Genomic DNA, 48,190 nt, shown 5'->3' on the forward strand with positions numbered 1-48,190 from the left:
AAACAGCAAACAGAAAAAGGACACAAAACATGACACAAGCAACACGCGTGGTTCTGGTCACCGGCGGCATGGGCGGCCTGGGCGAGACGATTTCAACCAAGATGGTCGATGCCGGCTACAAAGTCGCCGTGACCTACTCGCCCGGCAATAGCAAGCACGCCGAATGGGTGGCCCAGATGAAGGCCAACGGCTATGACATCCTGGCCGTGCCCTGCGATGTGACCGACATCGATTTCTGCGCCGGCGCCGTGGCCCAGGTGCAGGCGCAACTCGGCCCGGTCGACGTGCTGGTCAACAACGCCGGCATCACGCGCGACATGACCTTCAAGAAAATGGACAAGGTGAACTGGGACGCGGTGCTGCGCACCAACCTGGACAGCCTGTTCAACATGAGCAAGCAGGTCGCCGACGGCATGGTCGAGCGCAACTGGGGCCGCATCATCAACGTGTCCTCGGTCAACGGCTCCAAGGGCGCGTTCGGCCAGACCAACTATTCGGCCGCCAAGGCCGGCGTGCACGGCTTCACCAAGGCGCTGGCCCTGGAAGTGGCGAAGAAGGGCGTGACCGTCAACACCATCTCGCCCGGCTACATCGGCACCAAGATGGTGACGGCCATTCCGCAGGAGGTGCTGGACTCCAAGATCCTGCCCAACATTCCGGTCGGGCGCCTGGGCAAGCCGGAGGAGGTGGCGGGTTTGATCATCTACCTGGCATCCCAGGAAGCGGCCTTTGTGACCGGGGCCAATATCGCCATCAATGGCGGTCAGCACATGCAATGAGGACAAGACCATGACCAAATCAGGAATCGACCAGGACGCGTTGGTCAGCATGTTTGCGCAAGCCACCGCCCAGCAGGGCGAAACCCTGCGCAAGGCGGTGAGCGAGACCACGCTCAAGGCCTTGCAGGGGCGCGAGTTGACGGTGGAGAACATCCGCAAGGTCTTGAAGACCGTGACCGAGGCCGCCTCCACCGGTGCGGCACAAAACCTGACCGCCGGGCCGGATGTGGCGGACTTGCTGGAAAAGGCCTTTGCCGGCATGGACGCGGCCTTGCTGCAGGCGGTGGAGGCCCAGCGCAAGGCCTTGCAGCAGTTTGTCGAACAGGGCGTGGACCTGAAGGACAAACCGATGAAGAACGCGCTGGACCATCTGCAGAAGATGGAGGACGTCTTTTTCACGACCGTGTCCAAGGCCACGCAGGGCGGCGGCGGCGCACTGCAAGCGCCCTGGCAACAGGTGCTCGACAGCATGAAGATCAAGGGCACGGACACCGGCGCGCAGGCCGGCGTGGCGGTCGAGCAGTTGCTGGTCCAGGCCCAGACGGCCTTGCGCGACGGTCGGGCCAGCGGCTTGCGTGCCGCGCAGACCATGCTCGACAGCTACGCCGCGCTGGCCAGCGGCGTGCTGATCGGCATGTCGGAGAGCGTGCCGCCCGGGACCGCGTCCGCTGCGAGCCGGTCCCGCAAGAAGTGATCCGGGCCTGGCGCGGGCTGCTGGCACCCCTGCGCCGCAGCTCGCCACTGGCGCGCGAGATCGCAGTCGTCCTGCTCGTCAAGACGGTGCTGCTGAGTCTGCTGTTGCATGCGCTGTCAAGCGGCCCGAAGCCGGGCCGTGCGCTCGCCCAGGAGCGGACGGCGCAACAGCTTTTGGGCCTGCCGGCCAACTTGGGGAGACCAGTGGATGAACGTTGATCTGGATGTGGTGAACCTGTCGCGCCTGCAATTCGGCGCGACCGCGATGGTTCACTTTCTGTTCGTGCCCCTCACGCTGGGCCTGTCGTGGCTGCTGGTCATCATGGAATCGGCTTACGTGATGACCGGCAAGGCCATCTACAAGGACATGACGCAGTTCTGGGGCAAGCTGTTCGGCATCAACTTCGCCATGGGCGTCACCACCGGCCTGACGCTGGAGTTTCAGTTTGGCACCAACTGGGCCTATTACTCGCACTATGTGGGCGATGTCTTCGGCGTGCCGCTGGCGATCGAAGGCCTGATGGCTTTCTTCCTGGAGTCAACGTTTGTCGGCCTGTTCTTCTTCGGCTGGGATCGCTTGAGCCGGGTGCAACACCTGGGCGTGACCTTTCTGGTGGCGCTGGGCTCGAATCTGTCGGCGCTGTGGATTCTGATCGCCAATGGCTGGATGCAAAACCCGGTCGGCGCCGAGTTCAACACCGAGACCCTGCGCATGGAGCTGAGCAGCATGGCCGCGCTGATCTTCAACCCGGCGGCGCAGTCCAAGTTCGTGCACACGGTGGCGGCCGGCTACGTCACGGCCGCGATGTTCGTGCTGGGCATCAGTTCGTTTTATCTGCTCCGGGGCCGCGACGTGGCGTTTGCGCTGCGCTCGTTTGCGATTGCCGCTGCCTTCGGCCTGGCCTCGGCGCTGTCGGTGATCGTGCTCGGTGACGAATCGGGCTACACCGCGGGCGAAGTGCAAAAGGTCAAACTCGCGGCGATCGAGGCCGAGTGGGAAACCCAGCCGCCGCCGGCCTCCTTCATGGTGTTCGGCATCCCCAACGAAACCACGGAGCGTTCCGACTATGCCGTGCATGTGCCCTGGGCGCTGGGCCTGATCGCCACCCGTTCGACCGACACGCCGGTGGTCGGCCTGAAGGATTTGCGCCGCGAGGCCGAGGTCCGCATTCGCTCCGGCATGCGGGCCTACGGTGCGCTGCAGGCCATGAAGCGCGGCGACCGCGGTCCGGCGGTGCTGGCGGTGTGGCAGGAGGCCGGCCGCGACCTTGGCTACGGCTTGCTGCTCAAGAAATACACCGCCGCCGTGGTCGACGCCAGCGAGGCGCAGATCCTTCAGGCCAGCGCCGACACCATTCCGCCGGTCGCGCCGCTGTTTTGGGCCTTTCGCGGCATGGTGGGACTGGGCCTGTGGTTTCTGCTGGTGTTCGGCTGCGCCTTCTATTTTCTGGCGCGACGCGATGTGGCGCCGCGCCGCTGGTTGCTGCGCGCCGCGCTGTTCTCGATCCCGTTGCCCTGGGTGGCGGCCGAACTGGGCTGGTATGTGGCCGAAGCCGGCCGCCAGCCCTGGACCATCAGCGGCGTGCTGCCCACCTACCTGAGTGCATCCAGCGGCCTCAGCACCGGCGACTTGCTGCGCAGCCTGGGCGCTTTTCTCGTGTTCTATGCCGTGCTGCTGGCGGTCGAGCTGTTCCTGATGGTCAAGTACGCCCGGCTGGGGCCGAGCAGTCTGGGCCTGGGGCGCTACCATTTCGAGTCACCCTCCAAGTCGCCATCGACCCCGGGAGCGAACCATGCTTGAGATCGAGACCCTGAAACTCGCGTGGTGGCTGATCATCGCGGTGTTGATCATCGGCTTTGTCCTGACCGACGGCTTTGACCTCGGGGCGCTGATCCTGCTGCCCTGGGTTGGCCAGACCGATGACGAGCGCCGCGTGGTGCTCAACGCCGTGGGCGCCACCTGGGAGGGTAACCAGACCTGGCTGGTGACCGCGACGGCGGCCACCTTCGCCGCTTGGCCGCTGGTGTACGCGGTCAGCTTTTCCGGCCTGTATTTCGCGATGCTGCTGGCCTTGTTCGCGCTGTTCCTGCGGCCGGTCGGTTTCGACTACCGCAGCAAGCTGGCCGACACGCGCTGGCGTGCCACCTGGGACTGGGCCTTGTTCGTGGGCGGCCTGGTGCCCACGCTGGTGTTCGGCCTGCTGCTGGGCAACCTGTTTGTCGGCCTGCCGTTCCAGCTGGACGATGATTTCCGCTCGGTCTACCGCGGCGGTTTTCTCGATCTGTTTCATCCATTCGCCGTTCTGGTGGCGCTGGCGGCCACGCTGCTGTGCATGATGCACGGCGGCGCCTACCTGCGCCTGCGCACGCAAGGCGCGCTGGCGCAGCGCATCGAGCGCTGGACGCTGAGCATTGGCGCCGCCCTGGCCGTGCTCTTGCTCGGCTGCGGCGCCTGGCTGGCCAGCAGCCTGCCGGGTCTGCGCATGGCCGGCGGCAGCGGCCTGTCGCCCTTGTCGGCCGCCCTCGCGTCGCAGCTGGTGATGGCGCCGGCGGCCTGGGCCGACCACTACGTCCGCGCGCCCGGCTTGCTGGTGTTACCGGGGGCGTCGCTGCTGGCGATTGCCGCCACGCTGGCCTTGACCGGGGCCCGGCACTCCCGCCTGGCGTTTTGCAGCAGCGCCGGCGCGGTCATCGCCACGCTGTCGTCGGCCGGCGTGGCCTTGTTTCCGTTTGTGCTGCCCTCGTCGCTGGCGCCGGCGGCGAGCCTGACCTTGTGGAACGCGAGCTCCAGTCCCAAGACACTGCAGATCATGCTGTGGGTGGTGCTGCTGTTCGTGCCGCTGATCCTGCTCTATACCGGCTGGGTCTACCGGGTGCTGCGCGGGCCGATCACGGTCGAGCAGGTGCGCAGCGATGGCAAGCGGCTTTACTGAGGAGTGAACACATGTGGTACTTCACCTGGATCCTGGGGCTCGGCCTGGCCCTGGCTTTTGGCCTCATCAACGTGCTGTGGCTGGAAGCGTCCTATGCCTTCGGCGAGCTGGACGAGGCGCACACGCGCGGACGCTTCGAATCGCGCTCGGACCACCAGCCTGCGTCCCCGGTCTCCCCGGTCAAACCCTGATGGTGGCAGCCACGCTTCATGGCACACTGACTCGATGCAATGCACCGAGTAGAGACCCCATGAGCAAAACGACAAAACGGGCCTTGAGCTGGATGGCCGCCATCGCCATCATCACGGCCGCCGCGCTGGCGGGTCATGCCGTCGCCATGCGCAACGGGCTGGAGCGTCTGCGCGATGCCGCCGGACACCGGCTCGACATGGTGGGCGTGGGGCTGGAGAGCGATCTGGCGCGTTACGAATACCTGCCTTCGTTGCTGGAGATGACGCCGGGCGTCTTCGCCCTGCTGGCCGCCCCCGACAACCCGGTTTTGCGCGACGAGGTCAACCGTTACCTGCAGGGTATCAACGCCACGGCTGGTGCGTCCAATCTGTATGTGCTGAACCAGGCCGGTGTTGGCCTGGCCGCCTCCGACTGGAACGATCCGGGCACGCCGGTCGGCACGGACCTGTCGTTTCGGCCCTACGTAAAGGAAGCGCTGGCGCATGGGCGGGGCCGCTTCTATGGCGTCGGCATCACCAGCAAGCGCGCGGGCTACTACCTGTCCTACGCCTTGCGCCATCAGGGCCTGCAGCGCGGCGTGGCGACCGTGAAGGTCAACCTGGAAGAGGCGGAAGCCGCCTGGAAAAAACTCCCCGGCACGGTGCTGCTGGTCGATGAACGCGGCGTGGTGATTCTGTCCTCGCGCGAAGAATGGAAGTTCCGGCCGCTGAGCGCGCTGGCGCCGCCGGTGCTGGCCGATATCGCCAGCACGCGGCCCTACGGCGAGGCCACGCTGGCACCGCTGGACTGGCGCGAGACGCAAGGCCCGCTTGGCGCCCCGGCTCTGGCCAGCGTAGACGGCATCGGCTACCTGAGCTCCGCGCGGCCAGTGCGACAGTCCGGCTGGCGCCTGCTGGTGCTCGACGAGGTGGCGCCGGTACGCGCCGGGGCCCGCTATGCCGCCATCACCGCCGCGCTGGGTACCTCGGTGCTGCTGTTGTTGGCGATGGTGCTGTGGCAGCGCCAGCGCGCTATCCGCCATCAGCTCGCCAGCCGAACCGCGCTGCAGGCCGCACATGACAGCCTGGAGGCCAAGGTCGCGGCGCGCACCACCGAGCTGCGAAGTGCCATCTCCTTGTTGGGCGAGGAAGTCGAGGCGCGCAAGGCGATCGAGGCCGATCTGCGGGCCACGCAAAGCGATCTGGTGCACGCCGGAAAAATGGCCGCGCTGGGCCAGATGTCGGCCGGCGTGGTGCACGAACTCAACCAGCCGCTGGGCGCCTTGCGCACGCTGTCGGACAACGCTTGTGTGCTGCTGGAGCAGGATCGGCTGGACGACGTGCGCGGCAATCTGTTGCGCATCGCGCACCTCGTGGACCGCCTCGGCCGCCTGACCTACCAGCTCAAGGCGTTTGCCCACAAAGCCAGCCCGGTGCGCGTGCCGGTGGCCTTGCAGCAGGTGATCGCCAACGCACAGTTCCTGGTCTCGCAACGTCTGCGCGACAACGGCGTGGAACTGGTGGTACAGGTGCAGCCCGCCGAGCTGGCCGCACTGGGCGACGAAGCGCGGCTGGAGCAGGTGCTGGTCAATCTGCTGGGCAATGCCATCGATGCCATGGCGGCATCCCCGTTGCGGCGTCTGCAGGTGCAGGCCTGCGTGGTCGATCCGGCGCCGGGGCGCTGCCTAATCCGGGTCAGCGACACCGGCCCCGGCATTCGCGCCGACATCCTGGCGCACCTGTTCGAGCCCTTCGTCACCAGCAAGCCGGTCGGCACCGGCCTGGGCCTGGGCCTGATGCTCTCGGCGCACATCGTGCGTGAGTGCGGTGGCAGCCTGCGGGCCTTCAACCGGGACGGCGCGGGCGCCTGCTTTGAAATCGAATTGCCGCTGGCCCATCCACAGGAGACAGAACCCCATGAGTGAGACACAGCCCATCCGGGTGATCTTCGTCGAGGACGACGCCGATGTGCGCCTGGGAAGTACCCAGGCGCTGGAGCTGGCCGGGCTGGCCGTCGACAGCTTTGCCTCGGTGGAGGAAGCGCGTGCGCGCATCCGCGTCGGCGTGCCGGCCGTGGTGCTGAGCGATGTCAAGCTGCCCGGATTGAGCGGCACCGATTGGCTGAACGAGATCCACGCCATCGATGCCGATCTGCCTGTGATCCTGGTCACCGGCCACGGCGACATCGCGATGGCCGTGCAGGCGATGCGCCAAGGCGCCTATGACTTCATCGCGAAGCCTTTTCCGTCGGAGCACCTGGTCGCCGTGGTGCGCCGGGCCGCCGAAAAACGCCATCTCACGCTACAGGTGCAGGCCTTGCGCGACGAACTGGAGAACTGGCATGGCATCCAGGCCGTGCTGCTGGGGCGCTCGGCCCAGATGCAGCAGGTGCGCCGCACCGTGCTGACCCTGGCGGCCACGTCGGCCGACGTGGTGATTTACGGTGAGACCGGCACCGGCAAGGATTTGGTGGCACGCTGCCTGCACGAGCACAGCGAGCGGCGCCGCGCCAACTACGTGCCGCTGAACTGCGGCGGCATGTCCGAGGCGCTGGCAGAGAGCGAACTGTTCGGCCACGAAGTGGGCTCCTTCACCGGCGCCACCCGCGTGCGCATTGGCAAGTTCGAGCATGCCCAGGGCGGCACCTTGTTTCTGGACGAAATCGAGAGCATGCCGATGGCGGTACAGATCAAGTTTTTGCGCGCCTTGCAGGAGCGCAGCATCGAGCGTATCGGCTCGAACAAGGCGATTCCCATCGATTGCCGCGTCATCGCCGCTGCCAAGGAAGATCTCAAAACCCTGAGCGACCGGCAAAAATTCCGCGCCGATTTGTACTACCGCATTGGCGTCGCCTTTGTCGAGCTGCCGCCGCTGCGTGAGCGGCGCGAGGACATTCCGCTGCTGTTCGAGCATTTCATGCTGCTGGCCGCGAGCCGCTACGAACGCGCCGCCCCTTTGCTCAGCAGCTCGCAACTGGCCGAGCTGATGGCCCACAACTGGCCCGGCAATGTGCGCGAGCTGCGCAATGTGGCGGACCGCTTTGTGCTGGGCTTGCTGGGCGACAGCCTGAGCTTAAGCGCTGGCTCGCCGGCCCTGACCAGCAGCCTGCCGGAGCAGGTTGAACACTTTGAGCGCACGCTGATCACGGAAGAACTGCGGCGCCACCACGGCGATGTGGCGCACACCACCAAGGCGCTGGGCCTGCCCAAGCAGACCCTGTACGACAAGCTGCGCCGGCTGCGGATTTCAACGGACGAGTTCAGGCATGACAGTGAACGGCCTGACTAAGGCGCTGGCACTTGCGGTCGCACAAAAGGCGTGACAGTCAATTCCCCTCGCCGGGCGCCATTCGGGCTAAGATATTGACGGCTGTTCCGCAAGCGATGCTGGACGCCAGAGTCCTGCCCAACATCGCCAACAACGGCGGTCAACACATGCAATGAGGAGAACACCATGATCAAGTCAGGAATCGACCAGGACGCGCTGGTCACCATGTTTGCGCAAGCCACCGCCCAGCAGGGCGAGACCTTGCGCAAGGCGGTGAGTGAGGCCACGCTCAAGGCCCTGCAGGGGCGCGAGTTGACCGTCGAAAACATCCGCAAGGTGTTGAAAACCGTGACCGAGGCCGCCTCCACCGGTGCCGCACAGAACCCGACGGCCGGGCCCGATGTAGCGGACCTGCTGGAAAAGGCCTTTGCCGGCATGGACGCCGCCTTGCTGCAGGCGGTGGAGGCCCAGCGCAAGGCCTTGCAGCAGTTTGTCGAGCAGGGCGTGGACCTGAAGGACAAGCCGATGAAAAGCGCGCTGGACCATCTGGAGAAGATGGAGGACGTCTTTTTCACGACCGTGTCCAAGGCCAGCCAGGGCGGCGGCGGCGCACTGCAAGCGCCATGGCAGCAGGTGCTCGACAGCATGAAGATCAAAGGCACGGACACCGGCGCGCAGGCCGGCGTGGCGGTCGAGCAGCTGCTGGTCCAGGCCCAGACGGCCTTGCGCGATGGTCGGGCCAGCGGCTTGCGTGCCGCGCAGACCATGCTCGACAGCTACGCCGCGCTGGTCAGCGGCGTGCTGATCGGCATGTCCGAAGGCGTGCAATCCGGCGCGGCGCCCGGTGCCGGCAAGTCGCGCAAGAAGTGAACGGGGGACACAGCGACAGGAGTTGACTGGTGCGGCTGAGGCCTCGTGGTGCAGCCACGAACCAGGCGGCATCTGCCGTCTCCGCCGCTTTAGCCCAGCAGCTCCACTAACCGCGCCAACGCGTGCCGCACGGTCGCCGCCCGCACTTGCGCCCGGTCGCCGTCAAAGTGGCATTTCTCGGTCACCACCTGCCCCGGCACGGCGAAGCCGAACCAGACCGTGCCGACCGGCTTGGCCGGGCTGCCGCCGGTGGGGCCGGCGACGCCGGTGACGGCCACGGCCACCTGAGCGTGCGAATGCGCCAGGGCGCCTTCCACCATGGCGCGCGCCACACCTTCACAGACGGCGCCGGCGCGGCGTAGCAAGCGCTCTTCAACGCCCAGCAACTCGGTTTTGGCGTCGTTGGAGTAGGTGACAAAACCGCGGTCAAACCAGTTGCTGGAGCCGGCCAAGTCAGTGCAGGCGGCTGAAATCATGCCGCCGGTGCAGCTTTCGGCGGTGACCAGCTTCAAACCTTTTATTTGGAGTAAATCAGCCACTAGCCCGCACAGGTAGGGTGTAAATAGCTCTTCTTTTGATAGTGATTGAGTCATAAATAAAACCTCCAGGCAGCGATCGCCAGCAGGGCGCAAGCCGCCGCCACCAGATCGTCCAGCATGATGCCAAAGCCGGCCTTGCGCCAGGCTGCGGGGTCGGTGGCGGTATCGACGTCATGAAACAGCGCGTCCGCCCAACCCACCGGGCCGGGCTTGACCGCATCAAAGAAACGGAACAGGGCGAAGGCCACCAACTGGCCTAACCAGCCCGCAGGTGTGACCAGCCACAGCACCAGCCAGAAGGCGGCGATCTCGTCCCACACCACGCTGCCCGGGTCGAGCACGCGCATGTTTCTGGCTGTGACGGTGCTGGCCCACCAGCCCAGGGGCAGCGACAAGGTAATCAGCACGGCCCAGCGCATGTCGTTCATCCACGGCTGCAGCGCCACAAACGCCAGCCAGGCCCATAAAGTGCCGGCCGTGCCGGGCGCCACCGGGCTTAAGCCCGAGCCGAAACCCATGGCGATGAAGTGCGCCGGGTGCGACAGCATGAAGCGGGCGCTGGGCCGCACCGGGTCGGATGGCGTGGGGTGGTTTGTCACCCGGTTATCAGGAAAAGACTCGTTATCAAGCATGGCGCGATTATCGTGGCGCAGGGCCTGGCGCTTGTGTCATCTTCGCCAGCCACCCAGCCCAGTAATCGATGCAGGCGCGGATCTTGGGCAGGCGGTGGCGTTCCTGCAGCATCACGGCATAAATCGGCACGCGCGGGCTGGCGAAGTGGTCTGGCAGCAGCGACACCAAGGCACCCCGGACGACTAGCGGGCGCGCCAGCAGGTCCATCAGGCGGCCAATGCCGACCCCTTGCTCCACCAGGCTCATCATCACGGCCGAGTTGTCGGTGCGGGTGTGTCCGGCCACCACCAGTTCACTGCTGCCCTTGGGGGGCGGGCTGGCATGGAAGGGCCAGCGATTGAGCAGCGGATTGGCGCTGTTGGCGAGCAGGTGATGCTGCGCCAGCTCGTCCGGGTGCTGCGGTGTGCCGTAGCGGGCCAGGTAGGCGGGCGCCGCATACAGCGAGCGGCTGTAGTCGCCGATCTGGCGCGCCACCAGCGTCTCGCTGTTGGGCGTGCCGGTGCGAATGGCGATGTCGATGCCCTCGCGCGCCATGTCGGCCATGCGGTCGTCGGCGGCGATGTCGATGTGCAGTTGCGGGTATTGCTGGTAGAGCCCGTTCAGGCTGGGCGCAATCACCATCTGCGCCAGCAAGGGGCTCATGCTCACCCGCACCCAGCCGCTCGGGCCGGTCAGCTTGCCGGTCAGCTCGCTGCCGAGTTCCGCCGTGGTGTCCAGCAGGCGCCGGCCGTAGGCCAGAAATGTGTCGCCCTCGTCGGTCAGGCTCAGGCCATGGGTGCTGCGGTGCAGCAGGCGCACGCCGCAAGCCGCTTCCAGCCGCGCCAGCGAACGCGTGACCTGGCTGACAGTCACGTCGCGTTCGCGGGCGGCGGCCGAGAGGGTGCCCAGTTCGGCGATGCGGGCGAACAGGGCGACGTCATCGAGTTGGAGTTGCATGGCGGCAATTGTGGTCTGGTATTGCAGTTAATGCAAAACCAATTTGGTTTTTAAGTGGTTTCCGAGCATTGGTTTATTCAATAAAGTTCAAACCATCTTGAATCATCCTTAACCCACCGGAGCCCACCATGTTCACAACCCTTCTCGATGTCACTGCGCAGGCCCGCCTGCACGACCTGGCCAAAGCCGAGGCCCAGCGCCTGCGCGGCGAAGCCATGCAACATGTCGGCGGCGAAGCCGTGGACGATTTCTGGCGTGGGGCCGACGCCGTCTGGCAGCGCAGCCTGCAGACCGGCCAGGCTGTGTCCGAGCGAAGTGCGGCGCGCCTGAAGGCCCGGCTGGCACGCCACGGGCGCGAACGCAGTACCAGCACCTCTGCCCACAAGCCAACAACACCATCAGGAGCCTGAGCATGCCGACCCTGCAACTCAAAGTCTCGCCCCTGCAAAACCCCTCGCACTACCGCGCGCTGGCGGGCGCACTCACCCGGCTGACGGCCTTGCATCTGGGCAAACGCCCGGAGGTCACGGCCGTGATGATTGACGATGTGCCGGCCGCCCGCTGGCACATCGGCGGCAGCGATGTGACCGGGCCGACGGCGTTCCTGGAGATCAGCATCACCGCCGGCACCAACACGGCGCAGGAAAAAGAAGCCTTCATTGCCGCCGCGTTCGAGGAACTGCAGCACCAGCTGGGCCGCGGCCAGCCGTTGGCCCTCGCCAGTTACGTCATCGTGCGCGAGGTACCCGCCACCGACTGGGGTTACGGCGGCCAGACCCAGGCGGCGCGCCGGCAAACCCGCGCGCCAGTGGCGGCTTAAGGGGGCTCAGCGGCCCGCGCGCCCTTCGAGTTTGGCTTTCAGAAAACCGCCCGTGCCGTAGCGGGTCACGCGGCTGTAATAGCGCTGCGTCAGCCGCTGCACCATGGCGGAGTAAGCATCCGTCAGCGCGGGCGCAATGTTGAAGCCGTCGTAGTTCACCACCACCGCCACCCGCTCGCCCTGTGATGCCAGGGGTGCCAGCAGTTGCGTGACCTGCGCTTCAACGGCCGCAATGTCGTCAGCACTGTCGATCGAGAGCCCCTCAAAGTTGATGAACAACAGACGGTGTTCGCGGTCCAGCTCCAGGCGCTGGGCCAGGGGCGTCGCCAGCAGGCGTTCGCGCAGGCCCATGGTCTCGGGGGCAAACAGCACGGCGTCCATGCTCTTCAGGTGCGGACTGATCAGCGGCAGAAAGTCCATGTGCAGCAACACATCGCGTTGCAAGTCCACCCCGGGGGCGAGTTCGATCAACTCCAGCGCGGGTTCCTCGGGGGTGCCCGCCAGCCGGAACACGCAGCGCTCAGTCACGTACAAGACCTGCTGACCGCGCGCCCGCGCCACCCGGCCGCTGAAGGTGCGGTGTTCCACCTGCTGCACAAACTTGCGCTGCGTGCCTTCGCTGCGAATCTGCAGGCGGCCGTTGTCGACCTCCACCTGCAAATCGCCGGCCGTGAAAGTGCCGACAAAAACCACGGTTTTGGCGTTCTGGCTGATGTTGATAAAGCCGCCGGCCCCCGCCAGCCGGGCACCAAATTTGCTGACGTTGAGGTTGCCCTGCGCATCGGCCTGTGCCAGTCCCAAAAATGCAATGTCCAGTCCACCGCCATCGTAAAAGTCAAACTGGCTGGGTTGGTCGATGATGGCCTGGGTGTTGACCGCGGCGCCAAAGCTCAGGCCACCGGCCGGTATGCCGCCGATCACGCCGGGCTCGGTGCTCAGGGTCAGCAGGTCGATCACTTTTTCTTCAGCGGCCACCGAGGCCACGCCCTCGGGCATGCCAATGCCCAGGTTGACCACGCTATTGGCTTTGAGCTCCAAGGCGGCGCGCCGGGCAATCACCTTGCGCGCGGTCAGCGCCATCGACGGCAGCGAATCCATGGGGATGCGGATCTCGCCCGAGTAAGCCGGGTTGTAGGCCTCCGAGAAGGTTTGCATGTGGTGTGCCGGGTCGGTGGCAATCACCACCGCGTCGACCAGCACGCCGGGCACTTTCACATGGCGCGGGTTCAGGGTGCCGCGCTCGGCCAGGCGCTCCACTTGCGCGATGACGATGCCGCCGCTGTTGTGCGCCGCCATGGCAATGGCCAGGGCTTCCAGGGTCAGGGCTTCGCGCTCCATGGTCAGGTTGCCATCGGGATCGGCCGTGGTGGCGCGGATGATGCCGACGGTGATCGGAAAGGCCTTGTAGAACAGGTAATCCTTGCCGTCGATCTTGATGCGGCGCACCAGGTCTTCGGTGGTGCATTGGTTGACTTTGCCGCCGCCGTGAATCGGGTCGACAAACGTGTCCAGGCCGACATGGGTCAGGGTGCCGGGTTTGCCGGCGGCAATGTCCCGGAACAGATGCGCCAGCACGCCTTGGGGCAGGTTGTAGGCCTCGATCTTGTTGTTCACGGCCAGCTCTTGCAGCGCCGGCACCAGGCCCCAGTGGCCACCGATGACGCGGCGCAACAGCCCGGCGTGGCCCAGGTGGTTCAGGCCGCGGGTTTTGCCGTCGCCTTGGCCCGCGGCATAGACCAGGGTCAGGTCGCGCGGGGCGCCCTGGCCGGTCTCCGTCTGGGTTTGCAGAAAACGCGCTTCCAGCGCCACCGCGATTTCTTCGGCGAAACCAATGCCGACAAAGCCGCCGGTGGCCACGGTGTCGCCATCGTGGATCAGGCGCACGGCCTCGGCCGCGCTGACCACCTTGTTGCGTCGCATACCGGTCGGTTGCGGATCGTTGAAATGCGTGTGCATGCGGTGGACCTTCAAATGGCGAGTTTTGTCGCGCCAAGGATAGCCGACAAGCCGCGCGCCCGACAGGCTTTTTCAGACCAATTCAAAGCCTGTCTAAGCCCGTGCCAGGAATTCCTGCAAGAGGTCCAGCGACTGGTTGCCATCCTTGATGGTGCCCATGTCCCGCACCATCTGGTCGCGCCGGGCGGCTGTGGGAAAGAGCATGAACAGGCTCAGATACGTCTTGTCCCCGTGCTCGGCAAAGCTGACGGTGCTGCGGAAGTGGATGGGGCCGTCCGGCACGTCATCGCAGTGCTCGTACACCAGGCGTTCCGGTGCCAACACCGCGTCGTACACCAGTTTATGGCGGTAAATCGTGGCGTCCGGCCCCTGCAGGGTGAAGCGCCATACGCCACCTTCGCGCACGTCCATCGACGCGCTGGTGGTGCGAAAGCCGCGTGGCCCCCACCACTGCACCACCTGCGCCGGATCAGTCCAGGCGGCAAAGACGCGTTCGCGGGGCGCATCGATGAGGCGGTTGACCAGGATGTGCCGGTCGGCCGCGCCCGATTCATGGACCACGAGCGTGTCGAGCCGCTCCAGGCTTTGCGACCAGCCGTCCAGCATGCCCATTTTCAGCAGGGCGTCACGGATGGCGGCGGATTCAAAACGCGTGCGAATGCTCAATTGGGTCGCTTCGCCCAGGTTATCGAAGGTGGCGGTCAGCGTCATCACGCCAGCCGGGTTGTCGTCGCCCGGCGCCCGGTTGGCGCGCACCAGGTCATGCCACGCCGGCGGGTGCTCCGTGCAGTCCATGGTCATCACCAGGCGTTCGATCGGCTTCACTTCTCGGAACTCGCCGGTGAGGGAAAAGTCCACGCCGTCGGCACTGCGCATCACCACGCGGTAGGCGCCGCCCACGCGCACATCCATGTCGCACTGCGGGATGTCAAAGCCGTGCGGACCCCACCAGCGCTTCAGGTGGTTCGGTTCGGTCCAGGCTTGCCACACCAGTGCACGCGCGGCGTGCAGCAGGCGGGAAATGGCAAATTCGTCGGCGGCGACAGGCCGCAGGGTGCTGGTATCCATGGTCAGGCCTCCTGTGTCAGTTGGGGCAGAGTGACTGAACTCATTAAAGTGAGGGAGAAGCAAGTTTTCAAGTCTGTTTTTCTGACACCCTGCAGCCCGCCTGACATCCTCCAGCCCGTCGCTGGTGAAGCGCACGGGCTGGTCCGTTGCTACCATTTGGCTTCCTTATCTTTCCCGGTTCAGCTTCGGAGGTTGTCGGCATGAATCATGTTCGATATCTCCGCGTTTGTGCAAGGCTTCGCCCTCGGGCTTGGCATGTTTGTGTGCCCTGGACCTAAAGACGTCCTGATTCTGCGGCAAGCCTTGTTTCAACGACCTGCAACTGAACTGCTGGCCGTGGGTGTGCTCAGCGACGCGCTTCTGATTGGCTTGGGAATGGCCGGCGCCTCCGCAGCGCTGGGTCGTGCCCCGGCGCTGCAGACCGCCGCCTTATGGCTGGGTGTTGCCCTGATGGTTGGACACGGTCTGCTGGCCGCAAGGCGGGCTTTCGTCGGCGCAGCAGGTGTCTCGTGGCTCGCCCATCAAGACGCCGTCATGACCCGGGGGAGGAGCCTTGCTGCGCTGCTGACAGTTTCGCTCCTCAACCCGGTGGCGTGGTTGGACACCGTGCTGGTGATAGGAACGTATGGCGCTGCCTTGCCCGGAGCGAAACAGATGAGCTTTGCATTCGGCGCGACCTCGGCCTCATTCATGTGGTTTCTCGCGCTGGTGACGGGTGCACGCAGCGCCCAGAGACTGATGACCGAACCCAAGGCCTGGCAGGCTCTGGATGCGTTTGTAGCGGCCGCCATGATGGGTCTGGCGGCTTATGTTGTGAGTGGCTTGCGCTGACGGCGTATTTCTTACAGCGCTTCATGCCGGGGCGGCGGCACATAGGCGGACCGGGCCTCGCGAACCAGTTCATGGTTTTGCTCGGCCCACTGGAGCAGCTTTCGCATCGGCTCCAGGAAGGAATGCCCCAGCGGCGTCAGCGCGTAATCCACGCGCGGGGGGATGGTGGCAAAGGCGGTGCGCGACACCAGGCCGTCCTGCTCCAGCCGGCGTAGCGTTTGCGACAGCATGCGCTGCGAGATGTCGCCAATCTCGTTCTTGAGGGCACTGAAGCGCAGGCGCTCATGGTCGCCCAGCGTGAACAGGATCAGCATGCTCCAGCGGTCGCCCATGCGCTCCAGCACATCGCGAATCGGGCAGCGCTCGGCCCAGTCGACTTTCGATTTATGCACCGTCATGCCGGCTCCTTGGGGGGTGGTTACGTGCGTGATACCAGGTGACTTTTGAAACCCTGCTTGAATTTCAAGTTCAAGTCAGTACCATTACATCAGCAACGCTAAATAGAAAAGTTGGTTCCAAATATATACCAATTGAACGTGCTGGCTTTGCATCCTGGCGAAGCCTGTTTTTAACCCTGTAGTTTCAACGTCAAAGGAAATCCCTCATGTCCGACACCTTGCTCGTCACCGGCGCCTCTGGCCACCTGGGCCGCCGCGTCATCCATCACCTGCTGCAAACCCTGAAGGTGCCCGCCGGCCGCATCATCGCCACCACCCGCAAGCCCGAGACCCTGGCCGATCTGGCCGCCTTGGGTGTTGTGGTGCGCCAAGCCGACTTCGACGACAGTGCTTCGCTGGCGCAGGCGTTCGAGGGCGCGCAGTGCCTGTTGCTGGTCAGCACCGACGCGCTCGACCGTCCGGGGCGCCGCCTTGAACAGCACCAGGCTGCCGTGGCCGCGGCAGTCAAGGCCGGGGTCAAGCATGTGGTCTATACCTCCATGCCCCAACCTGAGCCAGGCTCGCCGATTCCGTTCGCGCCTGACCACTTTGGCACCGAGCAGGCATTGGCCGCCAGCGCGCTGACCTGGACGGTGTTGCGCAACTGCTGGTACATGGAAAACCTGCAGATGAATTTGCCGCAAGTGCTGGCCGGCGGCCACTGGTACACCGCGGCCGGCGAGGGCAAGATTGCCCATATCTCGCGCGACGATTGCGCCCACGCGGCGGCGCTGGCACTGGCCTCTGCCGCCACGGACAAGGTGACTTACAACCTGACAGGCGCCGCAGCCTACAGCACAGCCGAGATCGCCGCGCTGGCCAGCGACGTGTTCGGCAAGCCGATCGCGGTGGTCCAGGTGTCGCCGGAAGCTTTGGCGCAAGGCATGACCGCTGCCGGTGTTTCGCCCATTTTTGTTCCCTTGCTCGTGGCATTCGACGTGAACACCGCCGCCGGTAACGTGAGCGCGGTCAGTGGCGACTTCACCAAGCTGACCGGTCGCGCCCCGCGGGCGCTGCGCGACTTCCTGGTAGAAAACCGGGCCGCTTTTTTGTGACCGGCGCACCTTAAATTCAGCACACTGCGCGCACCATCACTCGTTCGCAGTTGCGCGTGATGTTGTTGAACCCGCGCATCGGCTCGCCCACGAGTTCAAAGCGCTTGACTCGCTTGGCCAGCGCCTTGAACACCGCATGGCCTTCCAGCCGTGCCAGGCCCTGGCCGGCGCAACCGTGGTTGCCCAGACCGAAGGCCAAATGGTCGAGCGGGCGGCGGGTGATATCGAAACGTTCGGGATAGGGAAAGTGCCGTTCGTCGCGGTTGGCCGAGGCGTAGCTGATGAGGGCGCGCTGGCCCACCTGAATCACGGCGCCCTCTCCCAAATCCACATCGCGGGTCGCCACGCGAGAGAAGTGCTGAATGGGACTTTCCATGCGCAGGATTTCGTTGAATGCTGCAGCGGCCAGGGTTTCATCCGCACGCAACAAGTCCCACTGTTCCGGGTTTTGCGCGAACAGCATGACGCCGCTGGTCATGGCGCTTATGGTGGTGTCGAAGGCCGCCACCACATAGCCGACCAACAGGCCAATAGCTGCTTCACGCGGAATGTCGCCTCGCTTGGCCGCATCGGCAATGGTCGAGCCGAAGCCGCCCGGCACCAGCGTGCCAGCGTCATAAATACCGCTGACGAACTGCATCAGGGCGTCCAACTGGGGCAGCGCTCCGCGCATGCGGTCATTGTCCGGGCCACAGGCGTTGAAGCTGCCGTTGGCCAATTCCAGCAAGCCGCCACGCACCGCTTCGGGCCAGCCAATCAAGTCCATGATGACGTTGACCGGAAGGTCTTGCGCCACGTCCTTGACGGCGTCGAAGGTCTGCATTTGCACGATGCGCTCAGCCAGTTCTTCGGCCCGTTGCGTGATGGTGGCATCCAGCGGTTTGAGCTGGCGCGGTCCCAGGCGATCCATGAAAAGTTTGCGCTGCTCGGTGTGCACCGGCGGGTCGGTGCAAATGAGCGCGCTGGCCCAGGCCTCGTTGATGACCGGATTCAGCCCAATGCCCTGCGCCGAGGACCAGGTCTGCCAGTCACCCAAAGCCGTGCGCGCTTCCTCATAGCGGCCGATGAACCAGAGACCTTGCTGACTTAAATACGCCGCCGGACCCAGGTCTCGAAGCTGTCTGAACAAGGCGTAGGGATGATGCAAGGCGCCATCGCTGAACAAGTCAATGTCGCTGATCAGATGCTTGAGGGGAGTGCTCATGGTTTGTTTCCTGGTGGGTTGGGGTTGTGGGGCGTCATGCCGCAAGGCGGCGTAATTTGATGGCGGGCAGTTTGTGGTTGAGGGCGGCGAACGTGCTGCCGTGTGGGCCCTGCCAACGCAGCAGCCCCTGGTCAAGATTGCCCTCGATCACTTCTGGCGTGCCCTGCGGTGGCAGCATCCCGGCCAGCTTGACCGCCAGGCCAAAGGCGGCGGTCCAGCCATAAGGGGCACAGTGGTAAGGCTGGGCGGCATCGCCCTGCACCAGCGTCGCCGCTGCCGCACGGGCCTGCTCGACGGCGTGGGTCCAAAACGGCATGCGCCGTGGCGCCGCCCCTGGCACGGGACTGAACAGCGCCACATCGCCTGCGGCCACGATGTCGGGTGCCGCCCGGCAATAGGCATCCACCGCCACGCCCGCCGGACCGCCCAGGCCACTGCCGGCCAGCCATTCCACATTGGGCTGGCAGCCGATGGCGGTGATCACCACATCGGCCTCCAGGCGGCGGCCGTCGTCCCAGGCCACGCCTGTGAGCCGACCCCGCGTCACCAGCGGCCGCCCCGGCTCCTTGATCCGGTGCAACACGACCCCGTGAGCCTGCGCCGCCTGTGCAAAACGCCGGGCCAAAAACGGCCCCAGACTGTCCACCACGGGTTCACGTCGGCACAGCAGACTCACTTCGCAGCCTAACTCGCGGCAGACGGAAGCCACCTCCATGCCGATAAAGCCCGCACCGATGACCAGCACCCGCGTGCCGCTTTGCAGCAGCCGCTGACGCAGTGCCAAGGCGTCATCCAGCCCGCGTACATGCCATTCCCGCACCTGGCCTTGCGGCACGAAACGCCGGGCGCGGGCGCCGCTGGCAATGACCAGCCGGTCATAAGGGATACGTTCGCCGTCGGCCAGAAGCACCGTGCGGGTGGCCCGATCCAGCGCAACAGCCGCCCCCTGGCGCAGCACCAAATCCGCTGGCAAGGGCGGCAGCATCAAGGCTTGCGGCGCCACTTTTCCCAGCAACAGGTCCTTGGACAAAGGGGGGCGGCTGTAGGGCGCGTGCGCTTCGTCGCCCACTAAAGTGATTTCACCGGCATCGCCCATAGCGCGCAAGGTGGTGGCGGCTGTCACGCCCGCCAGGGAGGCACCGACAATCACGGTGCGCAAGCCCTGGCTCATGGCTGGGCTGCGCACAGGCGCAAGGCGGCGACCGGGCAAGCGCGCACGGCGGACTCGGCCTGGGTGCGGTCGGCCTCGGTCAGTTCGAGCTTGAGCAGCACGACCTGACCGTCGTCATCGAGTCGAATCAGGGTGGGCGCGGCATCGGCGCAAAAGCCGAATCCGTCGCAACGGGTGGTATCCAGTTCAAAGTGCATATCGTCTCCTTTGACGTATCGAACACGTCATGGAGCGCACTGTAGGATGGCACTGCGCGAGCGTCTTGGCCGGTAGCGAAGGAAGTTGACTGGCCGCGAAAACTAGGGGAAAACGATAGGTGAAAAAGCCTGCTGCAGACGAGTTCAGTGTCCCTGGCGCCAGTCCCTGGCGCTGCAACCAAAGCGCCTGCGAAAGCAGCGGCAAAAGTGGGACAGGTCGTTGAAGCCAATCTCCAGGGCGATGTCGCCAATGCGCGCGGCATCGCTGGCGCGCAGGCGCTGGGCCGCCCGCTGCAGCCGTCGCTCCTGCAGGTAGGCGGTGAGCGTCGTGCCGCGTCGAGCCAGCACCATCTGGACATAGCGGGCACTGATGCCCAGGGTGCGGCCCAGGGCGTGGGCATCGAGATCGGGGTCGCACAGCTCGCGCTCGATGCAGGCCATCAGCAGGCGTTCCCATTTCTCCAGCGCGCCATGGTCCACCAGCGCGTCACCGCCCCGGCGCGGCCAACTGAACGCCAGCAGGTCCAGCGCCAGGCGCACGCCCGCGTTGCCGTCCAGTGAGGGGGCCAGGGAATCATTCATGCCGGCCAGTTGCGTCATGAAGGCACCGAGCAAAGGTGCTTCGCGGCCGGGATGGCCGCGTGCCACATGCTCGTCGAAGGCGCTGCGATCGTCCAGTTCCGGCAAGGCCAGCACCTGCATGCGATGGACCTCGTCAAACTCGATGCAATAGAACTCTCCCTGGCGCACCACGGTCAAGTCGCCCGGACCGAGCACGGCCTGGCGGCCATCTTGTGAGACCGTGGTGTGCCCGAGCACGTTGAGCAAGAGAAAACCTCCGCGCGCCCGCTCACGCGGCCCGGCACAACGCGTGCCGCCCTCGACGCGCGCCGGCGTTGAGTCCACCGTCGACATGGCCAGTGTTCCCCAAGCTTGATGCTTGATGCTCGCATGGAAGCCCCGCGCAGGCGCATCCACCGCTATATCGCCGAAGACGTTTCCAACCAGGTCATTCCACTGGTTCAAGCCGCCGGCTTCCAGTGTGCCTTGCGGCAGTGTCATATTCGTCATGATTCTGAAATTGTGCGCTACGGTAAAGGTGAATACAAGTCAACATGAGTCAAATCTGCTCACGTAGCCACTGCGCCATATCCGTCATCACCTGTAGGCCGATGGGTGACACCGCCGTGAAATGGATGCAGGCATGGATGGCACCCGGATAGTGGCGGTGCGCCACCGTTACGCCGGCCGTCGTCAAACGCTGGGCCAGCGCATGCCCTTCGTCGCGCAGCGGGTCGTGGCCCATGGTGGCGACCCAGGTGGCGGGCAATGGTTCAAACCCGTCGGACTTCAGCAAGGCATAGTCCGGGTGCACCAGCGCCTCCGCTTGCCCGCCGAGGTAGCTGGCGGTAAACCAATGAATCGCGCCAACGGTGAGGAATTTGCCGTCGCCGTTCTCCCGGTAGGAGTCACTCGCTACGTCGGGATGCTGCGCGACCGGGTAGATCAGGCCCAGCGCGCGAACCGCCGTGGCCTGCACGCGCCGCGCCGCCACCAGGGCCAGTTGCGCACCGGCGCTGTCGCCCGCCACGGCGATGCGGCTCGGGTCACCGCCCCAGCTGGCGGCATGCGCGAGAACCCAGCGCAAGGCGGCCTCGACGTCGTCGGGCGCGGCCGGAAACGGATGCTCCGGCGCCAGCCGATAGTCCACCGCCACGACCAGCATGCCGGCGTGGTGGCACAAGGTGCGGCAGACCTTGTCATGGGTGTCCAGATCGCCGATCACGAAGCCGCCACCGTGCACGTAGAGCAACACCGGCCAGGGCGTGCCGTGTGCGGTTTCGGGCGCATAAACGCGCAAGCGCAGCGACCCGCCCGGACCGGGTATGGTAGTTTCCAACACCTCGCCAATTGCGGGTGCCGGCAGACCCAGGGCGTCGGCCAGCTCGCGGTAAATTTGCCGTGCCACGGGTGGCGGCAAGCTCTCCAGCGGCGGGTTGCCTTGGGCCGAGGCCTGGGCCAGGAAGCCGGCCAGGGCCGGGTCCAGGTCTGCTTTGGCCAGCGTGGTCAGGACCGGGTCTTCAATAGTCTTCATGGTGGTTTCTCCGGATTTAAGTTCAAGCCGCCTGCTTCAGCAGGCGATGCGGATCGATGACAAATTTCTTCGGCGCGCCGGCATCAAACTCGGCGTAGCCCTTGGGCGCTTCGTCCAGCGAGATCACCTGCACGCCCACCGTTTCGGCGATCTTGATGCGGTCCCACAAAATCGCCTGCATCAGCGCGCGGTTGTATTTCATGACCGGCGTCTGGCCGGTGAAAAAACTGTGCGACTTGGCCCAGCCCAGGCCCAGGCGCACGCTCAAGGCGCCGCGCCGGGCCGCGTCGTCCACGCCGCCCGGATCGTCCGTGACGTACAGGCCCGGGATGCCGATCTTGCCGGCCGCGCGCGTCACCTCCATCAGCGAGTTCAGCACCGTCGCGGGCGCTTCATGCTGCGCACCCTCGTGTCCGTGGCCGCGCGCCTCGAAGCCGACCGCATCCACCGCGCAATCCACCTCGGGCGTGCCCAGGATCTGCTCGATTTGCTCGGTCAGCGTCGCGTCCAGCGACAGGTCCACGGTCTGGAAGCCGACGCGCCGCGCATGCACCAGCCGTGCCGGATTGACATCGCCGACGATCACGACCGCTGCGCCTAGCAACTGGGCCGAGGCCGCCGCAGCCAGGCCCACGGGACCGGCGCCGGCAATGTAGACCGTGCTGCCGGGCCCGACACCGGCGGTCACGGCACCGTGGTAGCCGGTGGGCAGGATGTCGGACAGGCAGGTCAGGTCCAGGATCTTCTCCATCGCCTGCGCCTTGTCGGGAAACTTCAGCAGGTTGAAGTCAGCATAGGGCACCATCACGTACTCGGCCTGGCCGCCGACCCAGCCGCCCATGTCCACATAGCCATAGGCCCCGCCGGCACGCGCCGGATTGACGGTGAGGCACACGCCGGTGTGCTGTTCCTTGCAGGTACGGCAGCGGCCGCAGGCCACGTTGAAGGGCACGGACACCAGGTCGCCCTTTTTCAGGGTTTCGACATCGCGGCCGATTTCGAGCACCTCGCCGGTGATCTCGTGGCCCAGGATGAGCCCGGCCGGTGCCGTGGTCCGCCCGCGCACCATGTGCTGGTCGGAGCCGCAGATGTTGGTGGTGACGACCTTCAGGACCACCCCGTGGTCAATGTGGCGACCGCGCGGGTCGCTCAATTCCGGGAACGGGATGGCCTGGACCTCGACCTGGCCTTGCTGGATATAAGCGACACCTCGATTTGATGACATGACAGTCTCCTTCAGTGGTTGTGGTAATGGTGTAAGCCGGTCCGCGATCACGCTCATCGCAGCAGCCTGCCGTCGCGTGCACGCATGCCGATCTCGACATAGTCCGAGCCGTGATGGCGCTCGCGTCCAAACGTGAGGCGAAAGCCGCCCAGGTCCAGTGTTCCCAGGTTTTCAATCGCTTCACCGAGGCGTTGCCCATCGACATGGGGGCCGGTACGGCGCAGCGCTTCGGTGCACAGGCGAAGCGTCAGGTAGGACTCCAGGCCCTCGAAGCTCAGTGCCTCCGGGCCGATGTAGGCATCAGCGTCGCGCGACAGTTCGCGCACGATGGGCAGATGGGTCACCTCGGGATTCGGCACCACGCTGGTGTAGCCAATCATCCGGTCACGAAACAAGTGCGTCACTTGTGTCAGGCCCGCGGATGACAGCGTGGCGATGGTGGAGGGAATCCCCTCGCGCGCGGCGACCGGGAGCCGTGCCAAGGTCTCCAGCACCTCGTTGCCCAGACTGAGAACCAGCGCCTGTGACGCAGCCTGGGCGATGCCTCGAAACGCGGCTTCAATCGATGCCGGCTGCGCCTCGGCCTTGAGGCGGGTAATCTGCATGCCGGCGCGCCGCAAGGCCGCGGCGAGCGCCAGGGTCCGCGCTGGTTCGGCCTCATCGGCCAAGAGCACCACCCTGGAGATGCCAATCGCGTGCAACTGGCGCGCCAGGGCGTCGGCCTCCCGGTCATCCTCCGGGCGCAGGCTGAAAACATGACGGACTTCGCGCGAACGCAGGGCCAGTGCGCCCGACATGGGGCCGACCAGCGGCACGCGAAGCTCAGCCGTGGTCTCGGCCGCCGCCAGGCACGCCGGTTCACCAAGGCAATTGACGATGACGGTCGCCTTGTGCAGCCGTACCAGGGTGCGTACGTTGGCGGCCACACGTTTCGGGTCGCCGCCGTCGTCCAGGGTCACCAGCTCGACCGGGCGCCCGAGAATGCCTCCGGACGCGTTGACGCGCGCCACATGGGCCTTGGCACCGGCCAGCACCCGGTTCGCTACGGAGAAGCCCGCCCCCGTCAGGGGTAGCGACTGGCCGATGACGACGGGTTCGGGCGTTGCGCCGGCAGTGATGCCCGCGCACAGCAGCACCGTCAGGGCAAGGAACAGACGCAAGCCGTGTTTCATCATGTTGTCATGCTGATAGCGTCCGGGACCGGCTCGCCCACGGGCTCCAGCCGAAAAACCGTGACCAGGCCCGTCAAGCGCTCGGCCTCCTGGCTCATGGACGCGGCCGCGGCCGCACTCTGTTCGACCAGCGCGGCGTTTTGTTGTGTCATCCGTTCGAGTTCATGCACCGACTGGTCGACCTCGGCGATGCCGCGCCCTTGCTCGACTGTGGCGGCAGCGATGTCGGTCACGAAGGTCGCCAGTTCGCTAACGGCGCTCACGATGTTTGTCATGCTGCGCGCAGCGTTCTCGACGTGGCGTTGTCCAGTCGCCACTTCGCTTGCCGATTGTTCGATCAGCCGGCGAATATCCCTGGCCGCGCTTGCAACGCCCTGCGACAAGGCGCGCACCTCGGCCGCCACCACCGCGAAACCGCGGCCATGCTTGCCGGCGCCGGCGGCCTCGATCGAGGCGTTCAAGGCCAGGATGTTGGTACGGAAGGCGAAGCCGTCGATCATGCCGACGATCTCGGCCATGCGCAGCGATGAACGGTTGATATCCGCCATGCTGGACTGGGCACTGAGCACGACTGCGCCACCCTGTTGCGCGGCCTTCGTGGCCGAGCCGGTGATCTCGTGTGCCGCCGAGGCCGACTGCGCCAGCAATTGCACACTGCCGGCCAACTGCGTCGTCGCCGCGGCCGTGCGTTGTAACGAAACGGCAGCGCGCTCGGTGCGCTGCGACAGATCGTCGTTGCCGGCGGCCACATGCGACGCGGACATATCAATGGCCGAAGCCGCCTCGCGCACCGCGCCAACCAGCGTGCGCAGGCCCTCCTGCATCGTGGCCAGGGCCGCCAGCAGGCGGCCGGTTTCGTCCTGCGCCGCGCCAGACACAGGATGCGAAAGGTCGCCCCGCGCAACCTGGCTGACGACCGCCATGGCATGGCGCAGCGGCAGTGTCACGCCGCGGGCAATCCACCACGCCGCAGCGGCCCCCAGGCACAGCGCAGCCGCCGTCGTGCCAGCCAGCCACAGGCGCGCCAGACGGGCCGCAGCGCCGGCCTGCGCACCGGCCTGCGCCGTGGCCTGCGCCGCGCCTTCGGTCAGCGCGTCGATGGCATGCAGCCATTGGTCAAACAGGGGTTTGACGCTGCTGACCACCAGGATCTGGATCGCCGGGTCGCGCTCGTAGTTTGCGCCGGCCGAATCAGCCGCCAGCTTCAGCCGCTGAACCGCACTGCCGAGCAAGGGCCGCAGCTCAATCTCGGCGTTTTCCAGGGCTGCAGCGTGCACCAGCACCGCAGCGCTTTGTTGCGCGCGGTGATCGGCGCCGAAGACCTGTTGGTAGGTCGTCTGATAGGCCGCCAGCGCCTTTTGCAGGGCTGTGTTCTCGTATTTCAGATCCTCGGCATCATCGACCATCGTTGCCACCAGCAGGCCGAGATAGGCGTCGGCCACGCGGTCGTGCATGTTGCGGGCCTGGGCCGCCAGGCGCTGGCCGGTCGCCATTGCGTCCTGCATGCCATGTTCGACCGCCCGGAGCTGGATGATGGCGGTGGCCGAAGTGATGGCAAACAACAGCAACACGAGGCCAAAGGCCAGTGCCAGCCGGGTCACCAGGCTACAGCGACTCAAGAGGTTCAGGCGCATGCGAGACCCGCCAAGCTCGTCAAAGCACGCAAGAATTTCATGGTGGACTTTCAGGCCCTGATCAGGCGGGCGCCACGCCTGCACTTGGCTCGGTATGCCGCACGTGCGTATCAGCAACAGGCATGCGAATCAGGAAATGCGCCAGCGCCGGCAGCAGCACCAAGGCGCCCACCATGTTCCAGACAAACATGAAGGCCAGCAAGATGCCCATGTCGGCCTGGAACTTGATCGGCGAGAACACCCAGGTGCCGACGGCCAGCGCCAGCGTGATGCCGGTGAGCATCACCACGCGCCCGGTGAACTGCAAAGCGTGGTGGTAGGCGTCCGACAAACTGGCCCCCTCGCGCATGCGGGCCAGGGTGATGCTCAGCACATACAGCGCATAGTCCACGCCAATACCCACGCCCAGCGCAATCACCGGCAAGGTGGCCACTTTCACACCCATGCCCAGCCACACCATCAGCGCCTCGCACAGGATGGAGGTCAGCACCAGCGGCAGCACCGCCACCACCACCGCGCGCCACGAGCGGAAGGTGATCCAGCACAGAATCACCACGGAGGCGTAGACCCACAGCAGCATCTCGTGCATGGCCTTGCCCACCACGATGTTGGTGGCGGCGGCAATGCCGGCGCTGCCGGCGGCCAGCTTGAAGCTGATCTCGGGCGTGTTGTTGGCGGCGGCAAAGCGCTCCACCTCGGCCACCACCCGCGACAGGGTCTCGGCCTTGTGGTCCTTCAGGTACACGTACAGCGCCAGGAAGGAACAGTTCTGGTTGAACAGCTCGCGCGGCGCGCGGGTCTGCACGCCGCCCAGTGCGCCGTCGTTGGGCAGCAACTCAAACCATTTGAAATTGCCTTCGTTGTAGCCCACCATCGCCAGCTTGGACAGCCCCGCCATGGAGTTGGTGGACTCCACGCCGGGCAGTTGCTCCAGCTTCCAGGCCAGGGTGTCGAGCTTGGCCAGCGTGGCGTAGCGCGTGCACTGGTCGACCGGCGTTGTCACCATCACGGTCAGGATGTCGGCGCTGGCGGCGTAATGGGCGATCTGGTAGGCGTTGTCGCGGTTGTAGCGCGAATCGGGGCGCAGCTCGGAGGCGCCGGGGTCGAGGTCGCCGATCTTCAAATTCAGGCTGACGGCATAACCCCCCGCCGCCATCAAGGCCGCCACGACTACGGCTGCGGTGGCCCAGCGCTTTTGCGTGAAGTGGTCCAGCAAGGCCCACAGCCAGGGCCGCTTGGCACCTTCAAACGCGACTTCATCGCGCAGGCTGCGCGCCGCCGCCGAGGGCGCCACACCGGTATAGGACAGCAGGATGGGCAGCAACACCAGGTTGGTGAAAATCAGCACCGCCACGCCGATGCTGGCGATCAGGGCCAGGTCCTGGATCACCTTGATCTGGATGATGACCAGCACCGCGAAACCCACGGCGTCGCACAGCAGCGCGGTCAGGCCGGCCATGAACAGGCGGCGGAAGGTGTAGCGCGCCGCCACCACGCGGTGCGTGCCGCGCCCGATGTCTTGCATGATGCCGTTCATCTTCTGCGCGCCGTGGCTCATGCCGATGGCAAATACCAGAAACGGCACCAACACCGAATACGGGTCCAGCTCATAGCCCAGCAGAGCCAGCAGGCCGAACTGCCAGACTACCGCCACCAGCGAACACGCCACCACCAGTGCCGTGCTGCGCTTGCAGCGGGTGTAGCCATACAGCACCACGGTGGTGATCGCCAGGGCCAACAGGAAGAACAACAAAACTTGTTGCAGACCCTCGATCAAGTCGCCCACCACCTTGGCAAACCCGGTCACGCGAATCTGCAGTGCATCGCTGTCGTATCTGGCGCGCAGCGCTTCGATCTGGCGCGATAAATCGCCGTAGTCCAGCGCCTGGCCGGTCTCGGGGTTGCGGTCCAGCAAGGGGACGAACACGATGCTGGACTTGAAGTCGCCCGCCACGAGTTGGCCGATCTCGCCCGAGCGCTCCACGTTGGCGCGCAGTTCGGCCAGGCTGGCAGAGGAGCCGTCGTAGCTGTCGGGGATCACCGGTCCGCCGTCCAGTCCTTCTTCCGTCACCGCCACCCAGCGTGTGCTCGGGGTCCACAGTGACTTCATGAACGGCCGGTCCACGCCGGGCAGCAGGAAGATTTCGTCGTTGATTTTCTGCAGCGCGTCCAGGTAGTTCTTGTCGTAAATCGTGCCCTGTTTGGCCTGCACCACCAGGCGCAGCGCATTGCCCTGGCCGGCCAGATCGCCCTTGTGCGCGAGGTAGTTGACGATGTAGGGATGCGAGGTCGGGATGGTCTTCTCGAAGCTGGCGTTCAGTTGCAGCTTGCTGCCGAACCAGCCCAGCACCAGGGTCAGCAGCAGGCAGATCGCCATGACCCAGGGACGGTGGTTGAAAAAAGCGCGCTCCACCCAGTTGCCCGAGCGCGTGTCGAAGTCTTCCAGCCGCGCGATGACGGGCTGGGTATTGGAGAAGGAATCGGCGTGCATAAATTTTTTCAGTTAACAGACGGTGCGGACAAGCGCCGCATCCCACGCAGGCTGGCCAACACCAGGCTGCCATCGACCGCGATGGCGACACCGGACACCGGAAGCGGCTCGCGCGCTGGCGTGCGCTTGAGCGCGGGCCCTTCGTCGCGCCCCAGCAACACGTCACCCGCCTGGCTCAGCAGCACAAAGCCGCCTTTCGGCAAAGCCGTGCCCGCGCCGACGGTCATGGGTACGCCGGTGTCGAGCTTCTCCCACTGCGTGCCCGCGTCCAGGGAGCGGTAGGCCGAGCCGCGCAGACCGTAGGCCACCCAGACATCGCCTGCGGTGTGCAGCAAGCCAAAGAAGCTGCCTTTGTAGGGCGAGGTCAGCGCGCTGAAGCTGAGCCCGCCATCGGTGGAGCGCAGCAGCAAACCTTGCTCACCCGCGATCAGCAGCGTCTGGCCGTGGGCGCGCAGGCCGTACAGGTGCAGGGATTTGGGATTGGGCAAACGCGGCGCCACGCTCGCCCAGGTTTTGCCGCCGTCGAGGGTGGCGAATATCAGGCCGTAGGCGCCGACGGCAAAGCCGCGTTGGGCATCGATGAATTCCAGGTCGAAAAACGGTTTGTCCGCGCCTTCCTCGACCCAGCGCTGGGCATTGGCGATCGCCTTGTCATCGCCCGTGGCCTGCGCCGCCTGCAGCATCAGCGCCGCGGCCTGGAGGCCGTCGAGCTGCTTGTGCCAGCTGGCGCCAGCGTCATCGCTGCGCAGGATCACGCCCAGATGGCCGGCCGCCCAACCGGTTTTGTCATTGGCAAAGCGCACGCAAGTGAGCGTGGCTTGCACCGGCACCGGGGCTTGTTTCCAGCTCACGCCATGGTCGTCCGACAGCAGCACGGTGCCGCGTTCGCCGACCGCCACCAGGCGCTGGCCCGCGCGGGTCACGGCCAGCGTGGCCGCGCCCAGGGCCTTGGGGCTCAGGAGGGCCGCCGCGGACAGCACCGCAGGCGCACTGGCCGCCCCGGCGGGGAGCGCCGCCGCGGCGGCCCAGCCCGCGAGCGCCCCCAGGACCGCGCGCCGCGCCATGCCAGGGTGTGCGGATCTGCTCATCAGCGTGCGCCTTCGCTGGACAGCGATTCCGGGCTGAAGAAGCTGCGCGGAATCGGCGGCACGATTTCATACTGCTTGGGCATTTCGTTGGAAGCCATGTTCAGGTAGTAAGAACCGTTTTGCATGTCGTAGCCGCCCCACAACACAAAATTCGAGACGGCAGGAACGTCTGGCATGGTCAGCATCAAAGCGTAGTTGGTGCGCCAGAGTTGGCCCTTGGCGTCCCAGCCGTCAAACAGCGCGATTTGCCAGGAATCCTCGTCGATGTAGTACTTGCGCTTGGGCACCACATGGCGCTTGCCGGCCGCCAGCGTGGCTTCCACTTCCCACACGCGGTGCAGTTCCCAGCGCACCTGCGCGGGGTTCAGCGTGTTGGGCGTCACCAGGTCTTCCACCTTGGCCGAGGCGGCCCGGTTGTTGTTGTAGGGGATGTACATCTCCTTCTTGCCCACCAGCTTCAACTCGTGCTTGTCGATCGGGCCAAACAGGGTGAAGGCTTCATCGAACAGACCGATGCCGGAGGTCACCGAGTCCGGTGTGTCGTAGGCCACCGAAGGCGCCTTGCGCACACGGCGCTGGCCCACCAGGTACTGCCACAGGCCGCGCGGTGCGGCGTCGGACACACCGTCCAGCGCCAGAATCGCTTCACCGGCCTTGGAGCCCGGCGCGTTGGCGACGAACTTGCCGAACGAGTAGTAACCATCAAACTTCTCCAGGCTGCCGTCCTTGGCATAAAAAGCCTGGTGCAGGGTCTGCGTGCCACCCGAGGCCATGGCGCGGCGGCCGTCTGCCGTCACGACCCAGACCCGCATTGGCAGGGTGACGTTGCCGCCACGCCAGGCCGTGCGCTGGTTCCAGATGGCTTCATAGCCATCCTTGGGGATCGGGAAGGGCACGCCGCCAAAAGCGCCTTCCATGCCGAAGCCGCCTTCGACAGTCTTGGCGCGGGTGGCATTTTTAAAGGTGTTGTCGTACACCGACTGAGGGGCAGCCGACGTGCGGTGCGTGGGGTAGACATCGATGCGGAAGTCGGGGTACTTCTTCATCAGCGCCTGCACGCCGTCGCTCAGCTTGTCGGCGTGCTGCGCCATGTTCTTGGCGTTGATGGACAGGGTGGGTTTTTCGGTCGGGTACAGGTCGGGGCGCGCATCGCCGGTCTTGTAGCCGGGCGTGGCCTTGCTCAGGCCGCCGTCCCAGGCGGGAATGGTGCCGGCCTTGTTGCCGGCCTTTTCCGCGCCGAGCGGGGTCAGGCTCGACTTGAGCTGGGCGGCTTCATCGGCGCTCACGGCGGCCTGGGCGGATACAAAGGCCGTCAGCAACGCGGCTGCGAGCAAGGTGTGTTGGGCGTTCTTCATCATGGTGTGTGCCTCGGTGGATTTTTTAGAAGGTGCGGGAAACATTGAAGGACAGGTAGTTGCGGTCGGCATTGGTCTGGCCGAACGACAGCATGCGGGTGGGCGTGCTGGGGTCGGTGATGGTGAAGGTGTTCTCCTCGCCAAAGAAGCTCGTGTAGCTCAGGCCCACATTCCATTCGCGGTACTTGCCCTTGATGCCGATGCTCAGGTCGCCCGCATTGCTGGCGCCACCGGCGAAGTTGAAGATGGCCGAGGAGCGTCCGCCAAAGTTGTAGCCCAAGCCGATCGGAATCGACAGGTCCAGACCCGGTAGCACCTGGAAGTACTGCGGCTCGAAGATCATGCGAAAGGCCGCTGCGTCGCGCGTGGTATTCGGGTCCAGCCCGCCGAAGCCCACCGCGCTGGGGTTCTTGCTGACGCTCAGGGTGCGGTTCCAGGCCAGCTCGGCCACGATGGCGCCGCCGTCCCACAGGCCGGACTTGTTGAGCACATAGATGCCCGACAGGTTCAGATGCGCCGTGCGGCCGATGGCATAGCAGGGGTTGCTCACCGAGCCGCTGCAGTCGGGTGCGGGCATGAAGGGCGCGCCGGCCAGCACGGCCGGGTCGCTGGCCAGCGGGGCGTCGTCACGTACCGAGCCTTCCAATGCCCAGTTCAGTTGCCCGATGGACGAGGTGACGCTGGCGCCAAAGGTCTTGATGCCCTCGGCATAGACCTTGTGCATGTTGCCATTGATCAGGTCGAACACCGGCACCGCCGGCGTCTTGTCGTGGTAGCGCGCCGCGTACAGGCCGTATTCGAAGGCGCTGCCGGCCGGCGACCAGCGCAACTGCGCGCCGAACTGGCCGCTGTCGCCGGGCTTCTGGTCCTTGCTGTCGTCGGCGGGCACAGGCGGCCCGCCCAGGTAGAGGCGGCCTCCGCCAATGTAGTCCTGGTTGGAGAAATAGCTGCCGACTCCGGCGATCTTGCTGGGCCGCCATTTGAGCTGGTAGTAGCCGCCCAGCGTCACACCCTCGGCCACCTGCAGCGAACCGGAAATTTGCTCCACCGGCAGCAGCACTTCCTTGAACTGCCAGTTCGGCACCGAGACGATCTTGGCGATGTCCACCGGCCCCTGGGCATTCGCAATGCCGTTCTGGCCGAAGAACAGGCTCTCGCCGTATTGCAGCGCGTGCTTGCCGACGCGGATGGAGGCGGGCATGCTGCCCAAGGTCCCCTTGCCGTAGACGAAGGCATCGAGGAACTCATTGCCACGACCATGTTGATCCACCGTCGCTGGAAGGAACTGGTTGGCCGCCTGGCCGGCAAAGTTGCTCACGCCCATCGTGCCGTCGTTGGCGTTGGTGCCCATGTAGGCCGAGTCGTACCAGGCGGCATGGCTGATGCGCAAGCCCCAGTTGCCGTGGCTGAAGTCGAACTCCGTCAGCAGGTCGACGCGATTGGAGACCACGCCTTTCTTGAAGTTGAGGTCGCCGTCGTTCTCATTGGTCACGCCGCCATCGCCGCGTGCGGCGGGCGAGGTGAGCAGGGCCGAAGGATCTTTCAGCCGGTAGGCCGTGCTGTATTTGGGCGTGAAGTCGAGCCGGATTTTGGTGTCCGGGTCAGGGGTTTCGATTTCGAAGGCGTGGGCTGGCAGTGCGCAGAGCAAACTGCTCGCCAGCGCCAAGGCACTGAGTTTGAAGGGGTTGAATGTCTTGTCCATGAAATGTCTCCTCGTTATGTGTTTTGTTGCCGTGAACTTCGGGTGGGCGCCAGCTGTTCGCCCGTCATGCGCTAGAGGTAGGTCGAGGCCAGGCCACCATCGACCGGGATGTTGACGCCGCTGACCCAGCGCGCGGCGTCGCTGCACAGCCAGGCGACCACGGGCGCGATCTCGTCGGCAAAGCCGGGGCGCAGCATGCGGTGCGCGTCGGCCTGGATGCGTTCCTGACCCAGCATGGTGACGAAGTCGCCCAGGATCGGCGTGAACACCGGACCCGGCGCCACGCAGTTCATGCGCACCCCTTTGCCCATGAACCATTCCTGCGACTGGGTGGCGTTCCAGACAATCAAGGCTTCCTTGAAATACTGGTAGCAGGTGGCTTGCGGCACGGGGTGATCGCGCAGCCAGTGGGCGCCGTCTTCAAAGCTTTGGGTCGCCGCCAGTTCCTTGTGCGCGTCCAGGCGCAGCGGCCATTCCGCGCCCAGGATGGAGGCCACGTTGACGATGCTGCTTGACCGCGGCATGCGCGCCAGCACCCGTTCGGTCAGGTGGCGCAGGCCGAGGTAGTTCACCCGGGCCACTAGCTCGCCATCGGCCGTGCCGGGAACACCGGCGATATTGCACAGCGCGTCAATACGCTGGGGAAGTTGGGCCACGGCGGTGTCGATGGCGGCGGGCGTGCCGAGATCCGCCTTGACAAAGTCGTCCAGGGTCACAACCGGATCGTTGCGGTCCATGCCGATGACCTTGGCGCCGTGGAAGCGGGCCAGCCGGGCAACCTCGGCCCCAATGCCGGACGAAGTGCCTGTGATGACGATGGTTTTTCCATGCAGATTCATGGTCTGTCTCCTTGACGTGATGAAGTGAGAGAAGCGAAAAAAACGGGAGAGAAAGCGAAGTTCGAAACGGCTCAGAACGGGTACATGGGTGCCGTGTCCTTGACCGTCATCCATTGCCACTGGGTGTATTCCTCCCAGTCAGAGGGACCGCCCACGCTGCAGCCATTGCCCGCGATGCCGGGGCCGCCGAAGGGGTTGACGCAGTCGTCGTTCACGGTCTGGTCGTTGATGTGCACCATGCCGGACTTGAGCTGCTGGCCGATCGCCATGGCCCGGCCAACCGATTTGGAGATCACCGCCGAAGACAGGCTGCCGATGTGGTTGTTGGCCAACTCGATGGCTTCCTCGTCGCTCTGGTAGGTGATGATGTTGGCCACCGGGCCAAAGGTTTCTTCATCAAACACCCGCATGCCAGGCTTGACGCCGGTGAGCACGGTGGGCTTGTAGAACAGGCCCTCGAACGTGCCGCCCGCTTGCAGTTTGGCGCCGGCCTTCACGCTGTCTTGCACGATGGCGTGCACACGGTCGCGCTGCTTGGCATCGATCAGCGGACCCAGGGCCACCTGGCCGCTGGCGCCGTTGCCCACCGGCAAGTGCGTGGCCTTGGCGATGATGCGCCGGGTCAATTCAGCGGCCATGCTTTCATGCACCAGGATGCGGTTGGAGGCCATGCAAATCTGGCCTTGGTGGAAGTAAGCCCCCCAGGCTGCGTTGCTCGCGGCCACGTCCAGGTCGGCGTCGTCCAGAATGATCAGGGAGTTGGTGCCGCCCAGCTCCAGCGACACTTTCTTCAGGTGCCGGCCGGCCAGCTCGCCAATGCGCCGGCCCACCGCGGGCGAGCCGGTGAAGGCAATCATCGGCACCAGCGGGTCGGTCACCAGCGCCTCGCCGGCTTCGGCGTCGCCGGGCAGGATGTGCAGCAAGTCCTTGGGCAAACCGGCTTCGGCAAAAATGCGGGCGATCATCAGGCCGCCCGTCACGGGGGTGCGGCTGTCGGGCTTGATCACCACGGCGTTGCCGGCGGCCAGGGCCGGCGCCACCGCGCGGATGGTCAGGATCATCGGAAAGTTAAACGGCGAGATCACGCCCACAATGCCGTGCGGCACGCGGCGTGCGAGGCTGGTGCGTCCCGGCACGCTGGGCAGCACATGGCCTTGCGACTGCAGCGGCATGCTGGCGGCGAGGTTGCAGATCAAGGTCGCTTCGCGGATTTCATGCTGGCCCTTGGGCAGGATGCCACCGGTCTCGCGTGCGGCAAACAAGGCGAGCTCGTCAAAGTGCTGCTGGAACAGGGCCGCAGCCCGGCGAAAGATCTCGGCCTTCTCGCGTGGCGGTACCGCCACCCAGGCCTTTTGGGCGAGTGCCGCGGCGTGCGTGGCGCTGGCCACATCCGCCGCATTGGCAATGCCCACGGTGCACAAGACCTGGCCGGTGGCGGGCTCGATCACCTCGCGTGTGCCGCCATGCAGTGCCGCTTGCGTTAGCGCGGGAAAATTTAAAAATGCTGTTGCGTCCGATGCACCCATTTGCTGTTGTCCTTTCGGTGGTTTGATCAATTCGTCACATGTGTGAGGTGTGCTTACGTATCGCAATGCGCGTACCACCCAGGCCGGCGGAGCGCCGCTGGATGTGGCGCACCGAGCACTTCGCCATTGGGGAAATTAGGGACATACCCTAGGTCGAATTGCTGCAATGCAATATTCAAAATCAACGCCCAATTTTTTATCTACAGATTAAAAATCTGCACTACATTTGCGACGTTGATCAATTTCTTGAGCAAATTTATGCCGACCTCCCCCCGCATCTCCCTCGCCGATGTGGCGCGTGCCACCGGCACCGCCCTGGGCAATTTCGACGCAGCCTCGGTGGCCAAAGCGCTGGGCGGTTTCGCCGGTACGCGCATGGGTGGCGATGCGCATCCCACCATCGCCGATATCAGCGAATGTCTCTTTTTCTCGCCCGGCGACGGACGCATCTGGCTGCAGGACCAGCGCATGGTGCTGCTGCACACGGAAGCCCTGGGCTCCCTTCGGCGCGAGATGATTGACAGCTTGGGTCAGGCGCAGGCGCGCGGATTGCTCACCCGCGCCGGTTACGTCAGCGGCGCCCGCGACGCCCAGCTGGTGCGCAAGCAATGGCCAGAGGCCGACCCGCTGGCGGCGGCCATTGCCGGCACACGCCTGCACGCGCTGGAGGGGGTGGTGAAGGTCGAACTGGTAAGCGCCTCCTACGACCCGGATACTGGCAGCTACGAAGGTGAATTCCTGTGGCACAACGCCAGCGAGGACGACGAACACATTGCGGCCTATGGCATTGGTGGCTCGCCGGCCTGCTGGATGCAAGTCGGCTATGCCACCGGCTATGTCAGCACGCTCCTGGGTCACCTAGTCGTTTTTCGGGAAATAAACTGCCGCTCCATGGGCGACGCGCACTGCCGCGTGGTGGGCAAGTCCGCCGACCTGTGGGACGACGTTGAGGAGGACATGCGCTACCTGAACGCCAAGGAATTTGTCGATACCGCCGCCTACGCCCGCCCGGCACCGCGCGCCGCTGACCTGCCTTCCTCCGACGCGCCGGCGGGCGATGCCATGGTCGGCGCTTCGTCGGCCTTCAACGCGGCCTGCCACCAGCTGAGCCGGGTGGCGCGCACCACCGCCACCGTGCTCTTCACCGGCGAGTCCGGGGTTGGCAAGGAAAAATTCGCCAGCATGCTGCACAAGATCAGCCCGCGCAAGGACCAGCCTTTTGTCGCGGTGAACTGCGCCGCTATTCCCGAGACCCTGATCGAATCCGAGCTGTTCGGCGTGGAGCGCGGCGCCTACACCGGGGCCAGCGTCTCCCGGCCCGGCCGCTTCGAGCGGGCCAGCGGCGGCACCTTGTTTCTCGATGAAATCGGCAGCCTGAGTTTTGTCGCCCAGGGCAAGCTACTGCGCGCCCTGCAGGAAGGCGAGATCGAGCGCGTGGGCGGCACGCGCAGCATCGCGGTGGACGTGCGCGTCGTGGCGGCCACCAACGAGACCTTGCGTCAAGCCGTGCGCGAGGGCAAGTTCCGCGAGGATTTGTTTTTTCGGCTCAACGTGTTTCCCATCCACTTGCCGCCCTTGCGCGAACGGCGCGACGACATTCCCTTGTTGATGAACCACTTTCTGAACCACTATCGGCACAAGCACGCGGGCCAAACCACCGGCTTCACACAGGCCGCCGTGCGGGCGCTGCTGAACTATGACTTTCCCGGCAACATCCGCGAACTGCAAAACCTGATCGAACGCGCCGTGATCATGGCCGATGCCGGCGGGCTGATCGACATTCACCATTTGTTCACCAGTGGTGAAACCTTGACGGCAGACGTCATGACGCTGCGTCTGCAGGGGGACTCGGGCACCCTGAATTTTGCGGCGCCGACGGCAGCCCCGGCGAGCGCCGCCATTGGCACGCCGCCGCCGCACGCGGCGTTGGCCCCCCAGTCCCTGGAGCAAACCGAACGCGACACCTTGGCCCGTGCCATTGCCGCCAGCAAGGGCAACCTGTCGGCCGCGGCGCGCCTGCTCGACACCACGCGGGCCAAGCTGGCGTTCCGGGCGAAAAAGCACGGCCTGGTGTGAATCTTTTTCAGAGGACCCTGGCACCCTCCTGACACCCCGTTGTCAGCAGCCCTGGCGCAGCATCAGGGCTTCTTCAACACCTCAGGAGTTATCCATGAAAAACGCCATCAGCTGGTTCGAAATCCCCAGCACCCAACTCGACCAGGCGCAAGCTTTTTACGAGGCCGTGCTGGCCTGCAAAATGCGCCGCGAACCCATGGGGCCATCCGAAGGCGCCGTGTTTCCGTATGAGGGCGCGGGCGAAAGTGCGGGCGTGGGTGGCGCCCTCATGGCCGGGCCGAGCGCGCCAGTGCCCGGCGCTGGCGGCACTCTGGTTTATCTGGACGCCTCGCCCTCGCTGGACGCCGCCTTGGCGCGCGTCACCGCGGCGGGCGGCAGCATCGCTTTGCCACGCCAGGCCCTGCCGCCCGGCCTTGGATTTTTTGCCCACATCACGGATCTGGACGGCAACCGCGTCGGCTTGCACGCGCTGGCGTGAGGGGACAAGCCGTGCGCAACAACTGGATTGCCGTGGCCAGTGCCGAGCACGCGCGTCGCGGCTGCGCCGTGCCCGCGCACGGCTACATGCAGGTCTGCCACGGCAAGTGCGCGCCGCTTCAGCGCGTGCAGCCGGGCGACCGTGTGGCGTATTACGCGCCCACGATCACCATGGGCGGCAAAGACAAATGCCAGCGCTTTGTCTCTATCGGCCTGGTGCAGGCGGGCGTGCCTTATGCGTTTGACATGGGCGGCGGCTTTGTGCCGTTTCGCCGTGACGTGGCTTATGTGCCGTCTGCCGAGGCGTCCATCCTGCCCTTGCTCGACCAGTTTGAGTTTGTGGAAGACCGCAGTCGCTGGGGCTACCAGTTTCGCTTGGGCCTGTTCAAGATCGGCGACGCCGACATGCGGCTGATCGCGCAGGCGATGCAAGCGGACTTGCATTCATTAAATCTTGATTCACTATTGTTTTGATAGCTGCTTGCGCATATGTCATCTGGGCTAGAGCCCGAAGACAAAGAATCGGCCTCTAGCCAAGTGACTACGCCAACCTGCAAGTGCACATGCTCGTGCAGACTGGCGCCTGCGCCCTTGCAGGGGGGCGCCTACACCCCGTCCAGCAGCACCAGATCGAAGCTTGCGCCACTGTTGCGCAACTGCTTCAGCGGTACATGCGCCGGGTCGTCGTACCAGGCGCGGGCTTGGGCCGCGCTGGGGAATTCGATGATGACCGTGGTGCCGGGCAGGTGCGCCGTGCCCTCCAGCAATTGCACGGATGCACGGGCTCGCAGGGTGCCGCCGTGCTGGCGTATCAGCACGGGCATTTTTTCGCTGTATTCCTTCTGCCAATCGGTGTTGTGGACGACGAGAGAGCCAATCGCATAGCTGGACATTGAGTTTCCTTTGGTAGTACCGCCCATCGGCGCCAACGCACTGCAGCGTAGAGCCTGGGCGTGCACCGATTATTTATGGCACTACCATTGCCGTAAATGGCAAAACAATTCCGATTCCCCTAACTAATTATTCTGAATATGGGCGACAAATTACGCAGCATGCAGGTTTTTGTAGTGGCGGCCAGCGCGGACAGCTTTGCCGCCGCCGGGCAGCAGCTGGAGCTGTCTGCGGTGATGGTGGGCAAACACGTGCGCGCACTGGAGATGCAGCTGGGCGCACGTCTGATTGAGCGCAGCACCCGCAAGCAGGCCCTGACCGACATCGGCGCCAGCTACCTGGAACGCTGCCGCGAAGCGCTGGCCAGCGTGGAGGCCGCCGACCAGGTGGCCGAGAGCCTGCGCGCCGCACCGCAGGGCAGCTTGCGCATTTCCGCCCCGGTGGCTTACGGCGTGCATTGCCTGACGCCGGTGCTCAGCGCCTACGCCGCCACCTACCCCCAGGTGCAGATCGACCTGGTGTTGAACGACCGCGTGGTCGACATGGCCGAAGAAGGCATCGACATAGCGCTGCGCGCAGGCACGCTGGCCGACACCGCATTGGTTGCCCGCCCCTTGCGTGCCACCGAGGTCTGGGCCGCGGGCAGCCCCGGCTACCTGCAGCAACGGGGCGTACCAGCCCATCCGGCTGACCTGGCGCAACACAACTGCCTGGCGTTTGCCGCCTGGGGCAGCCAGCCCCGCTGGCGCTTCAGTCGCGGCGGCGACAACTTTACGGCACCTGTGCGTGGCAGCTTCACCAGCAACAACGGCCAAGCCCTGCTGGGCGCCGCCATCGGCGGAGTAGGCGTTGTGGTGCAGGCGGACTACGTACTGCGCGCCGCCGTGGCCAGCGGACAGCTCACCCGACTGCTGCCCGACTGGCAATTGCCGGAACGGGCGATGCACATCGTGCGCCGCGCGGAACGCCGGCCCAGCGCCAAAGTGCGCAGCTTTATCGACTTTGTGCTGGCGCAGCTGGGTTAATCATGGACAGGCATTTCGACCTCTCCAGCGCGGCGAAACGGTTGCTTCAAGGCCTCGGCCTGTTCGGCGGCAATGCCTGCGCGACAATCCCTCACTTCGATCCAGACCGAACTGCCCTGTGTGCCGGTGGCTATGGTGACGGGCGGGAGACCGTGGCGCCAGCCGCAATACCAGTGCCACCAGCGCCGCCACTGGCAACAGTGTGCAAAGCACGGCTTCCTATAACCAGGCCATCGGCGTGACCCGCAACACGACCTGCTATGGCGCCAGCGGCGCGGCGATGAGCTGCCCGTCGCGCTGAGCGGACCCGGCCCTTTTTCCTGAACCGTGCACCCGGCTGGGCGCGTTCGCTTGGCCACCGGCCGCTGCTTGACTGGAGATTTTTGATGACACTTTTTCCCACCCGGGTGCGGCATGTAAGCCTTGTCGCAACCCTGCTCTTCTTGGCCACTTTGGCCGGAGCCGCACCGGCTGTGCCCGATGGCGTGCGCCGCATCGCCGATCTGCCCTATGGCCAGGACGAGCGCCAGCGCATGGACGTTTACCTGCCGCCCGCAATAGCGGCCCCGGGCGCCAACACGCCCAACGCGCCCATCCTCGTGATGGTGCACGGCGGCGCCTGGATGGTGGGCAACAAGGCGATGCCCAAGGTGGTGGAGAACAAGGTGGCTTGGTGGGTCAAGCAGAAAGGCTATATCTTTGTGTCGGTGGGCTATCGCCTGTCGCCACAGGTTGACCCGCTGGTGCAAGCGCGCGACGTGGCCGGCGCCCTGGCCAAAACGCAGGCTCTAGCCGCCTCGTGGGGGGGGCGATCCGGCGAAAGTCATTCTCATGGGGCATTCGGCCGGTGCGCACCTGGTGGCTTTGCTGGGCGCGTCGCCGGCCCTGGCGTATGCGTCAGGCGCCAGGCCGTGGCTCGGCACCGTGGCGCTCGACAGCGCCGCGCTGGACCTTGAACGCATCATGAAAGCGCGGCACATGCGGTTTTACGACCGCGTGTTCGGTGCCGACCCGGCCTACTGGCGCAGCGTGTCGCCCAGCGGCGTGTTGGCGCCTGACGCCACGCCGATGCTGCTGGTCTGCTCGACGCAGCGGGCGGACAACCCCTGCGCGTAGGCGCGTGACTTTGCCGCGACGGTGACCACCAGAGGCATGCGCGCCAACGTGCTACCGCAAGACCTGACGCACGAGCAGGTCAACGCGACGCTGGGCCTGCCTGGTGGGTATACGGATGCCGTAGACAGCTTTATGTCGGCGCTGCTGCTTGGGCTTGTTCAAGATCGGCGACGCCGACATGCGGTTGATGCCCCAGGCGATGCAAGCGGCGCTGCATTTGTTAAATTTCTATTTACTCCTGTTTTGATAGCTGCTTGCGCATATATCATCTGGGCTAGAGCCCGAAAATCTATAAATTTCCATGCGCCGCGCCGACCGCCTGTTTCAAATCGTCCAGCTCATCCGGGGCCGGCGCCTGACCACGGCGGCGCATCTGGCGCAGCGCCTGGAGGTGTCCGAGCGCACGGTGTACCGCGACATCGCCGACCTGCAGCACCAGGGCGTTCCGATCGAGGGTGAGGCCGGCGTCGGCTACCGGCTGGGCGCCGGGTTCGATTTGCCGCCGCTGATGTTCAGCCACGACGAAGCCCGCGCGCTAGTGGCCTCGGTGCGCATGGCCCAGGTCTGGCAAGACCCAGCGCTGGCGCAGGCGGCGGAAGTGGCGCTGGGCAAAATCCTGTCGGTCCTGCCCACGGCGGCGCGGGTGGCGGCGCAAAGCATGGCGATTTATGCGCCGCCCATGGGTCTTGAGCCGGTGGTGCAGATCACCTTGCAAACCCTGCGCGAGGCGGTGCAGGCGCGTCGCAAGCTGCGGGTGGACTATCGCGACGCCAGTGAGCAGCTGACCCAACGCACCCTGCGACCGCTGGGCTGTTTTTACTGGGGCAAGGTCTGGACGCTGGGGGCCTGGTGCGAGACCCGCCACGACTTCAGAAGCTTTCGCCTGGACCGCATGGACAGCGTGCAGTGTGTGGAAGGCGCGGACGGACAGTTTCGTGACGAACCGGGAAAAACCCTGGCCGACTATCTGCGCGCCGTGGCGCCGCCGCAGGTTCAGGCCAAGTGGGGTCAGGGTGTGAGGTGTTGAGCTTCTGGCCCGACTAACTCGCACGTTAAATTATTTGCTACCCGTACGTTTATCCCCGAATCCATGCCGGTGGGTTCGCCAACCTTGCTCGCGTGCAATACGCAAGTTTGTGCGCAGCGCATGAATCAGGCTGTAAGAAAGTACCGGGTTGCACGACTATAGAAGCAGCACGGCATACAAAACACCGTGCTGACCTTCAACCAACCGTAAACCTCTCAAAGGATATTGACATGAAAAACCAGACCACCACAGCCCGTTACGCATCCGCCGCCGCCCTTGCCCTGGCGATGAGCGCCGCCCTGACGATTGCTGCGACCCCAGCCGCCGCCCAAATGCCGGACAAAGACAAATGCTTTGGCGTGGCGCTGAAAGGCAAGAACGATTGCAAGGCGGGTGCTGGCACCACCTGCGCCGGCACCTCCAAGGTCGACTACCAGGGCAATGCCTGGTCGATGATTCCCAAGGGCACTTGCGAAAAAACCGTGTCGAAGACCTCGCCCACGGGCTTTGGCCAGATGAATGAGTTCAAGGAAGTCAAGGCCTGATCCTGACCCTGAGTCTGACCCACGCAGCGGAGCCCCGGGTATGCCCAACCAACACAAAGCGCTGAATCAAACCCTGGGGGCTCCGGCGCCAACCCTGCCCGCACGGGCCGGGGTGGGCTTGAAGCCCGAGCATTTTCAGGAAATTCTGGCCAGTCAGCCAGACCTTGGATTTTTTGAAGTTCATGCCGAGAACTACATGGTGCCGGGTGGCCCGTTTCACCATTACCTGAGCGCCATCCGTGAGCGCTATGCGCTGTCGATTCACGGCGTGGGCCTGTCCATCGGCGCCGATGCGCCGCTGGACGTGGACCATCTGGACGCGCTGGCCGTCTTGCTCGCGCGCTACCAGCCGCAATCCTTCTCGGAACATCTGGCTTGGTCGACCCACAGCGATGTGTTCCTGAACGACTTGTTACCCCTGCCCTACAACACCGCCACATTGCAGCGGGTGTGTGATCACATTGACCAGGTGCAGTCGCATCTGGGGCGGCGCATGTTGCTGGAAAACCCGGCCACTTATGTCGAATTTGCCGCGTCCACCTGGGACGAGACCACGTTTTTATCCGAGGTGCTGCGCCGCACCGGCTGTGGCCTGTTGCTGGACGTGAACAATATTTATGTCAGCAGCATCAACCACCAGCGCGACGCGCACGCCGTCATCCGCGCGCTGCCGCTGGCGCAGGTGGGCGAGATTCACCTGGCCGGTTTTGCCCAGCAGGCCGATGCCAACGGTGACCTGTTGCTGATTGACAGCCACGGCGCGCCGGTGGCGCAGGCGGTGTGGGACTTGTATGTCTTCACGCTGGGGCTCACCGGCCCGGTCGCGACTTTGCTGGAGCGCGACAACGATATTCCGCCTTGGCCGGTGTTGCTGGCGGAGGCGGGTGTGGCCGAGCGGCAGTTGTGTGCCTTGCGCCCCCGCGACGAATGGTCTGGCCAAAAGGTGGCCGCATGAACAGCCAGACCGTTTTTGCCAACGCCCTGCTCAACGCCGAGCTGCCTTGCCCCAGCGGCCTCAAGACCTGGAACGGTTCTGACCCGACTATGCGTTTTGCCGTCTACCGCAACAACGTGATGGTGTCTTTGATTGACGCGCTGGCGGATACCTACCCGGTCGTCCAGGAACTGGTGGGCGAAGAATTCTTCCGCGCCATGGCACGGGCGTTTGCGCAGGCCAAGCCGCCACGCTCACGCATCATGGCGTTTTACGGGCACGATTTTGCGGAATTTGTTGCCTCCTTCCCGCCCGCCGCCTCGGTGCCGTATCTGGCCGATGTGGCGCGTCTGGAAATGGCCCGGGTGTTGGCCTACCACGCGGCCGATGTCGCCTCGATTGACCTCCAAGCGCTGGCCGCCGCGTTGGCCGATCCTGAAACACTCGTGTCATTGCGATTGATGTTGCACCCGTCGGTGCATGTCATCAACGCCACTTTCGCCGTTTTTTCAATCTGGGCCGCGCATCAGGATGCGACGCGCACGCCGCCCGTTGACCCGGATGTGGCCCAGGCCGTGCTGGTGTTCAGGAACGGACTGGACGTGGATACTCTGGAGCTGGCCGCCGGAACCGCACAGTTTGCCAGCGCCTTGCAAACGGGCCAGACCGTGCTTGAGGCCGCAGGCGTTGCAAGCAGCGACGACCCGGAATTTGATTTGTCACACGCCCTGGCGCTGCTGCTTCGCTGGCAGCTCATCACCCACCTCACCATCGGACGCGAACACCATGAACACCCGCACTGACAAACTGAGTTCGAACACAGCGACTGATGCGGGGCTGATCCCCGGCCTGATTCAGCAGTTCACTCGCCTTTGTGAGCGCATCCCCAACACCTTGCTGGCGTTCGTGGCGCGCTTCTCCATTGCAGCAGTGTTCTGGAAGTCTGGCGAGACCAAGATACAGGGCTTCGCCCTTGACATCGTCAATCGGGAATTCACGCTGGGCTGGCCGCGCCTGTCGGACTCGGTGGTGGACCTGTTCAGGGATGAATACCGTTTACCCCTGATTCCGCCAGAAATTGCGGCCACGCTGGCCGCCTTTGCAGAACACTTTTTCCCGATACTGATCCTGCTTGGCATCGCCACCCGCCTGTCGGCGCTGGGTTTGCTGGGCATGACGATGACGATCCAGTTGTTTGTCTACCCCGATGCCTACCCCACCCACGGCACCTGGGCCGCTGTGCTGCTGTACCTGATGGCGTACGGGCCTGGCAAGCTGTCGCTGGACCACTGGATTGCACGGCGCTACCAGTGACGCACTTGCCGCGTAATAACTCGCGACGCAGTAGGGCACGGCATAGTTCAACAACAAGTGGAACGATTGAGCGGCGTTTGGTCGAGAATGGAGCCGATGGATATTCGAGTGGACAATTTGAACGGCCCGGAAATCGCTCAGCTTCTGCAGGAGCATCTGCAGAGCATGGCGCTGCATTCGCCGCCCGAAAGCGTTCATGCTCTGGACCTGCAGGCGCTGCGCAAACCCGATATCACGTTTTGGAGCGCATGGCAGGACGGCGCCTTGGCTGGCTGCGGCGCTCTGAAAGAGCTAGACCCGCTTCATGGCGAGATCAAGTCGATGCGAACAGCCTCTTTGCATTTGCGACAGGGCGTCGCGGCGAAGCTCCTCGCCCACATCATTGAAGAGGCGCAACGACGCTCGTATCGGCGACTCAGCCTGGAGACTGGCTCTGCGGCGGTTTTCGCACCGGCCCATCAGCTGTACGCCCGTTTTGGGTTTCAACCGGGTGAGCCGTTTGGAACTTACGTTGAAGACCCCTACAGTGTCTTCATGACCAGGACGCTTTGAGGGTTTTCTTTGGCTTTGCAGACACGCGCTACTCACGGGCGCTTGACGATCAGGAGCCGACCATCACGAGTGCCCGGTGTGCTTTGTCCTTGACGAAGCGCTTGGTTAACTCATTTTTTGCCGTGAATTACATGAATCCCGGCCGACCCTCGACAATAGTCGCCTCAGCCCCGACTTTTCATCGTGCGCACCTAGGGTAAACGACCATTTGTCCGCAGCGTCCTGGCCGCAGCCATCATGTTGGTCAACGCAGGTCGTCAGGTTTCGTGACAAAGACGACGGCACCGAAACGCAAGGCTAATCATTTTGAGCACTATTTTGGAATTCCCATATGGAAATTAAAGTCAACTTTCTCGACAAGCTTCGTCTTGAAGCCAAGTTCGATGATTTCACGGTGGTGGCCGACCAGCCTATCCGTTATAAGGGCGATGGTTCGGCGCCAGGTCCATTCGATTACTTTCTGGCCTCATCGGCCTTGTGCGCGGCTTACTTCGTGAAGTTGTACTGCGTAACTCGCAATATTCCTACCGAGAATATCCGACTGTCGCAGAATAATATTGTCGATCCGGAAAATCGTTATCAGCAGATTTTCAAGATTCAGGTTGAGTTGCCGGCGGATATCTCTGCCAAAGACCGCCAGGGTATTTTGCGCTCCATCGACCGTTGCACGGTGAAAAAAGTGGTGCAAGCCGGGCCCGAGTTTGTGATCGAAGAGGTCGAGAATCTGGATGCCGATGCGCAGGCCTTGCTGACCTTGACTCCGGCTTCTGACGCGAGCACCTATATTGCGGGCAAGGATCTGCCGCTGGAGCAAACCATCGCCAATATGTCGGGGGTGTTGGCGGGCTTGGGCATAAAGATTGAAATCGCTTCGTGGCGCAATCTAGTCCCCCATGTGTGGTCGCTGCATATCCGCGACGCGCACTCGCCGATGTGTTTTACCAATGGCAAGGGATCGACCAAGGAAAGCGCGTTGGCGTCGGCGTTGGGGGAGTTCATAGAGCGACTCAATAACAATCATTTCTACGCCGGGTCGTTTTGGGGTGAAGACATCGCCAACGCGGCGTTTGTACATTACCCGAACGAGCGCTGGTTCAAGCCTGGCCGTAAAGACGCGCTGCCGGCTGAAATTCTGGATGCGTACTGCCGGCAAATTTACAATCCCGATGGCGAACTACGTGGCTCGCATCTGGTCGATACCAACTCCGGCAATGTGCAGCGCGGTATCTGTTCGCTCCCCTTTGTGCGGCAGTCGGACGGCGAGGTGGTGTATTTCCCGTCCAACCTGATCGAAAACCTGTACGTCAGCAATGGCATGAGTGCCGGCAATACGCTGGCCGAAGCGCAGGTGCAGTGTCTGTCCGAAATTTTCGAACGGGCGGTAAAACGCGAAATTCTGGAGGGTGAAATCGCATTGCCTGATGTACCGCACGAAGTGCTTGCGAAATACCCCGGCATTCTGGCAGGCATTAAAGGATTGGAAGAGCAGGGCTTTCCGGTGCTGGTAAAAGACGCGTCGCTGGGTGGCGTGTACCCCGTGATGTGCGTCACCTTGATGAACCCGCGAACGGGCGGTGTGTTTGCCTCGTTCGGAGCGCATCCAAGCCTGGAGGTGGCGCTGGAACGCAGCCTGACGGAATTGCTGCAGGGCCGCAGTTTTGAAGGCCTCAACGATTTACCACGGCCCACCTTTGTGAGTAACGCCGTGACTGAGCCAAACAACTTTGTTGAACACTTCATTGATTCCAGCGGTGTGGTGTCGTGGCGCTTTTTCAGTGCCAAAGCTGATTTCAATTTTGTGGAGTGGGATTTTTCCGGCCAGGGTGACAACTCCAATGCCGAGGAAGCCGCGACCTTGTTCGGCATTCTCGAAGGCATGGGCAAAGAAGCGTACGTGGCGGTGTATGACCAGTTAGGCGCAACCGCCTGCCGCATCCTGGTGCCGGGTTATTCGGAGGTGTATCCGGTAGATGATTTGATCTGGGACAACACCAACAAAGCACTGTTGTTCCGTGCCGATATTTTGAATTTGCATGGCCTGGACGATGCGAGCCTTGAAGCACTGCTTGAGCGTCTGGATAACAATGAGCTGGACGACTACTCCGACATTGCCACCTTGATCGGCATCGAATTTGACGAGAACACGGCCTGGGGCCAGCTGACAGTTCTGGAGTTGAAGCTGCTGATTCATCTCGCCTTGCAACAATTCGAGGCGGCGCAAGAGCTGGTGGAAGCCTTCCTGCAGTACAACGACAACACGGTCGAGCGCGGATTGTTTTATCAGGCCTTGAATGTGGTGCTGGAGGTGCTGCTGGATGATGATTTGGAACTGGACGATTACGTGGTCAATTTCCGCCGGATGTTTGGCAACCCTCGGATGGACGCGGTGATGGGGTCAGTGGACGGCAGCGTGCGCTTCTTCGGCTTGACGCCAACGAGTATGAAACTGGAAGGCCTCGATCGGCACCAGCGCCTGATCGACAGCTACAACAAATTGCATACGGTACGGGCCAATGTGGCGGCTACGTCCAGCTAGGGTTACATGTTATGCCTGCGACGATGACGTTCATCGAGTTCACTGAAAATTTAGGGGTTTTTTAAAATTAGGAACTTATGAAACTCTGTTCCCGCACGGTGCTCATTCGTAAGTGCCCCATGAACCACAGACTTGTACGTTGATGCTGAAATAGGCAAGCTCAATCCATCGAAATCAGATGGAAAGATGAGCATGAAAAACGCCCGTGAGTATTGGTCAAATCAGTTATCGGCAATCAAAACCCAAGGAGTTAGCTGCAGTGCCTACGCCAAGCAGCACGACCTTTCGCTGGCGAGCCTTTATTACTGGCAGCGCAGGCTGCAGCCCGGCACTTTCATAGTGCCGGGCCGTCTTCAGTCTGACCGCCCGGCATTCTCACCATCTGCATCCCTCTAATTTCCGTATGTCTTTAATCGTCCACAAAGGTTATCTGCCTGGTTCCATTGGTAGGGTTGTTGATCTCCACGCTCGCTTTTATAGCGATCTCGTTGATTTTGGCCTTCCATTCGAGACCAAGGTAGCACGCGAACTTTCCGAGTTTTGCGAGCGCTACGATGACAACTGCGATGGTTTTTGGCTCTTGCTACAGGATGGAATTGTCGAAGGCTCCATTGCTATTGATGGCTCAAAGGCAAATCAAAATGGTGCCCATCTTCGATGGTTCATTACTTCAGACAAGTTGCGCGGGACCGGTGCCGGAACGGCCCTTTTGACCGCCGCAATGGATTTCTGTCAATCACACCAATACCGGTGCGTGTATCTCTGTACTTTTGATGGTCTTGGTGCGGCAAGGCATCTTTATGAAAAATTCGGTTTTCGTCTTGTACATCAGCAGCAGGGAAAGCAGTGGGGTAGTGAGGTTAGCGAACAACGTTTTGAACGAAACGCCTCTTAAGAAACTTCCCCAGCAGCCTTGAGAAATCGGATATTTGAAATCATGCTGAGGAGGTTTGCTGTGGTGTAAGTTGAAAGCCCAATTGGTGAGCCCGACGAGTGAGATTTTGCACCACT

General features: G+C 64.1%; 48 protein-coding genes. 27 read left to right on the plus strand and 21 right to left on the minus strand.

Features of this window, described 5'->3' with window-relative positions:
• Window positions 1-29: 29 nt before the first annotated feature.
• The 8 genes from phbB (at window position 30) to C5P05_RS15745 (ending at window position 8,712) form a co-directional block, all read left to right on the plus strand.
• Window positions 30-779 carry an acetoacetyl-CoA reductase gene (gene phbB / locus C5P05_RS15705; protein WP_114970791.1) on the plus strand — a complete coding sequence of 250 codons (750 nt, stop codon included), beginning with the start codon at window positions 30-32 and terminating at the stop codon, window positions 777-779.
• 10 nt (window positions 780-789) lie between these two features.
• Window positions 790-1,473: a DUF6781 family protein gene (locus C5P05_RS15710; protein ID WP_114970834.1), complete on the plus strand. Its 684-nt coding sequence runs from the start codon at window positions 790-792 to the stop codon at window positions 1,471-1,473.
• Between the two features lie 207 nt (window positions 1,474-1,680).
• Entirely contained in the window at window positions 1,681-3,273 is a 1,593-nt protein-coding gene (locus tag C5P05_RS15720) for a cytochrome ubiquinol oxidase subunit I (RefSeq protein ID WP_114970793.1), read from the plus strand.
• Window positions 3,266-4,405: a cytochrome d ubiquinol oxidase subunit II gene (gene cydB / locus C5P05_RS15725; RefSeq protein WP_114970794.1), complete on the plus strand. Its 1,140-nt coding sequence runs from the start codon at window positions 3,266-3,268 to the stop codon at window positions 4,403-4,405. The genes C5P05_RS15720 and cydB overlap by 8 nt, the downstream gene beginning before the upstream one ends.
• Window positions 4,406-4,416: 11 nt before the next feature.
• Window positions 4,417-4,596 carry a cytochrome bd-I oxidase subunit CydX gene (gene cydX / locus C5P05_RS15730; RefSeq protein ID WP_114970795.1) on the plus strand — a complete coding sequence of 60 codons (180 nt, stop codon included), beginning with the start codon at window positions 4,417-4,419 and terminating at the stop codon, window positions 4,594-4,596.
• Between the two features lie 59 nt (window positions 4,597-4,655).
• Window positions 4,656-6,500, plus strand: a complete 1,845-nt coding sequence (locus C5P05_RS15735; protein ID WP_114970796.1) for a sensor histidine kinase — start codon at window positions 4,656-4,658, stop codon at window positions 6,498-6,500.
• Window positions 6,493-7,863, plus strand: a complete 1,371-nt coding sequence (locus C5P05_RS15740; protein WP_114970797.1) for a sigma-54-dependent transcriptional regulator — start codon at window positions 6,493-6,495, stop codon at window positions 7,861-7,863. Before C5P05_RS15735 ends, C5P05_RS15740 begins: the two co-directional genes overlap by 8 nt.
• A 165-nt stretch (window positions 7,864-8,028) precedes the next feature.
• Window positions 8,029-8,712, plus strand: a complete 684-nt coding sequence (locus tag C5P05_RS15745; protein WP_114970798.1) for a DUF6781 family protein — start codon at window positions 8,029-8,031, stop codon at window positions 8,710-8,712.
• Between the two features lie 89 nt (window positions 8,713-8,801).
• Here C5P05_RS15745 and C5P05_RS15750 read toward each other — a convergent pair whose 3' ends face one another.
• From C5P05_RS15750 to C5P05_RS15760, 3 genes are read right to left on the minus strand one after another with little or no spacing between them, the layout of a single operon-like run.
• Complete coding sequence (locus C5P05_RS15750) at window positions 8,802-9,305, minus strand: CinA family protein (RefSeq protein WP_114970799.1); 504 nt, start codon at window positions 9,303-9,305, stop codon at window positions 8,802-8,804.
• Window positions 9,302-9,883: a phosphatidylglycerophosphatase A gene (locus C5P05_RS15755; protein ID WP_114970800.1), complete on the minus strand. Its 582-nt coding sequence runs from the start codon at window positions 9,881-9,883 to the stop codon at window positions 9,302-9,304. Before C5P05_RS15755 ends, C5P05_RS15750 begins: the two co-directional genes overlap by 4 nt.
• A 7-nt stretch (window positions 9,884-9,890) precedes the next feature.
• Complete coding sequence (locus C5P05_RS15760) at window positions 9,891-10,820, minus strand: LysR family transcriptional regulator (RefSeq protein WP_114970801.1); 930 nt, start codon at window positions 10,818-10,820, stop codon at window positions 9,891-9,893.
• Between the two features lie 128 nt (window positions 10,821-10,948).
• Between C5P05_RS15760 and C5P05_RS15765 the strand changes: the two genes are divergently transcribed.
• Together C5P05_RS15765 and C5P05_RS15770 are read left to right on the plus strand one after the other, a co-directional pair.
• Complete coding sequence (locus tag C5P05_RS15765) at window positions 10,949-11,230, plus strand: hypothetical protein (RefSeq protein ID WP_114970802.1); 282 nt, start codon at window positions 10,949-10,951, stop codon at window positions 11,228-11,230.
• 2 nt (window positions 11,231-11,232) lie between these two features.
• Window positions 11,233-11,640 carry a tautomerase family protein gene (locus C5P05_RS15770; RefSeq protein WP_114970803.1) on the plus strand — a complete coding sequence of 136 codons (408 nt, stop codon included), beginning with the start codon at window positions 11,233-11,235 and terminating at the stop codon, window positions 11,638-11,640.
• Between the two features lie 6 nt (window positions 11,641-11,646).
• On the opposite strand, the gene C5P05_RS15775 is transcribed toward C5P05_RS15770, so the two are convergent.
• Both C5P05_RS15775 and C5P05_RS15780 read right to left on the minus strand, forming a co-directional pair.
• The gene (locus C5P05_RS15775; protein ID WP_114970804.1) at window positions 11,647-13,596 is read right to left on the minus strand and encodes an acyl CoA:acetate/3-ketoacid CoA transferase; all 1,950 of its coding nucleotides are present in this window, start codon (window positions 13,594-13,596) and stop codon (window positions 11,647-11,649) included.
• 93 nt (window positions 13,597-13,689) lie between these two features.
• On the minus strand, window positions 13,690-14,664 hold the full coding sequence (locus tag C5P05_RS15780; RefSeq protein ID WP_198674742.1) for an SRPBCC domain-containing protein: 975 nt from the start codon (window positions 14,662-14,664) through the stop codon (window positions 13,690-13,692).
• A 207-nt stretch (window positions 14,665-14,871) separates the two neighbouring features.
• On the opposite strand from C5P05_RS15780, the gene C5P05_RS15785 reads away from it, so the two are divergent.
• Window positions 14,872-15,495, plus strand: a complete 624-nt coding sequence (locus C5P05_RS15785; RefSeq protein WP_114970806.1) for a LysE/ArgO family amino acid transporter — start codon at window positions 14,872-14,874, stop codon at window positions 15,493-15,495.
• Between the two features lie 11 nt (window positions 15,496-15,506).
• Here the strand turns inward: C5P05_RS15785 and C5P05_RS15790 are convergent, their stop codons facing one another.
• Complete coding sequence (locus C5P05_RS15790; RefSeq protein WP_114970807.1) at window positions 15,507-15,893, minus strand: winged helix-turn-helix transcriptional regulator; 387 nt, start codon at window positions 15,891-15,893, stop codon at window positions 15,507-15,509.
• A 206-nt stretch (window positions 15,894-16,099) separates the two neighbouring features.
• Between C5P05_RS15790 and C5P05_RS15795 the strand changes: the two genes are divergently transcribed.
• Window positions 16,100-16,987, plus strand: coding sequence for an SDR family oxidoreductase (locus C5P05_RS15795; RefSeq protein ID WP_114970808.1), 888 nt, complete (start codon window positions 16,100-16,102; stop codon window positions 16,985-16,987).
• Window positions 16,988-17,003: 16 nt separating this feature from the next.
• On the opposite strand, the gene C5P05_RS15800 is transcribed toward C5P05_RS15795, so the two are convergent.
• The 14 genes from C5P05_RS15800 to C5P05_RS15865 all read right to left on the minus strand — a co-directional run bounded on the left by C5P05_RS15800 (window position 17,004) and on the right by C5P05_RS15865 (window position 34,686).
• On the minus strand, window positions 17,004-18,191 hold the full coding sequence (locus tag C5P05_RS15800) for a cytochrome P450 (protein WP_114970809.1): 1,188 nt from the start codon (window positions 18,189-18,191) through the stop codon (window positions 17,004-17,006).
• A gap of 34 nt (window positions 18,192-18,225) precedes the next feature.
• On the minus strand, window positions 18,226-19,362 hold the full coding sequence (locus C5P05_RS15805; protein WP_114970810.1) for an NAD(P)/FAD-dependent oxidoreductase: 1,137 nt from the start codon (window positions 19,360-19,362) through the stop codon (window positions 18,226-18,228).
• Complete coding sequence (locus C5P05_RS15810) at window positions 19,359-19,559, minus strand: ferredoxin (protein ID WP_114970811.1); 201 nt, start codon at window positions 19,557-19,559, stop codon at window positions 19,359-19,361. Before C5P05_RS15810 ends, C5P05_RS15805 begins: the two co-directional genes overlap by 4 nt.
• A gap of 144 nt (window positions 19,560-19,703) precedes the next feature.
• Window positions 19,704-20,630, minus strand: coding sequence for a helix-turn-helix domain-containing protein (locus C5P05_RS15815; RefSeq protein ID WP_114970812.1), 927 nt, complete (start codon window positions 20,628-20,630; stop codon window positions 19,704-19,706).
• A 49-nt stretch (window positions 20,631-20,679) separates the two neighbouring features.
• Window positions 20,680-21,654: an alpha/beta hydrolase gene (locus C5P05_RS15820; protein WP_114970813.1), complete on the minus strand. Its 975-nt coding sequence runs from the start codon at window positions 21,652-21,654 to the stop codon at window positions 20,680-20,682.
• 22 nt (window positions 21,655-21,676) lie between these two features.
• The gene (gene fdhA, locus C5P05_RS15825) at window positions 21,677-22,879 is read right to left on the minus strand and encodes a formaldehyde dehydrogenase, glutathione-independent (protein ID WP_114970814.1); all 1,203 of its coding nucleotides are present in this window, start codon (window positions 22,877-22,879) and stop codon (window positions 21,677-21,679) included.
• 53 nt (window positions 22,880-22,932) lie between these two features.
• Window positions 22,933-24,054, minus strand: coding sequence for an ABC transporter substrate-binding protein (locus C5P05_RS15830; RefSeq protein WP_114970815.1), 1,122 nt, complete (start codon window positions 24,052-24,054; stop codon window positions 22,933-22,935).
• A complete protein-coding gene (locus C5P05_RS15835; protein WP_157979351.1) occupies window positions 24,051-25,685 on the minus strand; it encodes a methyl-accepting chemotaxis protein in 1,635 nt (544 codons plus the stop codon). Before C5P05_RS15835 ends, C5P05_RS15830 begins: the two co-directional genes overlap by 4 nt.
• A gap of 61 nt (window positions 25,686-25,746) precedes the next feature.
• The gene (locus C5P05_RS15840) at window positions 25,747-28,176 is read right to left on the minus strand and encodes an efflux RND transporter permease subunit (RefSeq protein ID WP_114970817.1); all 2,430 of its coding nucleotides are present in this window, start codon (window positions 28,174-28,176) and stop codon (window positions 25,747-25,749) included.
• A gap of 8 nt (window positions 28,177-28,184) precedes the next feature.
• Entirely contained in the window at window positions 28,185-29,264 is a 1,080-nt protein-coding gene (locus C5P05_RS15845; protein WP_114970818.1) for a WD40/YVTN/BNR-like repeat-containing protein, read from the minus strand.
• On the minus strand, window positions 29,264-30,619 hold the full coding sequence (locus C5P05_RS15850; RefSeq protein WP_420130757.1) for a DUF1329 domain-containing protein: 1,356 nt from the start codon (window positions 30,617-30,619) through the stop codon (window positions 29,264-29,266). Before C5P05_RS15850 ends, C5P05_RS15845 begins: the two co-directional genes overlap by 1 nt.
• A 25-nt stretch (window positions 30,620-30,644) precedes the next feature.
• Window positions 30,645-32,321, minus strand: coding sequence for a DUF1302 domain-containing protein (locus C5P05_RS15855; protein WP_114970820.1), 1,677 nt, complete (start codon window positions 32,319-32,321; stop codon window positions 30,645-30,647).
• A gap of 71 nt (window positions 32,322-32,392) precedes the next feature.
• Window positions 32,393-33,160, minus strand: coding sequence for a coniferyl-alcohol dehydrogenase (locus C5P05_RS15860; protein WP_114970821.1), 768 nt, complete (start codon window positions 33,158-33,160; stop codon window positions 32,393-32,395).
• Between the two features lie 71 nt (window positions 33,161-33,231).
• Window positions 33,232-34,686 (minus strand): benzaldehyde dehydrogenase, encoded by a 1,455-nt coding sequence (locus C5P05_RS15865; protein ID WP_114970822.1) that lies wholly within the window; start codon window positions 34,684-34,686, stop codon window positions 33,232-33,234.
• A 258-nt stretch (window positions 34,687-34,944) separates the two neighbouring features.
• Here C5P05_RS15865 and C5P05_RS15870 point away from each other — a divergent pair, with 258 nt between their 5' ends.
• The 3 genes from C5P05_RS15870 to C5P05_RS15880 all read left to right on the plus strand — a co-directional run bounded on the left by C5P05_RS15870 (window position 34,945) and on the right by C5P05_RS15880 (window position 37,713).
• Window positions 34,945-36,762 carry a sigma 54-interacting transcriptional regulator gene (locus C5P05_RS15870; RefSeq protein WP_114970835.1) on the plus strand — a complete coding sequence of 606 codons (1,818 nt, stop codon included), beginning with the start codon at window positions 34,945-34,947 and terminating at the stop codon, window positions 36,760-36,762.
• A gap of 94 nt (window positions 36,763-36,856) precedes the next feature.
• Window positions 36,857-37,240, plus strand: a complete 384-nt coding sequence (locus C5P05_RS15875; protein WP_114970823.1) for a VOC family protein — start codon at window positions 36,857-36,859, stop codon at window positions 37,238-37,240.
• An 11-nt stretch (window positions 37,241-37,251) separates the two neighbouring features.
• Complete coding sequence (locus C5P05_RS15880; protein ID WP_114970824.1) at window positions 37,252-37,713, plus strand: EVE domain-containing protein; 462 nt, start codon at window positions 37,252-37,254, stop codon at window positions 37,711-37,713.
• A gap of 131 nt (window positions 37,714-37,844) precedes the next feature.
• Here the strand turns inward: C5P05_RS15880 and C5P05_RS15885 are convergent, their stop codons facing one another.
• Window positions 37,845-38,132: a DUF1330 domain-containing protein gene (locus C5P05_RS15885; RefSeq protein WP_114970825.1), complete on the minus strand. Its 288-nt coding sequence runs from the start codon at window positions 38,130-38,132 to the stop codon at window positions 37,845-37,847.
• 159 nt (window positions 38,133-38,291) lie between these two features.
• Here C5P05_RS15885 and C5P05_RS15890 point away from each other — a divergent pair, with 159 nt between their 5' ends.
• From C5P05_RS15890 to C5P05_RS15935, 12 genes are all read left to right on the plus strand, one after another.
• Window positions 38,292-39,155, plus strand: coding sequence for a LysR substrate-binding domain-containing protein (locus C5P05_RS15890; RefSeq protein ID WP_232834524.1), 864 nt, complete (start codon window positions 38,292-38,294; stop codon window positions 39,153-39,155).
• A gap of 386 nt (window positions 39,156-39,541) precedes the next feature.
• The gene (locus C5P05_RS34535) at window positions 39,542-40,111 is read left to right on the plus strand and encodes an alpha/beta hydrolase (RefSeq protein WP_232834525.1); all 570 of its coding nucleotides are present in this window, start codon (window positions 39,542-39,544) and stop codon (window positions 40,109-40,111) included.
• Window positions 40,112-40,118: 7 nt separating this feature from the next.
• Window positions 40,119-40,271, plus strand: coding sequence for a hypothetical protein (locus tag C5P05_RS34540; protein ID WP_232834526.1), 153 nt, complete (start codon window positions 40,119-40,121; stop codon window positions 40,269-40,271).
• Window positions 40,272-40,572: 301 nt separating this feature from the next.
• Window positions 40,573-41,298 carry a helix-turn-helix transcriptional regulator gene (locus C5P05_RS15900; RefSeq protein ID WP_114970827.1) on the plus strand — a complete coding sequence of 242 codons (726 nt, stop codon included), beginning with the start codon at window positions 40,573-40,575 and terminating at the stop codon, window positions 41,296-41,298.
• Window positions 41,299-41,528: 230 nt separating this feature from the next.
• Window positions 41,529-41,843 (plus strand): DUF2282 domain-containing protein, encoded by a 315-nt coding sequence (locus C5P05_RS15905; protein WP_114970828.1) that lies wholly within the window; start codon window positions 41,529-41,531, stop codon window positions 41,841-41,843.
• Between the two features lie 40 nt (window positions 41,844-41,883).
• Window positions 41,884-42,798 (plus strand): DUF692 domain-containing protein, encoded by a 915-nt coding sequence (locus C5P05_RS15910; RefSeq protein ID WP_114970829.1) that lies wholly within the window; start codon window positions 41,884-41,886, stop codon window positions 42,796-42,798.
• Window positions 42,795-43,580 carry a DNA-binding domain-containing protein gene (locus C5P05_RS15915; RefSeq protein ID WP_114970830.1) on the plus strand — a complete coding sequence of 262 codons (786 nt, stop codon included), beginning with the start codon at window positions 42,795-42,797 and terminating at the stop codon, window positions 43,578-43,580. Before C5P05_RS15910 ends, C5P05_RS15915 begins: the two co-directional genes overlap by 4 nt.
• Window positions 43,564-44,091: a DoxX family protein gene (locus C5P05_RS15920; RefSeq protein ID WP_114970831.1), complete on the plus strand. Its 528-nt coding sequence runs from the start codon at window positions 43,564-43,566 to the stop codon at window positions 44,089-44,091. The genes C5P05_RS15915 and C5P05_RS15920 overlap by 17 nt, the downstream gene beginning before the upstream one ends.
• 96 nt (window positions 44,092-44,187) lie before the next feature.
• Window positions 44,188-44,643, plus strand: a complete 456-nt coding sequence (locus C5P05_RS15925) for a GNAT family N-acetyltransferase (protein ID WP_114970836.1) — start codon at window positions 44,188-44,190, stop codon at window positions 44,641-44,643.
• 331 nt (window positions 44,644-44,974) lie between these two features.
• Window positions 44,975-47,179: an OsmC domain/YcaO domain-containing protein gene (locus C5P05_RS15930; protein ID WP_114970832.1), complete on the plus strand. Its 2,205-nt coding sequence runs from the start codon at window positions 44,975-44,977 to the stop codon at window positions 47,177-47,179.
• A 192-nt stretch (window positions 47,180-47,371) separates the two neighbouring features.
• Window positions 47,372-47,575 carry an IS66 family insertion sequence element accessory protein TnpA gene (gene tnpA, locus C5P05_RS33725; RefSeq protein ID WP_157979352.1) on the plus strand — a complete coding sequence of 68 codons (204 nt, stop codon included), beginning with the start codon at window positions 47,372-47,374 and terminating at the stop codon, window positions 47,573-47,575.
• Between the two features lie 7 nt (window positions 47,576-47,582).
• Window positions 47,583-48,074: a GNAT family N-acetyltransferase gene (locus C5P05_RS15935; RefSeq protein ID WP_114970833.1), complete on the plus strand. Its 492-nt coding sequence runs from the start codon at window positions 47,583-47,585 to the stop codon at window positions 48,072-48,074.
• Window positions 48,075-48,190: the final 116 nt, after the last annotated feature.

The sequence above is a fragment of the Rhodoferax ferrireducens genome (genome assembly GCF_003347515.1).
In the GTDB taxonomy this organism is placed as follows: Bacteria; Pseudomonadota; Gammaproteobacteria; order Burkholderiales; family Burkholderiaceae_C; genus Rhodoferax.

Coding starts and splice junctions, on each gene's coding strand:
- C5P05_RS15720 (WP_114970793.1), top strand. CDS start 1,681: ATGAACGTTGATCTGGATGTGGTGAACCTGTCGCGCCTGCAATTCGGC.
- C5P05_RS15915 (WP_114970830.1), top strand. CDS start 42,795: ATGAACAGCCAGACCGTTTTTGCCAACGCCCTGCTCAACGCCGAGCTG.
- C5P05_RS15770 (WP_114970803.1), top strand. CDS start 11,233: ATGCCGACCCTGCAACTCAAAGTCTCGCCCCTGCAAAACCCCTCGCAC.
- C5P05_RS15885 (WP_114970825.1), bottom strand. CDS start 38,132: ATGTCCAGCTATGCGATTGGCTCTCTCGTCGTCCACAACACCGATTGG.
- C5P05_RS15800 (WP_114970809.1), bottom strand. CDS start 18,191: ATGAGCACTCCCCTCAAGCATCTGATCAGCGACATTGACTTGTTCAGC.
- C5P05_RS15935 (WP_114970833.1), top strand. CDS start 47,583: ATGTCTTTAATCGTCCACAAAGGTTATCTGCCTGGTTCCATTGGTAGG.
- C5P05_RS15760 (WP_114970801.1), bottom strand. CDS start 10,820: ATGCAACTCCAACTCGATGACGTCGCCCTGTTCGCCCGCATCGCCGAA.
- fdhA (WP_114970814.1), bottom strand. CDS start 22,879: ATGTCATCAAATCGAGGTGTCGCTTATATCCAGCAAGGCCAGGTCGAG.
- C5P05_RS15890 (WP_232834524.1), top strand. CDS start 38,292: ATGCAGGTTTTTGTAGTGGCGGCCAGCGCGGACAGCTTTGCCGCCGCC.
- C5P05_RS15810 (WP_114970811.1), bottom strand. CDS start 19,559: ATGCACTTTGAACTGGATACCACCCGTTGCGACGGATTCGGCTTTTGC.
- C5P05_RS15910 (WP_114970829.1), top strand. CDS start 41,884: ATGCCCAACCAACACAAAGCGCTGAATCAAACCCTGGGGGCTCCGGCG.
- C5P05_RS34535 (WP_232834525.1), top strand. CDS start 39,542: ATGACACTTTTTCCCACCCGGGTGCGGCATGTAAGCCTTGTCGCAACC.
- C5P05_RS15930 (WP_114970832.1), top strand. CDS start 44,975: ATGGAAATTAAAGTCAACTTTCTCGACAAGCTTCGTCTTGAAGCCAAG.
- C5P05_RS15805 (WP_114970810.1), bottom strand. CDS start 19,362: ATGAGCCAGGGCTTGCGCACCGTGATTGTCGGTGCCTCCCTGGCGGGC.
- C5P05_RS15765 (WP_114970802.1), top strand. CDS start 10,949: ATGTTCACAACCCTTCTCGATGTCACTGCGCAGGCCCGCCTGCACGAC.
- C5P05_RS15875 (WP_114970823.1), top strand. CDS start 36,857: ATGAAAAACGCCATCAGCTGGTTCGAAATCCCCAGCACCCAACTCGAC.
- C5P05_RS15920 (WP_114970831.1), top strand. CDS start 43,564: ATGAACACCCGCACTGACAAACTGAGTTCGAACACAGCGACTGATGCG.
- C5P05_RS15780 (WP_198674742.1), bottom strand. CDS start 14,664: ATGGATACCAGCACCCTGCGGCCTGTCGCCGCCGACGAATTTGCCATT.
- C5P05_RS15835 (WP_157979351.1), bottom strand. CDS start 25,685: ATGCGCCTGAACCTCTTGAGTCGCTGTAGCCTGGTGACCCGGCTGGCA.
- C5P05_RS15785 (WP_114970806.1), top strand. CDS start 14,872: ATGTTCGATATCTCCGCGTTTGTGCAAGGCTTCGCCCTCGGGCTTGGC.
- C5P05_RS15900 (WP_114970827.1), top strand. CDS start 40,573: ATGCGCCGCGCCGACCGCCTGTTTCAAATCGTCCAGCTCATCCGGGGC.
- C5P05_RS34540 (WP_232834526.1), top strand. CDS start 40,119: ATGAAAGCGCGGCACATGCGGTTTTACGACCGCGTGTTCGGTGCCGAC.
- C5P05_RS15830 (WP_114970815.1), bottom strand. CDS start 24,054: ATGATGAAACACGGCTTGCGTCTGTTCCTTGCCCTGACGGTGCTGCTG.
- C5P05_RS15755 (WP_114970800.1), bottom strand. CDS start 9,883: ATGCTTGATAACGAGTCTTTTCCTGATAACCGGGTGACAAACCACCCC.
- C5P05_RS15855 (WP_114970820.1), bottom strand. CDS start 32,321: ATGGACAAGACATTCAACCCCTTCAAACTCAGTGCCTTGGCGCTGGCG.
- C5P05_RS15795 (WP_114970808.1), top strand. CDS start 16,100: ATGTCCGACACCTTGCTCGTCACCGGCGCCTCTGGCCACCTGGGCCGC.
- tnpA (WP_157979352.1), top strand. CDS start 47,372: ATGAAAAACGCCCGTGAGTATTGGTCAAATCAGTTATCGGCAATCAAA.
- C5P05_RS15820 (WP_114970813.1), bottom strand. CDS start 21,654: ATGAAGACTATTGAAGACCCGGTCCTGACCACGCTGGCCAAAGCAGAC.
- phbB (WP_114970791.1), top strand. CDS start 30: ATGACACAAGCAACACGCGTGGTTCTGGTCACCGGCGGCATGGGCGGC.
- cydX (WP_114970795.1), top strand. CDS start 4,417: ATGTGGTACTTCACCTGGATCCTGGGGCTCGGCCTGGCCCTGGCTTTT.
- C5P05_RS15735 (WP_114970796.1), top strand. CDS start 4,656: ATGAGCAAAACGACAAAACGGGCCTTGAGCTGGATGGCCGCCATCGCC.
- C5P05_RS15750 (WP_114970799.1), bottom strand. CDS start 9,305: ATGACTCAATCACTATCAAAAGAAGAGCTATTTACACCCTACCTGTGC.
- C5P05_RS15840 (WP_114970817.1), bottom strand. CDS start 28,176: ATGCACGCCGATTCCTTCTCCAATACCCAGCCCGTCATCGCGCGGCTG.
- C5P05_RS15860 (WP_114970821.1), bottom strand. CDS start 33,160: ATGAATCTGCATGGAAAAACCATCGTCATCACAGGCACTTCGTCCGGC.
- C5P05_RS15870 (WP_114970835.1), top strand. CDS start 34,945: ATGCCGACCTCCCCCCGCATCTCCCTCGCCGATGTGGCGCGTGCCACC.
- C5P05_RS15790 (WP_114970807.1), bottom strand. CDS start 15,893: ATGACGGTGCATAAATCGAAAGTCGACTGGGCCGAGCGCTGCCCGATT.
- C5P05_RS15740 (WP_114970797.1), top strand. CDS start 6,493: ATGAGTGAGACACAGCCCATCCGGGTGATCTTCGTCGAGGACGACGCC.
- C5P05_RS15865 (WP_114970822.1), bottom strand. CDS start 34,686: ATGGGTGCATCGGACGCAACAGCATTTTTAAATTTTCCCGCGCTAACG.
- cydB (WP_114970794.1), top strand. CDS start 3,266: ATGCTTGAGATCGAGACCCTGAAACTCGCGTGGTGGCTGATCATCGCG.
- C5P05_RS15745 (WP_114970798.1), top strand. CDS start 8,029: ATGATCAAGTCAGGAATCGACCAGGACGCGCTGGTCACCATGTTTGCG.
- C5P05_RS15815 (WP_114970812.1), bottom strand. CDS start 20,630: ATGACGAATATGACACTGCCGCAAGGCACACTGGAAGCCGGCGGCTTG.
- C5P05_RS15710 (WP_114970834.1), top strand. CDS start 790: ATGACCAAATCAGGAATCGACCAGGACGCGTTGGTCAGCATGTTTGCG.
- C5P05_RS15850 (WP_420130757.1), bottom strand. CDS start 30,619: ATGAAGAACGCCCAACACACCTTGCTCGCAGCCGCGTTGCTGACGGCC.
- C5P05_RS15775 (WP_114970804.1), bottom strand. CDS start 13,596: ATGCACACGCATTTCAACGATCCGCAACCGACCGGTATGCGACGCAAC.
- C5P05_RS15925 (WP_114970836.1), top strand. CDS start 44,188: ATGGATATTCGAGTGGACAATTTGAACGGCCCGGAAATCGCTCAGCTT.
- C5P05_RS15905 (WP_114970828.1), top strand. CDS start 41,529: ATGAAAAACCAGACCACCACAGCCCGTTACGCATCCGCCGCCGCCCTT.
- C5P05_RS15845 (WP_114970818.1), bottom strand. CDS start 29,264: ATGAGCAGATCCGCACACCCTGGCATGGCGCGGCGCGCGGTCCTGGGG.